Raw genomic sequence first — 57671 nt, 5'->3', positions numbered from 1 at the left:
GAACGTGGGCCGCATCCCCGGCCAGGAACACCCGACCGTCGCGGAAGCGGTCCACCATCCGCACGTTCACATGCCAGGTGGACAGCCACGTCGGTTCGGACAATCGCACGCCGGGGCCGCAGGCGATGTCGTCGAGAACCCGCTGGAAGTACTCGAGCGACGGTTCGGGCAGGTTGCCTTCCTCGTCGAAGTCCGCGAACGGCACGCCCTGGAACTGCCAGGAGTTGATTCCACGGAACGGGCACAACGCGACGAACCCCCGCTCGGGGTGCGTCCACTGGTACCAGCGATCGGGGACCAGGCCGTCGACGGACACGTCGCCGAGGAGCATGCCCTCGATGCCGCCCGTCCCCGCGAACGTCACCCCGAGCGCCTTGCGCACCGCGCTGCGCCCGCCGTCGCAGCCGATAAGGTAGCGCGCCATGACGGTCCCGCCGCCAGCGAGCCGGACGGTCACCTTGTCGGTGGTCTGCTCGAAGCCGACCACCTCGACACCGCGCTCCACGTCGATCCCGAACTCCGACAGTCTTTCTCGCAGGATCTGCTCGGTCCGCCACTGCGGGATCATCAGACCGCCGTCGTAGGGCCGATCGGGCGTGGGGCTCAGGTCCGCGTGCGGGTCGCTGTCGCGCACCACCTGGCCGCGCACCGCGACCCGGCTGGGCAGGTGCCGGAACCCCGCCTCGACGATCTCGTCGACGATGCCGAGATCGTCCATCACTTCCTGGCTGCGCGCGGTCAATCCCTTTCCCCGCGAACCCGCGAACGGCTCGGGCGACTTGTCGAGGATCCGCACCTCCACACCCCGACGCGCCAGTTCCAGCGCGAGCGTGAGCCCGGTCGGACCGGCACCGGCCACCACTGCCTCGGTAGGGCTCATGGCGTCATCGTATTCGGGACGGCACCGATCGCGCGGGAAAGTCGCTGCACAATCGTCGACGAAGGTTCGCCCTCACCGGTCTCGCGGAGTGATCCTCTCGCTCAGAAGTTTCCGCGGGCGGCTTGTTCGCGTTCGATGGCTTCGAAGAGGGCTTTGAAGTTGCCGATGCCGAAGCCGAGGGAGCCGTGGCGTTCGATGAGTTCGAAGAACACGGTGGGCCGGTCGACGAGGGGTTTGGTGAAGATCTGCAGCAGGTAGCCGTCCTCGTCGCGGTCGACGAGGATGCCGCGTTTCTGCAGTTCGGCGATCGGGGCGCGGACGTTGCCGATCCGGGCCCGCAGGTCGGGGTCCTCGTAGTAGGAGTCGGGGGTGGCCAGGAATTCGACGCCCTCGGCGGTCAGCTGGTCGACGGCGGTGAGGATGTCATTGGTGGCCAGCGCCAGGTGCTGGGCGCCGGGGCCGCGGTAGAAGTCGAGGTATTCGTCGATCTGCGAGCGTTTCTTGGCGAGGGCGGGTTCGTTGAGGGGGAACTTGACCCGGTGGTTGCCGTTGGAGACGACCTTGCTCATCAGGGCGGAGTAGTCGGTGGCGATGTCCTCGCCGACGAACTCGGCCATGTTCGTAAAGCCCATGACCCGGTTGTAGAAGTCGACCCAGTGGTCCATCTTGCCGAGTTCGACGTTGCCGACGACGTGGTCGAGGGCCTGGAACAGGCGCTTGGGTGCCCCGTCCCGTTTGGTGTGCGACGACGCCCGCTCGACGTAGCCGGGCAGGTAGGGGCCGGTGTAGTTGCTGCGGTCGACGAGGGTGTGGCGGGTGTCGCCGTAGGTGGCGATCGCGGCGAGGCGGACGGTGCCGTGCTCGTCGGTCACCTCGTGCGGTTCGTCGAGGACGGTGGCGCCCTGGGCGCGGGCGTGGGCGATGCACTTGTCGACGTCGGGGACGGCGAGGGCGATGTCGACGACGCCGTCGCCGTGGGTGCGGTGGTGCTCGATCAGGGGGCTGTCCGGGTTCACGGCGCCTTTGATGACGAAGCGGACGGCGCCGGATTCGAGGACGAAACTGTGGTGGTCGCGGTTGCCGGTGGTGGGTCCGGAGTAGGCGACCAGGGTCATCCCGAACGCGGACTGGAAGTAGTGGGCGGTCTGGGTGGCGTTGCCGACCACCCAGACGACGGCGTCCCAGCCGCTGACCGGGAACGGGTCGCGGGTGCCGTCGTACTCGACGAGCCCGACCAGTTGCTCGAGCTGGCCGAGGTCGAGACCTGCCAGGCGTTCCTTGTCGGTGAGAGTCTGCTCGATCGTCATCGCTGTCTTCCTGGTTCGAGGGACGGGGTGTGGCTTGTTGCCTGGGTCACTACGAAAACCCACCCCGCCCACATAGGCAACCGGGCCAGCAGAAGCTAGCCACAGTGCCATCTTCGGCGACCCCGGAACCACTTTTCTTATACAGTCGGACTAGTTGAATCCGCCCGGAGAGGTCTGGCCATGAAGGACGCAGTGCAGTTGGACGAGCTCGACTTCGCCCTTCTCGACGCCATGCACGACGACCCGAAGGCCGGCGTGCTGGAGCTGTCGCGCCGGATCAAGGTCGCGCGGGCCACCGTTCAGGCGCGGGTGCGCAAACTCGAGGAGTCGGGCGTGATCGCCGGGTACGAGCCGCGTCTCGACATCGCGGCCGCGGGGTTCGACGTGCAGGCGTTCGTCACGCTGGAGACGGCGCAGGGCGCGCTCGACTCCGTGACGTCGGAACTTGAGTCGATTCCCGGCGTGCTCGAGGCCTTCGCGACCACCGGTTCGGGCGACATCCTGTGCCGCATCGCGGCGGGTTCCCACCTCGGGCTGCAGCAGACGCTGATCGATCTGAACAAGTCGAGCGTCGTCGCCCGGTCCACCAGCGTGATGGTGCTGTCGGTGATCGTCCCGTACCGGTCGATGCCTCTCCTGCGGACCCTCGACCGGCCGCGCTCAGCGAAGGCCCCGGCCTACCGCACAGCTTCCTCGGAACCGGATTAGCAACACGATCATCGGCTCTGCTGCACAAACTGAATAGAAAATCCTGGAACTTCTTTCTCGGTGATGTTCATCGTGGCTATGTGCCGCCCGGCCGGTTGCGGCGCACGAGTGGTGCCCGACACAGTGATCGCCGTAACAGCGCGGGCAGCGGTCGGGAACACCGACCGGGTCGCCCCGAGCCCCCGGCAGTCGAGAAACCGAGAGAAGCCATGAAGAATCTGCTCACCCGATTCGAAGAGAAGGCCCCCGAGATCGTCTTCGAGTGGCACGACACGGAGACCTCCGCACGCGGATGGACGGTGATCAACTCGCTGCGTGGCGGCGCTGCCGGCGGCGGCACCCGGATGCGTCGCGGTCTCGACCGGCGCGAGGTGGAGTCGCTCGCGAAGACCATGGAGGTCAAGTTCACCGTCTCGGGTCCGGCGATCGGCGGCGCGAAGTCGGGCATCGACTTCGACCCGACCGACCCGCGCAAGGACGAGGTGCTGCGACGCTGGTTCAAGGCCGTGACCCCGCTCCTCAAGGCGTACTACGGCACCGGCGGCGACCTGAACGTCGACGAGATGGCCGAGGTCGTGCCGATCACCGAGAGCTACGGCCTGTGGCATCCGCAGGAAGGTGTCGTCAACGGGCACTTCGCGGCCAGCGATCGTGAGCGGGTCCAGCGGGTCGGACAGCTGCGCCTGGGTGTCGCGAAGGTCGTCGAGGATGCGCGGTTCACTCCCGATCCGCACGCGAAGTACACGGTGTCCGACCTGATCACGGGCTGGGGTGTCGCCGAATCGGTGCGGCACTACTACCGGGTCTACGGCGGCGAACTGGCCGGCAAGCGCGTGATCATGCAGGGCTGGGGCAACGTCGGCGCCACCGCCGCGTACTACCTGGCGCAGTCCGGGGCCCGGATCGTCGGCATCCTCGACCGCAACGGTGGGCTGTCGAACACCGACGGCTACGACTTCGAGCAGATCCGCGCCCTGTTCCTGGCCAAGGAGGGCAACGAACTGCGCGCGGCAGGCACGGTGCCGTTCGAGGAGATCAACGAGACGATCTGGAGTTCCGGCGCCGAGATCTTCCTCCCCTGCGCCGCATCACGTCTCGTGACCCGCGACCAGGTGGACCGGCTGATCGCCGGTGGCCTGGAGGTGGTGGCGAGCGGCGCCAACGTGCCGTTCGCGGACGACGAGATCTTCTACGGCCCCATCTACGAGTACGCCGACAAGAGTGTGGCGGTCGTCCCCGACTTCATCGCCAACTGCGGTATGGCCCGGGCGTTCGCGCTGCTGATGGAGGGCGACATCGATGTGTCGGACGAGGCGATCTTCGGTGACGTCTCCGCCACCGTTGCGACGGCGCTCGAGCGGTGCTTCGCGCGATCGTCGCAGCCGACCGGAATCGCCGGTACCGCCTTCGAGATCGCACTCGATCAGCTCGTCTGACGGCCGGGAGCCCCCATGAACACCGTGCACGACCCACCGAAATCCTCTGGCCTGCAGCAGGCGATGAAACCACGCCAGCTGGTGATGATGAGCCTGGGCGGCGCGATCGGCGCCGGACTGTTCGTCGGCTCCGGTGCCGGCATCGCCGTCGCCGGGCCCGCCGTGCTCGTCTCCTTCCTCATCGCCGGATTCCTCGTCGTCCTCGTGATGCGGATGATGGGCGAGATGGTGGCCGCCGACCCCGACAGCGGCGCGTTCTCCGTCCACGCCGAGAACGCGATGGGCCCGGTCGCCGGCCGGACGATCGGCTGGCTCTACTGGGTGCAGGTCGTCATCGTGGTGGCCGCGGAAGCGACCGCGGCGGCGGCGATCACCGCCGCCTCCATACCCGCAGTGCCGCAATGGCTGGCAGCCCTCGCGTACATGAGTGTGCTGACCGCCGTGAACCTGGCGGGCGTCTCCCGTTTCGGCGAGTTCGAATTCTGGTTCGCCGCACTGAAGATCGTCGCGATCGTCGCGTTCCTGGCGGTCGGTTCCGCGATGATCCTCGGCTGGATTCCCAGCTTCGACGCGCCCGGCCTGTCGAACCTCACCGGTCACGGCGGGTTCGCCCCCAACGGTGTCACCGGCATCGCGGCCGGCCTGCTGATCGTGGTCTTCGCGTTCGGCGGCACCGAGGTGATGGCCATCGCGGCCGCCGAGACGTCGGAACCGCGACGCAACGTGAGCCGGGCGGTGCGGTCCATCGTGTGGCGGATCCTGGTGTTCTACGTCGGTTCCGTCCTCATCATGGTGGCGGTGCTGCCGTGGACCGCCGACGAACTCGCGACGGGACCGTTCGTCGCGGTCCTGAACGCCGCGCACGTGCCCGGAGCCGGCGCCGTCATGACCGTCGTCGTGGTCATCGCATTGCTGTCGTCGCTGAACGCCATGCTGTTCAGTGGCTCCCGGATGATCTACTCGCTGTCCGAGCGTGGGGCGGCGGCGAAGGTGTTCGGCCGGGTGTCGGGCAACGGCGTTCCCCGCGTGGCGGTGCTGGCGTCGGTGACGTTCGGGTTCGTCACCGTCGTCCTCAACTACCTCGCCCCGGATCGTGTTCTGCCGCTGCTGCTCAACGCGGTTGGCTCGACGATCCTGGTGCTCTGGACGTTCGTCACCGTCTCGCAGATCGTGTTGCGGCGGCGCGCCGAGAAGTCGGGCCGGACGGATCTGCCGCTGAAGATGTGGGGCTTCCCGTATCTGTCGTACGTCGCCCTCGCGCTGCTGGCCGCGGTCGCGGTGCTGGCGTTGTTCGACGACGCGGCACGCAACCAGCTGTTCGCGACGCTCACGTTCACGTGTGCGATCACACTGGCCTGCTGGGTGCTCGGACGCAGGCAACGCGGTGCGGCCGCCGACTCCACGCCGGAGAAGACGCCCGAGACCGTCGGCTGAGACGACACCCGCGGTCTCACGGATGTCGAGGGGTCATCCGTGGGGCCGCGGTGGTCTCCCGCTCAGCGGACACGTTCCGGTCGCCGAACCCTCCCGCCGCCTACCGTCGAACGCACACGACGAAGGGCCGGGAATGACCACACATCCAGACGTTTTCACCCCGGCCACGCTGGGCCCCATCACGTTACGCAATCGGGTCATCAAGTCGGCCACGTTCGAGGGCCGCACTCCCGAAGCGCTGGTCACCGACGAACTGATCGAATTCCACCGCCGACCCGCGGCGGGTGGGGTCGGGATGTCGACGGTGGCCTACTGCGCCGTGGCACCGGAGGGTCGCACCGAACGCGGGCAGTTGTGGATGCGCCCGGACGCCGTGCCCGGGCTGCGCAGGCTCACCGACGCCATCCACGCCGAGGGTGCGGCCGCATCCGCCCAACTCGGGCACGCCGGACCCGTCGCGAACGAGAAGTCCACCGGACTGCCGGCGCTCGCACCCTCTAGGTCGTTCAACCCGCTCAGCATGCGGATGATCCGCAGCGCCACCACCGCAGACATCACCCGGATCACCGCCGCCCACGGAACCGCGGCGCGGCTCGCCGTCGAGTCCGGACTCGACGCCGTCGAGATCCACTTCGGCCACAACTACTTCGCCAGTGCGTTTCTCAGCCCGAAGCTGAACCGTCGCACCGATTCCTACGGCGGATCACTCGAGAACCGGGCCCGGGTGGTGCGGGGCGTCGCCCGGACCGTGCGCGACGCCGTCGGCGGCCGGGTCGCGATCCTCGCCAAGCTGAACATGGACGACGGCGTCCCCGGCGGGTTCTGGCTCGACGAGGCCATCCAGGTGGCCGGACTGCTGGAGCACGACGGCAGCGTCGACGCCCTCGAACTCACTATGGGCAGTTCACTTCTCAACCCGATGTACCTGTTCAAGGGTGACGCGCCGGTGCGGGAGTTCGCGGCCGCCATGCCGCAGCCGGTCCGCCTCGGCGTGCAACTGCTCGGGAAGTCGATGATCCACGCCTACCCGTACCGCGACCTGTTCATGCTCGAGCACGCACGCCAGATCCGTGCGGCGGTGACCTTGCCGCTCGTCTTGCTCGGCGGAGTCACCGACCGGGCGGGAATGGACACCGCCATGGCCGAGGGCTTCGAATTCGTCGCCATGGCCCGGGCGCTGCTGCGCGAACCCGACCTGGTGAACCGCATCCGGTCCGAGTCCCGCACCCAGTCGTTGTGCATCCACTGCAACAAGTGCATGCCCACCATCTTCAGCGGAGCGCGCTGCGTGCTCGTCGAGTGATCACCAGCTCGTCTGCGCCAGGACCGCATCCAGCGCCGCGTAGCTCTCGTTCATGCCACTTTCCATACCGGACTGCAGCATGCCGTCGCGCTCTTCGGGAGTGTGGAACTGACTGACCACGGACAGCTTGGTGCGTCCGTCGCCGAGGTCGGTGTAGGTGTTGTTCTCGACGATGACGTGGCCGGGCATGCCGTCCCACTCGAACGTGTACACCAGGCGCTCTTCCGGGGTGATCTCCCGGAATCTGCCCTCGAAGCCGTGGGTTTCGCCGTCCGAATGTTCGACGAAGCGCCAGTGCCCGCCGCGCTCGAATTCCCAGCGTTCGAGGTCGAGTTCGTTTCCGCGGCCCCACCACTGGGCGAGCAGTTCCGGTCTCGTGAATGCGGCCCACACGCGGTCGCGGGGAGCGTTGAAGATGCGTTCGACGTGGATCTCCCGGTCCGTCGGCGTCGAGACGGTCGCGGTCGTGGGGGTCTGCGAGGTGCTCATGACGTGCCTTCCGTTCGATTGAGGAATTCGTCCAGACGGTCCAGGCGCCCTTCGAGCGACAGCTGGTAGTCGCGGATCCAGGCCACCTCACGCTCGAGGGAATTGGTCCCCAACATGCAGTACCGCACCCGGCCACGTTTCTCGGTCACGACCATCCCCGCCTCTTCGAGCAGTCGCACGTGTTTCTTGATGCCGGTGAGCGTCATCTCGAAGAGTTCGGCCAGGTCACTGATCGAGCAGGCGCCCTCGCCGAGCCGACGGAGGATCCCACGTCGCGTGGGGTCTGCCAGTGCGGCGAACGTGGCGTCGAGAATCGGATACTGAACCATCAAGTTCAGTGTTGCACGCGCGTGGCGCTCCGTCAACGGTTTTCGGTACGAATCGGTAGCGATCCGGACACCCGCGTGCCGCAGAGGTGGACGTCCGAATCCGTCGGTGCACGTTCGCGCCGGAGAGAGGCGGGAATGACATCACGCACCCTTCCTCACGGCCCGATGAGGTGTTCACCCATGGGCCCGTTGCGCTCACCTGGGGGCCCGCGGTCCGACTCGGACGCGGTGTTCTCACCCAGCGAGGGTGCCGTGCTGGAACGGTATCCGGGCAGGTAGTCCAAGTCGGACAGGGTGATCGTGCGCCGGCACCCGCTGGGGCTTTCGGTGTGCAGGAGGTCGTCGGCATACGCTACGGCGCGCGCATCGAGATAGGTAGAGAGCGGCGCTGTTGGTGCGTGCTGTCCTTCGGTGTCGCGTCGCTGGCGAGCCTCGTCGGCACCGGAGCATCGATCGACCATCGCCTGCGCGCGCTTACCTCAGTGCCGCTTGGGGCCTGTCCTTCGGCGGAGCTGCCAGCCTGCTGCAGATCGCAATGTCGCGCGCCGCCGGCACCGCTGTCGATTCCGCTCATCGGTCATGGTCACCAGTGCCATCTTTGTTCCTGGACGCCACAACGCCTTCCCGCCTTGCACACCCATGACGGACGCTGACCACAAGGCTCACTGGACGCCGGGTTGTACGCTTCGCGGGCTGGGATCATCCCGCCTCGTTCGACCGCCTCCGCGTCTCCTCGAAGCGCTCCCGCTGCCGGACCCCGTACGCCGCCTCCTTGACGGCGGCGTCGTCCTCGAGACCCGACCCGAGCGCCCCACCGATGGTCGCAATGGACGCCAGCAACCAGGTGAGCGTCAGGTAATCAAAGAAGTTCACCCCGTGCCCGAGAACACGGGACAACAGTTCCGGGGGAAGAGTCAGACACGCGGTGAACAGCAGCAGGCAGAACAGCGCCACGTGCAGCACCACGACGCCGATGACCAGGGTGACCACGGTCGCGGTGTTGTACAGCACCGAACGATCACGCTCCTCCGGCGACTTCGGCCGCTCCCACAGTTCGTGATCGAGGATCAGCCACAGAATCATCGCCACGATCGACAGGACCGTCGCCGCACTCATACGCCATGGGCCCATCGTGTCCGCGAACAACCAGATCGTGTTGGTGGCCAGCGCGATCGCACCCGTGGCGAACGCGCCGACGAGCACCTTCGACAGTCCCGTGACCAGTCGCCACGGCCGGTTCGCTCGCACCATCCCCGACAGCAGTCGCAGTCGCCGCAGTCCCGCGGGCGCGAAGTACCGGATGCCGTCCTCAATCTGCGCAGACGGGAACCGTCGCGCCCCGCCGGGGGGCTTGAGTTCCGGTTCCCCGAGGATGCGGGCGATCGCGAGTTCGGTGACGGTGCGGACGCGGCGCTCGATGTTGACGCCGCCCACTCCGGCGACGGAGATGAGCGCGAATTTGTGGTCGGCGCTGACGTCGGCCACCACGGGCAGGGTGTCCTCGCGTCGCGGCAGATCGGTGAGGTACACGACGATGTCCTCCTCTTCGGAGGACGGATCGACTGTGTCGATGACATCAGCGAAGTCTGCTTGCTCGTCGGGCAGGTACGGTTTGCGGCGCACGCACGTCGTCCACCGACGCCCGACCCGGTCAGAGCTGCGCAGGCGTTCCGGCAGGTACTCCGCAATGCGTTCGGCAACAGCCGCAGGTTTGCCCGGATCCGCGATGAACAGCACCGAGGCCTGCTCACCCGCAGCACCGGAGCGCCCTTCCTGCAAATGCTCGTTCGCCTTCACCGCCTTCGCGTACCCGCTCGGTCTGCCCCCAAACCCCAGTCAGTGGGTGCGAGTCGATCACGGCGCGCCCCGCTGTCCGTGTGCCAGTGCAACGATGTATGGGGCCCACCTGTGCATCTGTTCCGCAGTCGCCGTTCAGGCCACAAATCAGCTCCTGACGTATTAGTGGATCTGAAAGCCTTTGAACGGCCATCTCCCGGAGGGTTTCTCCGATCGACAACCGGCCGTCATATCGAGGCCGTGGAGCCGTCCAAACAGCTCGAGAAATTCGGCTCGATGCAGGATAGCGTGGACAAGCTCATGAGCCACAGCAAAAAAACATTGCCCACGCACCAACATATCGCCCTGTTCCCATTGCCCGCGGCATGGATCGAGAATCAAAATCACCGAGGCTGCGCAACGTCATACGAAACAGGGATTTATAAATGTCCGAATCAAATACCTTACCGGCCAGGGGAAGACGTTCCGAGAACACCTTGGAGATATGTGGCGGTCGCCAGCTCTGGAGGGCAATTCAGAAGCACCATGGGCCGGGCCGCTGTCCCGAATATGTCAATCAGATGCTGATCGAAGACTTCTTGAACGGCCGCCGCGGTCCAACGAGTAGGGAGGGAGTTCCCAGTACGTCGTGGCATGTTCCAGCCCAATCGCCGGCCAGGTCGTAACGAGGACCACCGCCGTCGGCAGCAGGAATCGAGACCTGTCGGCGTCATGATCGCCCGGCCCGCTCACGGAAGCGCCCGGGCAGTGACCAGGATCACGATTCGACGCGCATTCGGGCGCGATTCGGCGGGCGACCTCGCGGAGCCGACGAGCGGCGGGTCCGCCGCGACGAACGGTCGAGGACGGGGGACAGTGGTGAACACCGGATGTGATCCGGTGAACATCACGATCTTTCGGGGTGGTCGCGTCACGTCGTCCACTCCTACACTGGCCGCCGTGAGCCTCCAGATCAGTGATCCCGCATCCCCGGTGCAGTCGAGCCGGATTCGACACTCGGCGTTCCAGCAGAAGGTGACGTCGGCGGAGGAAGCGGTGAAGGCCATCGGTCCGGGTGACACCGTTGCTGTCAGCGGTTTCGCCAGTGCCGGGACACCCAAGGCGGTCATCCCGGCCTTGGCCGACCGGATTCACGCCGCCCGCGCGGCCGGCGCGAATTTCACCATCGACCTGCTTACCGGGGCGTCCGTGTCGACGGAGACCGAGAGGATGCTCACTGAGATCGACGGAATCGCCCTGCGGATGCCCTACCAGGCGGAATCCACGGCGCGTCAGAAGATCAACCAGGGGCGGATGGATTACGTCGACATCCACCTCTCACACGTGGCCCAGCAGGTGTGGGAGGGCTACTACGGCGTGGTAAACGTCGCGGTCGTCGAGGTTTCCGGCATCACCGAGACCGGCGAGCTGATCCCCTCCGCGTCGGTCGGAAACAACAAGACGTGGCTCGACGTCGCGGAGAAAGTCATTCTCGAGGTCAACTCGTGGGTCCCGGACGCGATGGACGGTATCCACGACATCTACTACGGCACAGCTCTGCCCCCGCACCGCCGGCCGATCGAACTCACAGACGTCGAGGACCGCATCGGGCAACCGCATTACCGGGTAGACCCGGCCAAGGTTGTTGCGGTGGTGGAAACAAATGCCCCCGACAGTGCGAGCGCGCTGACCGCTCCCGATGCGGTCAGCGAGGCGATCGCTGCCCACGTGCTGGACTTCTTCGACCACGAGGTGAGGCGTGGCCGGCTCCCGGAGAACACCCTGCTGCCACTGCAGGCTGGCGTCGGAAACGTGGCCAATGCCGTACTCGGCGGCCTCGATCGCGGCCCGTATCGGGGTTTGACCTGCTATTCCGAGGTCATCCAGGACGGGATGCTGCACTTGATCAAGCACGGCACCGTCCGGTTCGCGTCGGCTACCGCGCTGGCACTCTCGGAGGCGGGGATCGAGGAGTTGACCTCCAACATCGACTTCTACCGGCAGCACATCCGGCTCCGTCCGCAAGAAATCAGCAACCACCCCGAAGTGGTCCGCCGATTGGGAATCATCGCGATGAACGGGATGCTGGAGGCCGACGTCTACGGGAACGTCAATTCGACGCACGTGATGGGCACCAAGATCATGAACGGCATCGGCGGATCCGGGGACTTCGCGCGCAACGGGTACCTGTCGATGTTCCTCAGCCCGTCCACAGCGAAGAACGGGGCGATCTCGTCGATCGTCCCGATGACCCCGCACGTCGACCACACCGAGCACGACACCCAGGTACTGGTCACCGAGCAGGGCCTTGCCGACTTGCGGGGGTTGTCGCCGCGTCGTCGGGCACGAGTGATCATCGAGCGCTGCGCGCATCCGGAATTCCGGCCGCTGCTCACCGACTACGTCGAGCGGGCGACGGCAACTGTGGGAGCCGGCCAGACGCCGCACCTGCTCGGGGAGGCGTTCTCGTTCCACCAGCGGTACCTGGAGTCCGGCTCGATGCGACTCTAGGACGGTGGATCTTCCGGGGCTCGTCCGCGAAGGCGAGGCGAGGCGAGGCGATCTGGGACCTGGTGGGCCCGATCGCCGAGGAAATCTGTCGGACTCGAAGTAGCGGATCTACCACACATCGGACTGAGCCGCGGACACAATAGAGAGGTGAGCGAGGACCGAGTCCGAGGAGATGGAGCAGGCTGCTCGCGCGGTCCGAGCATCCAGCCGAAGGCCTATGTGACGTGACCTTGTCGGGTGCGGCCAGCGACGAGATCGGCGCTCCCGTGGTGATCGAGTTCTTGTATTCCGTCTACGGTTCCCCCGGCGCATCGCTGATACTCGTCTACCGCGGCCGCGTCGACCCACCAGCCGAGAGCAGCGACGGGTGGCGACATTTCAGGGCCGTCAGCGCGGCGGCTATCGACCAAACCTGCGACGTCGATGGCGTACGGCGCGGCCAGTTCGTAGTGGGCAGGACGGCCGATGCCCGGCGAAGCAGGGCGATCGCGCCCTCCACATTGCCGCGCCGGACGTGGGTGATGCCGACCATGAGCTGGTCCAGGCCTTGCCACAGCATCCGCTCGTCGTCCGGACAGTTCTTCCCAGCGGCCTCGAGCACCTCGTGCGCGTCGAATGCCAGACGAGAGGGTGGGCCGGCGCGAGCTCGAGATCATCCGGGATACGCGGAATGCCCGTACTACGTCAGCGGAGTCGTTCTCACCGTACGGCTCCCGCTATGCCGGTGCCTATCTGCGGGCGCCGCCACAGCTCCCATGCGAGTCGCAGGACTCCGATCGCGGTAAGAACGGTCAGCGTCAAGACGGCGGGGACGGAAGTCGCCACCGGAAAAACTAGGAGGGCCGCGACGGCGGTGAGGAGCCGATCGACGGTGAGCTGATGATGGTCACGCCATCGGTAGGCCACCTCGGCGGCGTAGAACTGTGCCACCCCACCGGTGAGGGCGAGGGCGGCCAGCGGCGCCAGCGGCTCGTCGATGTGTTCCACCGAAACCCGTGCCCCGAGGGCGAAGAAGACGATCCCCGCGACGAGCGGAAGGTGCAGGTAGCTGTAGGCGTCGCGCGCCAACCGTACCCGATCGACACTGGGTGTTCGCCGCATCCGTTCTTCGGCGCCGGCAGTGAGGCCGAAGTAGGTCCACCACAGGGTGGCCGAGATCAGCACCCCGAGAACCACAGCGCCGAGAACAGCGGGACGACGCAGGTTTTCGGTTGCCCCCGCCCCTAGCGCGATGATTGTCTCGCCCAGCGCGATGATGATGACCGAACCGTGGCGCTCGATGAAATACGAAGGTACGACCCGAAGTCCGCTGATTCCCGCTATCAGGGGACTGCCGAAGTCGACCGCCGCCGCCGCGACCCACAGCAACTCACGGTAGGGGGAGGCCACAAAAGCAGCGGCAACGATCACGGCCGGCCCGACGAGCAGGCCCGGCGCCAGTCGGCGGATCGCCGACGCCAATCCATCCTCGTCTCGGGATGACGCGGCGAGGAAAATACCGACGTTGATGAGGCGGACGGCGAGCAATGCGAGCCCGAAAACGAGGGCCCCGGTGGTGAATGCGGTCGGCAGTGCGATCGCAGCGATGAGCATCGCCGCCATCGCGACGATGATCAAAGTCTTGTGCGTCACCCGCGCCGTTTCGAATGTGTTGGTCAGCCAGGCGTAGCACACCCACGCCCACCACAGGGCGAGCAACGCGAGCACACCCCGGCCGAAACCCTGCCAGGAGATGTCACTGAGCATCAGGTGTGTGACCTGTGACATCGCGTACACGAAGGTGAGGTCGAAGAACAACTCCAGGTTGCCCACCGACCGCCTATCAGACTCCTGCGATCCGTCGGTGTCGGGCTCGCGGCCGGCGGATCCCCCGGCGGCGTTGCCGTCGTCGACCGTCATCGTCGACCAGTGGTCATGATCATCGCCCGTTGCTATTCACCAGTGATGTTGTTCTCCGATACACCTTCTCGGGGGTGATCCGCACCAGCAGTGCGCCTCCTTTCCGACCGCTTCGGCGCTCACATCCGCGACGTCGCCCTGTCGATGTCGCACTGTCGCAGTTCCCTGACGACGCAGTTCACTGCTCACAGCGCCGCCACGGCCGCCTCGACGACGGTCTTGTCCTGCTCCCCGGTGCCGCCGCTGACGCCGACCGCCCCGACGACCTGGCCGTTGTGCCGCAGCGGCACACCGCCAGTGAAGATCATGATGCGCCCACCGTTGGACACGTGTATCCCGTAGAACTGCTCGCCCGGACCCGCGTCGGCCGCGAGGTCCTCGGTCGAGATGTCCAGCGCCCGCGCGGTGAACGCCTTGCTGATCGAGATGTCGATGCTGGCGATCCAGGCACCGTCCATCCGCACGTGGGCTACGAGGTTGCCGCCGGCATCGACCACCGCAATGTTCGACGGCGACTCGATCTCGTCAGCTTTGGCCTGCCCGGCGGCGATCACCCGCTGCGCATCGTCGAGGGACACCGAAGTCTGGTTCACTGTCATGACGCACCCGTCCGGGGCTTCGCGAACTGCGCGACGATGGCCTGACAGAACGCGGGGAGGTCGTCGGGCGAGCGGCTCGAGATCAGGTTCCCGTCGATCGCGACCTCTTCGTCGACGACGTCGGCGCCGGCGTTGCGCAGGTCGGTCCGCAGACTCGGGTATGAGGTGAGCGTTCTGCCTTTGGCCGCACCGGCTTCGACGAGGGTCCAGGGACCGTGGCAGATTACCCCGACCGGCTTTCCCGAGCCGACGAAGTCGCGCACGAACGACACCGCCGCCTCCTCGATTCGCAGCTTGTCCGGGTTCACCGTGCCGCCCGGCAGCAGCAGGGCATCGTAGTCGTCGACCGCAACATCGGACACGGCCCGATCTACCGTGAACGTGCCGGCCGCGTCGAGGTCGTTGTTGCGTGCCTGGATTTCGCCGGTTTTCGGCGACAGCAGCTCCGTGTGCCCACCGGCTTGGTGCACCGCGTCGCGGGGTCGCTCGAGTTCGACTCTTTCGACCCCGTCGGCAGCAAGTATCGCGATCCGCTTGCCCTGCAGTGTCATTGCCATCGTTGTGCTCCTCTCGGTCCGGGCCGCCTCACGGATGCATTACGACCTTGGTCCATCCGTCGTCGCGGGCATCGAAATGCTGGTAGCCGGACTCGGCCTCGGCCAGTGGCAGTTCGTGGGAGACGATCCAGGACGGCTTGGCACGGCCCTGGTGGATCAGGTCGCGCAGCTGCCGGTTGTAGTGCTTGACGTTGGCCTGCCCGGTTCCGACCTTCTGCCCCTTGAACCAGAATTTGCCCATGTCGAAGGCGATCTTGCCGTGGCGTTCGAGTTCGTCGGGGCCGTTTCGGTCCTGGGGCAGGAAGATGCCGACCACCCCGATGTGGCCGGTGAAGCGCACCGAGTCGACGAGCCGGTTCATCGTCATCGCGGCGTCCTCGTGACCCTGCGGGTCGTGCGCCTGATACCCGACGCACTCACAACCCTTGTCGGCACCCTGCCCGCGGGTCTGTTCCAGGACCTGCTCGACCGGGTCGCCCTTCGAATCGTCGATCGGAATGACGCCGATCTCCTCGGCGAGCTTGAGCCGGTCCGGATGCCGGTCGACGATCATCACCTTGCTCGCGCCCTGGATCATCGCCGAATACGCCGCCATCAACCCGACCGGCCCGGCCCCGTACACCACCATCGAATCGCCGGGCCGCATGTCCGCGAGGCGGGTGCAGTGCCAGCCGGTGGGAAAGATGTCGGAGAGCATCACGTAGTCGGTTTCCTTGTCCTGGGCATCCTCGGGCAGCCGCAGACAGTTGAAGTCGCCGAACGGCACCCGCAGATACTCCGCCTGCCCGCCCCAGAACGGGCCCATCCCGGCGAACCCGTATGCGGCGCCGGCCATCTTCGGATCCGGGTGCACCGTCAGGCAGAACGCGGTCAATCCTTCCTCGCAGTTTCGGCAGAAACCGCAGCCGATGTTGAACGGCAGGCACACCCGATCCCCGGGTGAGACCTTGACCACCGCATTGCCCACCTCGGCGACGATCCCCAAGTTTTCGTGACCGAGGACCATCCCGGGCTCCAGATCGGTGCGGCCCTCATACATGTGGAGATCCGACCCGCAAATGTTGGTGCTGGTGATCTTTACCAGCACATCGGTCGGCTGCTCAATCCTCGCATCGGGCACATCCTTCACATGAACCTCACGTGGCCCGTCGTACACAAGCGCTTTCATCTCGACTCCCTGATGCTGCGTTTTCCGGTGGATCCCGGCCCGGCGGCCACAGGCGGTTACGTGTGAGCGACCGAATGAATCGTGCTGCTGGGGCAGACGCGACAGCGAACGGAACTGAAAGCAAAACCAAAACTTTTGCGCGCCACCATGTTTCGCGTCACAGCCGACAACAGCGGGTGCATTCCAGGCGTCGCATTCCGTCCACCATGGAGTCTCCTCTTCCGGCTCCACGATTACTAGGGGTGAGATCGGTTTCCTTGATTTGTGGGCTCGCGGGCTTCTTCCCTTTACCGGTCGATGGTGTGATGCTGGACCATGTCCACCACCTCGAACAGGAGACCCGACATGGCCACCAAGGCGCTGCTGGTCCGACTCGAAGCCAAACCCGGCAAGGAAAACGCGGTCGAGGAATTCCTCCGATCCGCGCTGCCGCTCGTCGAGCAGGAGCCCGGCACGAAGCCTTGGTTGGCGGTACGGTTCGGTCCCTCGACGTTCGGCATCATCGACGCATTCCCCGACGAGGCCGCCCGTGAAACACATCTCAATGGGCCGGTCGGCAAGGCCCTCGGTGAACGCGCCGACGAACTCTTCGCTGCGCCGCCCGAAATCAGCAACCTCGACGTGCTCGCCGACAAGCTCTGAACCACCGACTGGAAACAGCCCGCCCGCAAGCTCGACAGAACCGACATCACCCACGCGGACCCGAACCGAGACACGCGAGTCCGCCCAACCTGTCGAATCTTGGTGCACAACGACGAGGCGAGCGCAGCCTGATCCGTCACCGGGCCCCACCAAACTCCACGGAACTCGGGACATCCTCCGCGACCACCATGCTCACCTGGGTCAAAGAACGCTCGGTGTTCTCAACGTCGTGTAAGTGCATGATTCTCACGAACTTGCCGGAATCCGCATCCCGGTCGCTATCCCGTAAGGCGATCGGTCACCGGACGCGCCAAGGCCGGCCGTCGGGCGCCCTCGCCGATTGAGTTTAAAAGGCGATCGATTCCGGTGATGGATCGGTCGACGGTATATCGCAAACTTCGTCAGCGTTCGCGAGTTGGGTCGCGGGTTCGTAGGCCGCGATCATCACGCCTCGTTCGACTGACTCTGGGTCTCCTCGATGCGCTGCCGCTGCCGGAACCCGTACGCCGCCTCCTTGACGGCGGCGTCGTCCTCGAGACCCGACCCGAGCGCCCCACCGATGGTGGCGATGGACGCCAGCAGCCAGGTGAGCGTGAGGTAGTCGGAGAAGTTCACCGCGCGCCCGAGAACGGGGGACAGCAGTTCCGGGGGAAGAGCGAGGCACGTGGTGAACAGCAGCAGGCAGAACAGGGCCACGTGGAGGATGACGACGCCGATGACCAGGGTGGCCACGGTCGCGGTGTTGTACAGCACCGAACGATCGCGTTCCGTCGGCGACTTCGGCCGCTCCCACAGTTCGTGATCGAGGATCAGCCACAGAACCATCGCCACGATCGACAGGACCGTCGCCGCACTCATACGCCATGGGCCCATCGTGTCGGCGAACAACCAGATCGTCTCGGTGGCCAGGGCGATCGCACCCGTGGCGAACGCGCCGACGAGCACCTTCGACAGTCCGGTGACCAGTCGCCACGGCCGGTTGACCCGCACCATCCCCGACAGCAGTCGCAGTCGCCGCAGTCCCGAGGGCGCGAAGTACCGGATACCGTCCTCAATCTGCACACACGGGAACCGTCGCGCCGCACCGGGTGGCATGAGTTCCGGCTCCCCGAGGATGCGGGCGATCGCGAGTTCGGTGACGGTGCGGACGCGGCGCTCGATGTTGACGCCGCCCACTCCGGCGACGGAGATGAGCGCGAATTTGTGGTCGGCGCTGACGTCGGCCACCACGGGCAGGGTGTCCTCGCGTCGCGGCAGATCGGTGAGGTACACGACGATGTCCTCCGCTTCGGAGGACGGATCGACTGTGTCGATCACATCTGCGAAGTCTGCTTGCTCGTCGGGGAGGTACGGTTTTCGGCGCACGCACGTCGTCCACCGACGCTCGGGGCGATCACGGCTTCGCAAGCGTTGCGGCAGGTACTCCGCGATACGTTCCGCGAGAGCCGCAGGCGTGCCCGGATCCGCGATGAACAGCACCGAGACCTGCTCACCGGCCGCACTGGATTGCCCTCCCTGCAGATGCTCGTTCACGCCTTCGCATACCCGCCCGGTCTGCCCCCAAACTCCAGGCAGTGGCTGCGAGTCGATCACGGCGCCGCCGCGGATCTCCGCCGCCTCTGTCCCGTAGACACCACGAGCGGCCGAGGACGCACCGTCGACACGACTACAACCGGCTAGCCAACGCAACGTGCCGGGCCGCAACACAGATCCTGTCCACGCCCGTGTTGGTCGTTCTTGGAATCGTCGTTCAGCTGGCGGGGCGGTCTGTCACGGTAACCGAAATCTGCTGGGTCTCGCCGCCGCGGAGCACGGTCAGTTCGACTCGATCGCCGGGGTCGACGGCACGGATCGCCGCGATGAAGTCCTCCGCCGACTCGGTGTCGTGGCCGTTGACCGCGGTGATGACATCACCCGGCCGGATACCCGCGGTCGCAGCCGGACCGAGCGGGACGACCTCGAGGACGACGACACCGCTGGTGCGGTCGACTGCCAATTGTTCGGCGATCTGCGGGGTCAGCGTGCCGGGCTGAATGCCGACGTACGCATGCTGGGCGGTTCCCGAGGCCAGCAGCTGGTCCGCGACATCGACGACATTCGCCGCGGGGATGGCGAAACCCAGAGCGACCGCACCCGCCGACGGGGGAATGTAGGCCTGGCTCATCCCCACGACCCGCCCTTGTCCGTCGATCAGGGCACCCCCGGAGTTACCCGGCGAGATCGCGGCGTCGGTCTGGATCAGGTCGACCAGCGGCGCCCCGGTGGAAGCCGACCCGGGGATCTGACGGTGCAGTCCTGAGATGATGCCCGAGGTGACCGTGGCCTCGAACCCCAGCGGACTGCCCACGACTACGGCGAGCGCGCCGACCTCTGGCAGCGCTGTCTCGAACGTCGCCGCAGTCAGATCCGTGCGGTCCGCTTGAAGGACCGCGACGTCGATCACACGATCGACGGCACGCACGTTCGCGGACACTTGTTGCCCGTCCGCGAAGGCCACACTCACCTGCCGGGCACCCTCGACCACGTGGGCGTTGGTGACGATGGTGCCGTCGGTCTTGTAGACGATGCCGCTGCCCACGCCGGACCCGGTGAGCACGGTGACGACCGAGGCCTCCACCTGCCGGACCAGTGCCGGCAGGTCTACGGCAGGCCCCGCTGAGGGCGTCGAGGTGGTGGGAGCCGAGGCGCCGCATCCCGCGAGGAGGAGGACCACGATCGCGACCAGCGGCACCCAGATCGAGGAACGTACGGTCGACGGTACGCGCATCAGCGCGGTCGACGGTACGCGCATCAGCGACCGCCTCCGTGAGGAATCGGTCTCCTACTTGCACCTGCCGCGAGCGGGCCCACCCGATCAACATACCCCTCCCTGCTCCCGTGGTCGGCGACTCCCGACCCACGTCACTTACCGATGGAAAATCTACATCGACGATTACAGTGCGTGTGCCTCAACTGCTGCGGCGACGAGTCGTATACTGTTGTACTACTTTTACTTTCAGGCCAGCTTCCCGGGTTCCGACCGATTCGGTTGCGGTACAGCAAAATCCGACTGTATCGGCTCCACTGGATGGGCTGATACAACAGCCGCAAAGTGGGTTTTGACACTGGTTCAATTCTGCACCACGGGATTATGTCCCACCACCGAGGGCCTGATCCTCTACGTGAGGATGAAGAAGCTGTCATTCCCAGTGCTCCCGCGACTGTACTGTCAGGGTGGAATCGGCGTCCTGCTTTCGACTTGCTGGGCCCTAGTCACCCACCTCCTTCGGCTGCGAAAATTTGATTTCGGGCGTTCTACTCATGGAATTCCCGAAGCAGTGGCTGATGCCCGGAGTGCGCGTACCGGCCGCCTCGAGCGGGTTCCGGCGGACATCTATGCCCTGGGTGGGGTGTGGGCGCCACTGTCCCCCCGTTGTGTGGACGCCCATTAGGCGAATCTTGATGACGCCCAGAGGCGGATGAGGAACTCTCAGGCGGTTGAGCCTCCGTGAGCTCAAACGATTGACTGATCGACCGAACGCCGAACTGGTACGCGGGCTCGGCGAATTCCGAGTCATTGACGCCTAGGGGGCGCGATGTCAGAGTCCAGTGGCGGGACCTCCGCGGTACGTCCGAACCGACCTGCCCACCAGGTTGTAGCAACGTTCGACAACTACGCCGACGCTGAAAGCGCCGTCGACTACCTCTCCGACCAGCATTTCACGGTAGACAAACTGGCCATCGTCGGTCGCGACATCGAGCTGGTCGAGCAGATCGTCGGCCGATTGAACTACGGCTGGGCCGCTCTGCGCGGCGCCGCCGCGGGCGCGCTGACGGGTGCGCTGTTCGGCTGGATCTTCGGGTTACTCGATTGGGTCCAGCCGCTGCTCACGGGCCTCGCGCTCGCCTTCTACGGGTTGGTATTCGGTGCCGTTGTCGGCGCTCTGCTCGGCCTGCTCATGTATGCGCTGCAGGGCGGCCGGCGCGACTTCACCTCAATCCAGTCATTACAACCACGTCACTACGAAGTCCTCGCCGATGTCGAGGTCGCGGACGAAGCCGTCCGCTTGCTCACCGGCCGGACCGATCGAAAGGAATGAGTCATGGCGACTGCTGTGGGTATAGACCTGGGCACCACCAACTCGGTCATCGCAAGCTGGCAAGGCGGCGAGCCGGTGGTGATCTCCAATGTCGAGGGAGCGCGGACGACGCCGTCGGTGGTGGCGTTCACCGAGAGCGGCGAGCGCCTGGTGGGTCAGCTTGCCCGACGGCAGGCGATCTTGAATCCGAAGGGCACGATCTACTCGGCGAAACGCTTCATCGGACGTCATTACGACGAGATCTCCGAGGAGGCCAAAGCGGTCAGCTTCGACGTCGTGCCGGGTGACAACGGTGAGGCCCGATTCGACGTGCGGGGAAAGAAGTACGCGCCGGAGGAGATCAGCGCCCTCGTGCTGCGCAAGCTCGTCGACGACGCGAGCAAGTTCCTCGGTGAGAAGGTCAAGGAAGCGGTCATCACCGTTCCGGCCTACTTCAACGACGCGCAGCGCAACGCCACCAAAGACGCCGGCCGGATCGCTGGCCTCGAGGTTCTGCGGATCATCAACGAGCCGACCGCTGCGGCACTGGCGTACGGCATGGACAAGCAGACCCACGAAACCGTACTGGTCTTCGACCTCGGCGGCGGCACCTTCGATGTGAGTCTGCTCGATGTCGGCGAGGGAGTGGTCGAGGTTCGTTCCACGGCCGGCGACTCCCACCTCGGCGGCGACGACTTCGACCGACGCCTGGTGGACTACCTCGCCGACGAATTCCAGCGTGCGGAGAATATCGATCTGCGCAAGGATGCGCAGGCATTGCAGCGCCTCTTCGAGGCCGCGGAGAAAGCCAAGGTCGAGTTGTCCTCGGTGACACAGGCCCAGGTCAACTTGCCCTTCGTCACCGCTGACGCGAACGGTCCCAAGCACCTCACCACCACGATCATGCGATCGAAGTTCGAGGATCTGACGGCGGATCTGGTGGAACGCTGCCTCGACCCCGTGAAGCAGGCGATGAGTGACGCCAAGGTCACCGCTAACGACATCGACGAGGTGATCCTGGTCGGTGGTTCGACACGTATTCCGGCGGTGCAGGCGCTGGTTCGCCGGCTCACCGGCGGTAAGGACCCCCACATGGGCGTCAACCCGGACGAGGTCGTGGCGCTCGGTGCCGCAGTCCAGGCGGGCGTGCTCAAGGGCGAGGTCTCCGATGTGCTGTTGCTCGATGTCACCCCGCTGTCCCTCGGCGTCGAGACGCAGGGCGGGGTGATGACCAAGATCATCGAGCGCAACACGACGATCCCGGCCCGGCGCAGCGAAGTGTTCTCCACGGCGGAAGACAATCAGTCCGCCGTGGACGTCGTGGTGCTGCAGGGCGAACGCGAACGGGCTGCCGACAACCGGGTGCTCGGCCGGTTCCGGCTGGAAGACATCCGCCCCGCGCCACGTGGCGAGGCCCAAGTCGAAGTCACTTTCGATATCGACGCCAACGGCATCCTCAACGTCACCGCCCGCGACAAGGACACCGGCAAGGAGCAGAGCATCACGATCAGTGAGCAGGGCAACCTGGACCAGAGTGACGTCGAGCGCATGCTGGCAGAGGCCGAACGGAACCGGGGTGAGGACGAGGCGCTGCGCAAGGCGGTCGACGCACGCAACGCGCTCGATTCGGTTGCCTATCAAGTGGAACGGCGACTCGCCGAACTCGGTGACAGTGCGCCACCGCACGACAAGGCGCGGGCCGAGATGCTGATCGCCGACGCCAGGAAGGCCGTCAAAGACGGTGCTTCACCCGCGGAGGTAGAGCCCCTGACCTCGGAGCTCCAGCAGCTGCTCTACGGGCTCGCGCCAGTCCAGGACGGCGGCGACGGACACCAGGCCGGCGGCGCAGAGGCTGCGTCGTCGGATGACGACGACGTGATCGACGCCGAATTCGATCGAAGCTGAGGCACACGATGGAAAGGTCTGCAGATCATTCGACGACCGAGCCGGCTACCGACGGTACCGACGGGGATCAGACCGAGACGGCGCCGGATCGCACCGACACGGGGGCCGAGTTGGCTCAACTCGAGGACCGCTGGCGCAGGGCCCTCGCAGATCTGGACAACCTGCGCAAGCGGTATGCCAAGGATCTGGATCGTGAACGCGCCGCGGAGGTGGCGAAGGTTTCCGCGGCGTGGCTGCCGGTACTGGACAATTTGGAGCTTGCGCTGGCCCATGCGGGCAGCGATCCTCAGACCGTCGTCGAGGGTGTGAAGGCGATCCGGGATCAGGCGGTGCAGGTGCTCTCACGGTTCGGCTTCGAGCGCCACGACGAGGTCGGTGTGCCGTTCTCCCCGGAGCTCCATGAAGTGGTCAGTGTGGTGGCCCAACCCGACCTTCCCTCCGGGACCGTGGTCGAGGTCTTGCGCCCGGGCTATGGAGAGGACGGGCGGCAACTGCGTCCCGCCGCGGTGGTCGTCAGCCGCCCCGAGGGGTGAGCACCGATGGCGCGTGACTACTACGAAGTGCTCGGGGTCCCGCGGGGCGCCGGCACCGACGAAATCCAGCAGGCCTACCGCAAGCTGGCCCGCAAGTACCACCCCGACGTGAACAAGGACCCCACTGCGGAGGACAAGTTCAAGGAGGCCAACGAGGCCTACCAGGTGTTGTCCGACCCGGACACCCGGAAACGCTACGACCGATTCGGTGACGACTTCCGGCGTGTGCCCGAGGACTACGACGAACGGGTCCGGGCAAGCGCCGGTGGGTACGGCGGCGGGTTCGGCGGCGGCGGGTACGGCGGTGGGGGCGGGGGCAGAAGGGTGCACTTCGGTCACGGTGTCGGTGGCGAGGGCGGCGTCGACTTCGAGGACCTCTTCGGGCAGATGTTCGGCGGCGGTGGCGGGTACGGGCCGATCCCCGGCGCCGATCAGGAAGCGGAACTGGAACTGCCCCTGGAAGAGGCGTATCGGGGCGGCAAACGCACTCTCAGACTGGACGGCCGGCAGTACGACGTCGACATTCCGGCCGGTGTCCTGGACGGACAGCGAATCCGGCTGGCCGGGCAAGGCGGCCGGGGCAACGGTGACGCGCCGCCCGGGGATCTGTACCTCGTGGTGCGGATCAAGCCGCATCCCCGGTTCCGCGTCCAGGGCCGGGACATCTACGTCGACCTGCCCGTATCGCCATGGGAGGCGGTCCTCGGGTCGACCGTCGTCGTTCCCACCCCGGGTGGCGAGGCGAAAGTCAAAGTGGTGCCGGGCTCGTCGACGGGAAGGAAGCTTCGCCTGCGCGGAGAAGGAATGCCCAATCCGCGGGGCGCCAACGGCAACCTCTACGCCGAAATCAAGGTGATGGTGCCGCCGAAACCGACAGCACGCGAACGCGAGCTGTTCGAGCAGTTGGCCACCGAATCGAACTTCGATCCGAGGAAAGACACATGAGCACCCCGACCCCGGTCACCCAGTACGTATTGGTTCGCCGTGCCGGTTTGTCGCCAGATGCCTTCGCCGAACGTACCGGGCTGCACCCCGACCTGGCACGAAAGCTTGTGGCTCTCGGCCTGCTCGACGCCCACCGCGACGCCGGCGGCGAGATGTCGTTCGAACCATCCGAAGTGGTCCACGCCGCCCGCATCCAACGGCTGCGGACCGGCCTGGGCCTGAACTACTCGGCAATCGGGCTCGTGCTCGATCTGCTGGATCGAATCGAGAAACTCGAAACAGCTTCCCGCAGAAGGAGGACACCCCCATGGACACCGGCAGCCTGACTGAAAAGTCACGAGAAGCCCTGCAGGAAGCCCAGAACGTCGCGACCAGAATGGGTCACACCGAGGTCGACGGAGAGCACCTGTTGCTCGCGTTGGTCGATCAGCAGGAAGGGTTGGTACCCCGACTGCTCGAGCAGGCCGGCGCGAACGTCGATGCCCTGCGATCCGATCTGGAACGTGAACTGTCGCGTAGGCCGAAGGTCAGCGGCCCCGGCGCGACACCCGGTCAGGTGACGATCACCCAGCGCCTGGCCAAGCTGCTCGACGCCGCGGAACGGGAGGCGAAGCGACTCAAGGATTCCTACGTGTCGGTGGAGCATCTCGTGATGGCCCTCTCCGAGGAGGGGTCGGCCAGCGCGGCCGGACGGGTCCTCGCCAGTCATGGGGTCACACGAGACGCCTTCCTCACGGCGCTGACGAAAGTGCGCGGCAATCAGCGCGTCACCTCGGCCACCCCGGAAGGGGCGTACGAGGCGCTGGAGAAGTACGGACGCGACCTCGTCTCCGAGGGGCGGGCAGGCAAACTCGATCCGGTCATCGGCCGAGATGCCGAGATCCGCAGGGTAACGCAGATCCTGAGCCGGAAGACGAAGAACAATCCGGTGCTGATCGGCGACCCCGGCGTTGGTAAGACCGCGATCGTCGAGGGCCTCGCCCAGCGGATCGTCCGCGGCGACGTGCCCGAGGGCCTGCGCGACAAGACGATCTTTTCGCTCGACATGGGTTCCCTGGTGGCCGGTGCGAAGTACCGCGGCGAGTTCGAGGAGCGACTGCAGGCGGTGCTGTCCGAGGTGAAGGCGGCCGAGGGGCACATCCTGTTGTTCGTCGACGAGTTACATACAGTGGTCGGTGCGGGATCAGTCGGCGGCGAAGGGTCTCTCGACGCCGGCAACATGCTCAAGCCGATGCTCGCCCGCGGCGAACTGCACATGATCGGTGCCACCACTCTCGACGAGTATCGCAAGCACATCGAATCCGATGCGGCACTGGAGCGTCGCTTCCAGACGGTTCTCGTCGACGAGCCCAGCGCCGAGGATGCGATCTCGATTCTGCGCGGACTTCGAGAACGCCTCGAGGTGTTTCACGGCGTGAAGATTCAGGACGGCGCACTGGTGGCCGCCGTGACCCTCTCGCACCGGTACATCACCGACCGCTTCCTTCCGGACAAGGCGATCGATCTGGTGGACGAGGCGTGCGCCCGGCTACGCACCGAAATCGATTCGATGCCCGCCGAACTCGACGAGCTCACCCGGAAGGTGACCCGGCTGGAGATCGAAGAGGCCGCGCTGTCCAAGGAAACGGACGCGGCCAGCAAGACGCGCCTCGAAGAGCTACGTAAGGAGCTGGCCGATCTACGGGCCGAGGCCGACGCCCGGCACGCTCAGTGGGAGGCGGAGCGGCAGGCGATCCGGCGGGTGCAGGAGCTGCGGGGAGAGCTGGAACGATTGCGCCACGAGGCCGAGGAGGCGGAACGCAACTACGACCTCAATCGGGCCGCCGAGTTGCGGTACGGCGAGATCACCGCGCTGGAGCGCAGGCTCGAGGCGGCGGAGGAGCAACTGGCTACCAGGCAGGGCCGGAATCCGTTGCTGCGTGAAGTGGTCACCGAAGACGAGATCGCAGAGATCGTGGCCGCATGGACGGGTATCCCGGTCGCCCGGCTGCAGGAAGGTGAGCGGGAGAAGCTGTTGAAGCTCGACGAGATTCTGCACGAGAGGGTCGTCGGTCAGGACGAGGCGGTGCAACTGGTCGCAGACGCGGTGATCCGGGCGAGGTCCGGTATCCGTGATCCGCGCCGGCCGATCGGTTCGTTCATCTTCCTGGGACCGACGGGCGTGGGAAAGACCGAGCTCGCAAAGACGCTGGCCAGTGCCCTCTTCGACAGCGAAGACAACATGGTGCGCCTGGACATGAGCGAGTACCAGGAGCGGCACACGGTGAGCAGGCTCATCGGTGCGCCCCCCGGGTACGTCGGGTACGACGAGGGTGGCCAGCTCACCGAGGCGGTGCGCCGCAAGCCGTACTCCGTGGTGCTCTTCGACGAGATCGAGAAGGCCCACGCCGACGTCTTCAATACCCTGCTGCAGGTGCTCGATGACGGCCGGATCACCGATTCTCAAGGCAGGCAAGTCGATTTCCGGAACACGGTGATCATCATGACCTCCAACATCGGATCCCAGCATCTCCTCGAGGGAGTCACAGCCGACGGCGAGATCAAGCCGGACGCCCGGGAGCGGGTGCTGGCGGAACTGCGCGGGCACTTCCGTCCCGAGTTCCTCAACCGGGTCGACGACATCGTGTTGTTCACCCCGCTCACGCTGCCCCAGATCGAGCACATCGTCGAGCTGCAGCTCACCGATCTTCGGAACAGGTTGTCGGAGCGCCAGATACACCTGGATATCACGCCGGAAGCACGCCGGCTCATCGCCGAACACGGTTTCGACCCGGTCTACGGTGCGCGGCCGCTGCGGCGGTACATCGCCCACGAGGTCGAGACCAAGATCGGTCGTGCGCTGCTGCGGGGCGAAATCGCACCGGGTGGCACCATCAGTGTCACGGTGGACGGCGGCGAGCTCGCCGTCGCGTATGCGGAACCCGCCGTCGCGGCGGCCTGAGAAGAGGTGTCGTCATGGGATCCGACAAGGTGAAGTGCCCGCACTGCGGCAAGATCAACAAGGTGCCGGCGGCCGGGGACGGAAGACCCCGCTGCGGGAACTGCCACGAGCCGCTGCCCTGGATCGCCTCGGCAGGGGACGGCGACTTCGCGGAGGTCGCCGAGAAGTCCTCGGTGCCTGTGCTCGTCGATCTCTGGGCGACGTGGTGCGGCCCGTGCCGCATGGTCAGCCCGGCGCTCGAGCAGCTCGCCACAGAACGCGCAGGTCAGATCAAGCTGGTCAAGGTCGACGTGGATGCTGCGCCCCAGACGGCCGAACGGTTCACCGTCCGCGCCGTACCGACTCTGCTGGTGATGGACCGGGGTGAGGTCCTCGCTCGTCAGGCGGGCGCAGCTCCGGTACCCCAGCTGCGCACGTGGCTCGATCAGGCGCTCTCGGAAGATGCAGGCAAGGAGGCGAAGTCATGACTTATGTCCATGCCGACCCACACGTGACCGCGATCCGGGACGTGGTGCCCCGGACCCCGCAGGGCTGCGAGGAATGTCTTCGCCTCGGCACCCCGTGGGTGCATCTGAGGCTGTGCCTGACGTGCGGACACGTCGGTTGCTGCGACTCTTCGCCGGGCAAGCACGCGAGCGCGCACGCTCACGCCATCGGCCATCCGATCGTCCAGTCGATGGAGCCAGGTGAAGATTGGCGGTGGTGTTATGTCGACCAGAACTTCGTCTGAGGACGCCGCACGCGTCGGCAACAGTCCGCCGGTCGACGACGAGACTCCGGATGCGGTCGGAGCATTTCCGCGGCTGACGGACGACCAGGTCGCGAGCCTCGAGACCGGTGGCACGCGTCGATCGGTTCGCGCCGGTGAGGTGCTGATCCGAGAGGGCGCGCCCAGCAACGATTTCTTCGTCATCCTTTCCGGCAAGGTCGCGGTCATCGACGAGGGCGACGGGGACGGCGAACGCCGGATACTGCGCGTGCACGGTCCAGGCCGCTTCCTGGGCGAGCTCGGACTGCTGGAAGGCCAGGTGGCGTTCTTCACCGCCGAAGCGATCGAGGACGGCGAGGTCCTCGTCGTCCCGGGCGAGCGGGTGCGCGAGCTGGTGGCCCAAGATCCCGTGCTCAGCGATCTGATCCTGCGCGCCTACCTGGTGCGCCGGCACCTACTGATCGGGCTCGGCTCGGGGTTCCGGATCATCGGCTCCTGCTATTCGCCGGACACGTTGCGGCTTCGCGAGTTCGCCATGCGAAACCGATTGCCCCACAGGTGGATCGATCTGGAGCGGGACCAACGGGCGGAGCAGCTGCTGCGCAGCCTGGACGTCGCCCCCGAGGACACTCCCGTCGTGATCTGGCACGGCGAGAAGGTGCTGCGCAATCCGACGAATGCGGAACTCGCACGCATCGTCGGGCTTCCGGTCCCGGACTCGGTCCCGGACGCAGCCCAGGACGTGTGCAACCTCGTCGTCGTGGGTGCCGGACCAGCCGGTCTGGCCGCGTCCGTGTACGGCGCCTCGGACGGGTTGAACACGGTGACACTGGAGTCGATCGCCGCCGGCGGCCAAGCCAGTACCTCCTCCCGGATCGAGAACTATCTGGGCTTCCCGGCAGGGGTCTCCGGCTCCGAATTGGCCGAGAGGGCCGTAATCCAGGCCGGTAAGTTCGGCGCCCGCATCCTGGTGTCGGCGGAGGTGACCGGTTTGGGATCCGAGGCCGGGAACCATGTGCTCCGGCTGGCGGACGGCGGCGCGGTTCGCGGCCGGGCGGTCGTGCTCGCCACCGGGGCGCGGTATCGCAAGTTGGCCGTTCCGGGGATCGAGGAACTGGAGGGGACGAGCGTGTACTACGCCGCGACCCATCAGGAAGCGCGGATGTGCGGCACCGACCCGGTGGCTATCGTCGGCGGCGGAAACTCCGCCGGCCAGGCCACCGTCTTCCTCGCCGACCATGTCTCCCACGTCCACCTGCTCATCCGCGGCGACGACCTCGGAAAGAGCATGTCCCGATACCTGGTCGACCAGATCGAGCACCACCCGCGCGTCACCGTGCACCGGAACACCGAGATTCGTGCGGTCCACGGTCAGAAGTACCTCGACGAAATCGTGGTCGAGGACAATCGCACGGGCGACCAGGACACGATCCGGGTACATGCCCTGTTCGTCTTCATCGGGGCGACGCCGCACACCGGGTGGCTGGCCGACGCGATCGCACTCGACGACCACGGCTTCGTCCTCACGGGCATGGACGCGGTCCACGCCCGAGGAGACGGCAACCGGCCGATCAGCGCCGGGCTGTCCAGGACGCTCGAAACCAGCTTGCCCGGCCTGTTCGCGGCGGGCGACGTCCGCCGCGGCTCGGTGAAACGAGTCGCATCCGCAGTCGGTGAAGGAGCGATGGCGGTACGCCAAATCCATGAATACTTCGAAAGGAGCTGACGACATGCCAGTGATGGGCACCGTGAAATTCCAGCGGTTCTTCCGGGCAGCGGCTGGACTACAGGTCGACCGGAACGACCTCAAGCGCTATACGGATTTCATCGACGACAAGATCTACGATTTGATCCTCATCGGCAAAGCCTCGGCAAAGGCAAACCTGCGTGACGTGATCGAACCGTGGGACCTGCCGATCACCAAGGGGCTGCAGGAGAGCATCCACCGGTTCGAAAAACTGGACGAGGAGATCGAACTTCAACCTCTGCTCGATCAACTGACGGCCCGCCCGCCGTTGGACGTGGCTCTCTCCGAGGAGACCGAGCAGCGACTGCCGCTGATCGCCGGAGGCTTGAGCGTGGCACTGGCGCATACCTTCGTCACGGTCGATCCGGACCGCAAGAACCCCGGCACCGCCGAATGGAACGTCGCCTTCGACATCTTCCATCTACTGCTCTGACCCCGGACCGGCGGTCCGGAAAACCAGTAGATCGCCGGAACGCGTAAGGAACTCGTCCGAGGTCACGTATTACCGGTCGCCGACCACCACACCGTGTGATCGTACGGTGCAGATTTCCATAGATGATTGAGCATCAGCGGCCACCGCGCTGTCCGTCCTTGCTCGTTCCGGAAGTTTCCGGTCATGGTTGAGGGGTCCGTTCAGGGGCGTGGTCGTCCGCGCTCCGCCGACAAACCGCGGCGCTCGAGCTCGTGCATCCACAAGCTCTAACAGCAGTTGCGCCGCTTTGGGGCCATTGCCGACGAGCGGCCGCCGGACGATCGTCGGGCCGGCGGCTCGCGCGCGTGATCAGGACAGTGTGAATGCCTTGTATCCGGCCGCGACGTTTTCCTCCCAGTGGTCGAAGTAGGAAGGAAGGCCGCCAGAGTAGTTGAGCATCTGGCTCGGCTTACCGGGAATGTTTGCCCCGTGATACCAAGACTTGGCCCGCGGAAAGAGCGACATGTGGAAGACTTCCTCCACGTGCGCCGTCCATGATTGCTCTGCGTCCTCGCTGGTCTCGAACCGCTGGTATCCGCCGTCGCGAACGTGGGTCAGGAAGTCGACAACGATCTCTCCTTGCACCTCCGCGCAAGTGGGCCCGTTGCAGAATCCGGCTGGGCTCTGCGGGCCGTACACGAACATCAGGTTGGGGAATCCTGCAGTGGCGAGTCCCATGAAGGTATCGAGCCGCTCGGACCACTTGTGGCTCAGAAGTTGATCATTGGTGCCTCGGATATCGATCGACGTGATGCCACCGCGGTTCGCGTCGAAACCTGTCGCGAACACCAGGATGTCGAACTCGCGTAGACCTGACCTGGTCTGGACCCCCGTCGGGGAGATCCGCTCGATCGGATCCTCGTTGACGTCGACGATGTCGACGTTCTCCTGGTTCACCACATCATAGAAGTTCTGCTCCAGCGAGGGTCGCTTCGTCCCGAACGGATGGGGCGGATCCTTCGGGGCAAGCTTCTCGGCCTTGACCGGATCGGTGACGCGCTGATGGACCTTGTTGCGCCAGAAATCGTACATGGTGCGGTTCGCGTGTTCATCGAGCAAAATATCTTGATAGTTGGCGAGCCATAGCTCGAAACCGCCGGTAGCCCACATCTGTTCGTAGGTGTCAGCTCGCTCTTCGTCCGAGACTTCGAACACGCTCTTCTGGATGAAGTCCATATCGAATCCGGCAAACGACCTCCGGCGCTGGGCAAATCGCTCGGGAAGGTGCTCCTTCAGCTTCTCCTTGAGCTGGCCTGTCAACTGTTGCTGGCGCATCGGAAGCGCAAGGTTGGGCGTCCGCTGGAAGATGGTGATCTGTTCGGCGTCTGCGGCGGCCTCTTGGGTGACCTGAACGCCGCTCGACCCGGTGCCGATGATCCCCACGCGTTTGCCGGCCATGTCCAGACCTTCTTGGGGCCACAGAGCGGTGTGGTGAGATTCGCCGGCAAAGCTGTTGAGCCCTTTGATGTTGGGAATGTAAGGCTTGGCACCGAATCCAGTGCAGATCACCACAGACCTGGCACGCAGCGTCCGGCCGGTATCGGTGCGCACTGTCCATTGGTTCCGCTCGCCGTCGAAGTCCGCAGACGTCACCCGGGTACTGAAGATGATGTCTCGAGAGAGATCGAGCTTGCCGTCGACGTAGGCAAAATAGTCGCGCACACCGGACCACGACGGGTAGAGCTCATCGTAACTCCAGTCCTTCCACAGGTCCTCGCGTGAGTACTGATAGATCTGCCCGGTGCTGTCGGTTCGAGCACCCGGGTAGCAATTCCAGTACCAGATGCCCCCAAGCGAGTCACCGGCTTCGACGACCTTCACCGAAAATCCGCGTGAACGAAGTTGATCGAGTTGATACAGACCCGCGAAGCCGCCTCCGACGACGAGGACGTCCAAGACGCCGTTCGTCTCGTCGAGTTCCCTTGGATGGATCGATATCGTGGCCATGTTGCCTCCTTGAGTGAAATGCCTGGGACCCGCGCCGAGGAGCAGATCGATGTGTGCCGGTCCGGCCGGTTCGTATGACCGACATCACATACGCTAGGGTCGTTCGAGAACCTGGGACTGTCCGATATCGATCCACCGGACACCCGGAGGGCGCCAGGCACACGTGCACGCACGCCTCGCGGGGCGAACGGCCAATTCATCAGCCGGCATCCACCCTGCAACTGCAGCAACATCTTTGACCGGAACAGTACCTGTAGCGAATCCGGACACTTCTGCCCAACTCTGCACGTAGAGCATGGAACTCAGCTTCTGTGTCGGCATCCACCCGACCTCATGGCACCGTACTTGCCCACCTCACCAGTGAGGGGCAGAACAGCACTGGCTCCCGAGGTTATGCAGTGGCGAGATGCTCGCTGCGATCGACATGACCGAGACATCGGGTGGATCAAATCTGGTCACTGAAGACGACCGGGCGGATTCGAGTGGCCGCCGCAATGCTTGCGTAATCATTGTGGCAGTCGAGCGGCGAAAGCCGTTGCCGGTGTGGCCCAGTGCAAACTCTTGCGCGGCCGATTGTTGAGAAGGTCCTAGACCCGTCGCAGGTCGTCGATGGCGTAGGTGCGCAAGTCGGTGCTCTTGGGAAAGTACTGGCGAACCATGCCGTTCGTGTTCTCGTTGGTACCGCGTTGCCACGGACTTCCGGGTCGGCGACATAGATGCCTTCGTCGATGAGGTGGGCAAGACGATCAGTAGCGAGCCATCTGGCACCCGTGGGCTCGTCGACACTGCTGGGATTCGCTGACCGGTACGCAGTGACGACGAAAGGTGCTACCCGTATTCCGCGAGCGGCATCACAGCCTATGTCTCAGCGGCGCTACCGCTCTATCCAGTCGGTGTAGAAGTCAGGAAGGTCGGTGGATACGCGTCCCTTGAACTGGGGCTTCCTCTTCTCTCGGAATGCTTGGACACCTTCTTTTCCATCTCCGATACTGGTGTAGAACATCGCGAGTGAATCGATGCGGTGAGCTTCGGCGGGGTGATCGAGAAGCGCGTTGCGGTACGTCATCTGCCGGGCCAGGGCGGTCGCGACACGCGACCGATCGCGAGTGAAGCGATGTGCCAGTGCAACCGCCGCATCGACAAGTTCGTCCGGCGGGTGGACCGAGCGAACCAGGCCGATCTCGGCCGCGTCGGCCGCGTCGAGGATGTCGGCGGAGTACACGAGGTCGAGCGCGGTATCGAGTCCGACGATCCTCGTCAGGAACCAGGTCGAGGCTGCTTCGGGTGTGATCCCGAGGCGTCCGAAGACAAATCCGAGTCGTGCTGCTGTGGAAGCGAGTCGGGCATCCATGGACAAGGTCAGGGTGGCTCCGATGCCCACAGCGGGGCCGTTGACGGCGGCGATCACGGGTTTGAGGCAGTCGAACACCGCAAGTGTGACCCGACCACCGGTGTCGCGGACGCCGCGGGCAATGACCGGGTCCTGCAAGTCACCCATATCGTGGAGGGTCGGCTCCAACGTCTCGTCGAGGCCGAACACGTTGCCGTCGGTCGTGAGATCCATACCGGCGCAAAACGCGCGGCCCGAGCCGGTCACCACCACGGCGTTGACCTCGTCGTCGTCATTGACGGCCCGGAAGAGGTGCTCGAGCTCATCAGCCATGGTGATGGTGAAGGCGTTGAGCGACTCCGGTCGATTCAGCGTCACGATCAGCACGCCGTCGCGCAGCTCGAGGGCGATCGTCTCGTACTCGGCATCCACGGTGCGGATCATCGGATGGCACCCGTAAGTTGGGGAAGTCTGTTCACGATCAGATCATGGGCTTGGTTGACCGTGCTGGTCACGATCTCCTCGCAGGTGAGGATCTCGTCGATCAGTCCCTGTGATTGCCCGGCCCACCACAAGCCGGCATCCACCTCACCGCCGGCCAGCACCTTCTGGCGACCGCGCACCCCGGAGGCCAGATCGGCGACGTCGTCGAATGTTGCGTTCGGAAGCGCGGAGATCTCGGAAATTCTCTCCGAGATGGAGTTGCGGGCGACGCGGGCGGTGTTGTTGAACTCTCGGAACACCAGTTGCGTGGATCGTTCGTCGTTGACGGTGATCTGGCGTTTGACGTTCTCGTGGACCGTCGCCTCTGTGCTGGCGACGAATCTGGTTCCCATGTTGATTGCGCTGGCCCCCAATGCCAGAGCCGCCGCCAGGCCGGCACCGTCGGCGAATCCGCCGCTGGCGATGACGGGAATCGACAATTTGCGGGTGGCGGCAGGGATCAGGACGAGACCGGGGACGTCGTCGTTTCCGGGATGGCCGGCACATTCGAACCCGTCGATGCTGACCGCGTCGACTCCAAGCTGCTCCGCCTTCAGCGCGTGGCGAACGGAGACGGCCTTGTGGATTACCTTGATGCCGGCGGCGGCGAAGGCGTGCAGATGGGGAGCGGGGTTGCTACCCGCCGTTTCGACGACGCCCACGCCGGAGTCGATGATGACAGCGCGGTAGTCCTCGTAGGGAACTGGTTTGAGGGTTGGCAGGATCGTCAGATTGACACCGAAGGGTCGGTCGGTCATGGACCGACATCTTGCGATCTCCTCGGCCAAGGCTTCGGGTGTCGGCTGGGAGAGAGCGGAGAGGAATCCGAGAGCACCCGCGTTTGCGACGGCGGCGATGAGGTCGGCAGTGCCGACCGCAGTCATGCCGCCACAGACGACGGGATGCTCCACGTCGAAGATCCGTGTGAAGGAGGTAGTGAACACCCCGGGGCTCCTTGGTCAGTTGAGATGTGAGATCAACGCCGAACCCGCTGCGGGAGACGGTTCCGCCGCGGGATCCGGAGGATCAGGGGCGTCCGGCGTGTGGTACGTCCACTTCGGTGGCGAGCATGCGCCCCAGCCGGGTTGCGGTGCGTTCGTTCTCGTCGAAATTCGGTGCGACGCACAAGAACAGGGTGCGCCCGTCGTCGCCGCCGAGCGCGACCGCGAACACCCCGTCGGGTGCGGTGCTGACCTCGTCGAGGATTTCGCCGCCCTTGGCGATCCGCACCGCTCGGTTGTTCCCGGCATCGGCAATCCACACGGCGCCTTCGGCGTCCAGGGTCAGACCGTCGGGCACGATCGTGGCGGCCTCGAGTCGTGCGCCGACGTCGGGCTCGGCACCGAGATCTCCGTAGCCGGCCCATTCGATTCGCTCGCCGAGCGTACCGTCCGGGTGGATGTCGAATGCCGAGATCCGATTGCCGAACAATTCGTTGACCAGCAGGGTTGAGCCATCGGGAGTGATGACCATGCCGTTGGGGAATGACAGTCCGTCGGCGACGATCGAGGCGCTTCCGTCGGTGTCGACGAGGACGACAGTGGTGTGCTCGTGTGGCGCCCCACCCATGAGGTCGAATCCGAAGTTGCCCACGTAGGCCCTTCCCTGGGCGTCCACGACCATGTCGTTGGCATGGCCACCGCATAGGTCGCGGATGTCGGCATGCTCGACGAGTGTGCCGTCCGACTCTTGACGCAGCACCTTGCGGTCCTTCATCGACACGATCAGCAGCCGCCCGTCCGGCAGCCAACCGAGCCCAGAGGGTTGGTGCGGGACCGTCGCGACAAGTTCGATGCTGCCGTCGGCGTTCACGGCATTCACGGTGTGGGTGTAGAAGTCCGCAAACCAGAGACGTCCGTCATGCCAGCGGGGGCCCTCGAGGTACGAGTAGCCATCGACAATGGTTCGCAGCGTGTATTCGGTCATGGTTGTGCCCCTTTAGATTTGGAGTCGTTTCGGGCTCGGCATTTCAAACCCGCGGTTTCCACCACTGTTGTCGGCTGAGTGATCAAACGAATGTCCGAAAATGCAACACCACGTTGGGGCAAGGGATGACTCGTTATAGGACACCGTGTGCCTGACGGGGGGTACAGGATCGGCCTATTACGTGGTCGCAGAGTTGGCATCCATCGAGGACCCGACTTGGAGCGATCTGATGAAAGGCGGTGGGACCGGTGGATGGGCTCATGATGAGTAGTCAATTGTCGGTGGCGAGGCTGCTGTGGCGCGCCGAGAACGTGAATGGCGCTCGGATCAACACGGCCTGGACTTCGGACGGGGTTCGCAGTTTCACGTACCGGGACCTGGTCTCCGACGTGAGGGATCTGGCCGGTGCGCTCGCATCGATCGGCGTGAAACGCGGGTCCCGAATCGCAACCATGGCGTGGAATACCCGTCAGCACCTGGCGGCCTACTTCGCGGTCCCAGCGCTCGGGGCCGTCCTGCACACGGTAAATCACCGCATGCCGGTCGAACACATGGCCTATACGATCAACCATGTTTCAGATGAGGTTCTGATCGTCGACGAGGATCTCCTCCCGTCGGTGGAGGCGATGCGTGGTCGGATTCCCACGGTTCGTCACCTCGTCGTGGTGGGCGAACCCGGTGCGATCGATGGCTTCGACCAGGTCATTCCCTATGATCAGTTCGTTTCACGTGCATCCACCCACGGGTCCTTCCAGGAGATCGACGAAAACACTGCGGCGTCGATCTGCTTCACCTCGGGCACGACCGGGTTGCCCAAGGGCGTCGTCTACAGCCACCGGAGCATCGTGCTCCACGCCATGGCGATCAGCACCAAGGGCGGAGTCGAGATCGACGCGGAGCGGGCCTACCTGCTCGCCACCCAGATGTCGCACGTCAACGGCTGGGGTGTCCCCTACGCGGCGGCGCTCCAGGGCGCACGTCTGGTGCTGCCCGGACCGCACCCCACACCCGAGCGGTTCCTGGACTTGATCCATGGCGAACGGCCCGACACCTTCGTCGGCTCGCCGACGGTCGCCGCCCTCATGCGCGACGAGCACCTACGCCGTAACTGTGGCTACGACCTCTCGGAGCTGAAGACGATGTGGCTCGGCGGGCAGGTGCCGCCGGTCGCGCTGGCGCGGTGGTGGGCTGAGCAAGGCGCCCGCGTCGTAAATGGATGGGGAATGACCGAGACATCTCCGATGGGCACGTTCTCCCCCGGCGGCTCGATGCAGGGCAGGCCACTGCCGTTGTTCGAGCTCCGCGTCGTAGACGAATCCGGGTCACCACACGACTGGGATGGTCAGACCGTCGGCGAACTGGAAGTACGTTCGCCGTGGGTCGCCCGGGAATACCTGGACGATCCCCGAACGCCGGACAGCTTTCGAGACGGCTGGCTGCGCACCGGCGATGTGGCGACCGTTCACCCAGACGCCGGCCTGCAGATCAAAGACCGTGAAAAGGACCTCGTCAAGAGCGGCGGGGAATGGATTTCCTCGGTGGACCTCGAGAATGCGCTCATGCTTCATCCTGCTGTCTCGGAGGCCGCCGTCATCGCCGTGCCGGACGACACATGGCAGGAACGCCCCCTCGCGTGGCTCCGGCTGGACGCCGACGTGACCGACGAGGAGCTCCGGACGTTCCTGGCGACAACCCTCCCCCGGTTCTGGCTGCCCGATCGTTTCGTGAGAGTCGATGAGATCCCCAAGACTGCAATGGGCAAGATCGACAAAGCCGACATCAGACGACAGCATCGGGAAACCACAGGTCAGCCCACATCGACGGACCAGGCGAGCACCATCTCCGATGGTGGCGATCACAGCGTTGCAGTCATCCCCACCAGGTCCGGGACAGCGAGCGGGCTGTAGCAAAACGGGACACACCCAAAGATGTGAGCCAGGTTACATTGAAAGGAGGGTCAGCTCGGAAAATCCCCTGACCAGTGATGTAAGGTGGTTATGAGTATCAACAAGGCGGGCCGCGAGCCATTGAACGAACGTGAACGATTCTGGACATCAGCGCCATCACGAGAGAGCCAGGAGTTGAGCACCCTCCGACCCGAGATCGAGGCGTCATGGCGGCGGTGTGAAGTTATCGGCGTCTCGTCCGGCGATGGCGACCTTCCCTACACGCCGGACGTGGATCGTGACAGCCGGTTGAGGAGAGCCGCCGATCCCGTGATCGACAACCTCGTCCTACACCTGCAGGACGCGCCCGCGACCATCCTGCTGGCCGATTCCGCCGCTCAGATCGTCGACCGCAGGGCGGGCGACGCAGGGTTGCGAGCGCGTTTGGACCGCGCCTACGTGGCACCCGGTTTCCGCTATGCCGAGGAGGACACCGGCACCAACGGGATCGGCACCGCGTTGGAGGAGCGACGACCGTTCCAAGTCAGCGGTGGTGAGCACTTCCGTGAGGCGCTGCAGAGCCTGGCGTGCGTCGGTGTTCCTATCATCCATCCGATCACCCGCACCGTGGAGGGGATCCTCGACATCACCTCCAACCTGTCGGACTCCAACGCGCTGATGGGTGCCCTGGCGCAATCAGCCGTGCGCGAAATTCAGTCGCGCCTCTACGCCGAGTCCTCCGATCGCGAGCAACTGCTTCTCCAGTCCTTCCTGCAGGCCTCTCGACGTGGCTCCTCTGCAGTGGTGTCCTTGAATCAAGATGTCATCATGACCACTCCGATGGCCGCGCGGATCGTCGACACGTCCGACCAGGCGCTCTTGTGGGATTGGGCATGCCGAATGCTGGCCGGCCGCGACGAGTTCATCGGGGACGTCAGACTCGCCGACAACGTCACGGTTTCCGCAACTGCACGTAGAGTCGGAGACTCCCGAACGCCGGCGGGCATCGTCATCGAGATGCGGCCACATCCCCGCGATACGAAGAAGTCGCCCGCCCGTCAATTGGCGTCGGCCTCCTCCGTCGAAAGGCGCACGGAGACTGTCAAGATTCCCGGCCGCAGTTTGGCGACGAAGCGACTGCAGACCGAACTCGAGCGACTCGCCGCGATCGACGCACCTGTGCTCGTCACCGGAGAACCCGGCGCCGGCAAGTTCTTTGCCGCGAGCGCCCTCCACCGGATGCAGGATGCCGACGGCCATTTCACCGTGTTCGACGCTGGTACCGCCTCCGTCGACCCCGACGCGTGGATTGCCGGACTGGTCAATTGGAACAAGGTCGACGGAGCCCTCATCATCCGGCATCTCGATCTCCTGCCGGAACAACTGGTCTCCAACGTCTGCGCGATCCTCAGCGAGGCCGTCGACAATCGCGCTCACATCATTGCCACCGCCGGCGAAGGGATCCGTCAAGGCCCCGCCGGGCGACTGTGCGATCACTTCATGCGCCGCATAGAGATCGATCCACTGCGACATCGGTCCGAAGATATCGCCGACATCAGTGTCGCCCTACTACGTAAGCACTCCCCGGACCGCAACGGCCTGCGACTGCAACCCACTGCTCTGCAACTGCTGGTCGCGCGGGACTGGCCGGGAAACGTCAGAGAGCTCGAATCGGTTCTGGCGTCCTCGCTCCTGCGGTCGATGGGCTCCGACATCGGAGTGCAGCATCTGCCCGACGGATACCGCGACGGTGATCTACGCCGCCGAAATGCCTCGACCTCACTCGAATTGGCGGAGCGTGACGCGTTGCTCAGGGCACTCGTCGAGACCGACGGCAACAAACTACTGGCTGCGCAACGCCTGGGGGTAGCTCGCTCCACCCTCTACCGCAAAATGCGCGCCCTGGGAATCGACGGAAGCCGGTTCCTTCCGCAGTAGTGCCAGTCGATGACGGAACCGTGCCGATCGAGACAGAGCGTCAATCACCGGCTCGCGCCCAGGCCTCGAGCATGCGCCTCGCAATCGAGACTGCGCCGGGCAACAACACGTGCGCATCCGCCGAGCTCGTCCAATCCCCTACAGCCAGAGCCTCCCGTACCTCCGCGCGGGTGCACCAGAGAGCTTCGCCGATCTCGCCATCCATGAAGACGAGCTCTTCTCGGGGATCGGCCGTGGCATGGAATCCGAGCATGAGGGAGCGCGGGAAGGGCCAGGGCTGACTTCCGACGTAGACCACGTCGGAGACGACGAGACCAACCTCCTCCGCAACTTCCCGTGCCACACAGCTTTCCAGAGACTCACCCGCCTCGACGAAGCCCGCCAGCGTCGAGAAGTTCCGTGCCGGCCAGTTCGCCTGACGTGCCAGCAGTACTCGGTCCGCCCCGTCGTGCACCAGACAAATGATCGCGGGATCGGTACGCGGATATTCCTCCCGGCCGCACGCCGTGCACACGCGCATCCAACCACCCGAGGTGATCGTTGTCGACGCCCCATCCCGCGCGCAGAAATGGGCGTCGTCCTGCCACGTCAGCAATGCCAACGCTGTGACATACCGGTCGGCGTCAGCAGCATCGAGGAGTGCTCCGTGTGAGCGCAGGTCACCGAGCTCGACCTCGGTTCCCGCAGAGGAATTGTCAGCGAGGAACTCGTCCCGCACCCCCCACTCGTGAACCGTGCCACAGACGCCGAGCAGCACGGCGCGCGCGGGAGGCTCGGAGTAGAGGTCGGCGGCCGGTTCCAGCATCAGTTGTCTGTCGACAAGCCGGACCTGACCGCGACCGTTCACGCGAAGTATTCGGGCATCCGGCCACGCCTCTACCCACGCAGCCGCATCGTCACGGACCGAGACGGGACGGCTCAGGGCACCACGTGACGGGGCCTGCCCGGTGTGTTCGACACTCACCACTGGATCACAACTTTCGGAAACGAGCGACACTGTCGACCGGACCGCCGTTCGACGAACGACGGTCCGGTCGCGCCTATCGCGAGGCGAATTCGATCTGAACGGACGAATACGATTCGGCCATCACCGAGATGAATTCCTGGACGAGGCGCACATGATCGGGATGTGCCAGGTATGTGCGAAAGTCGGGAACGTCTTCGAAGGTCGCGGAGATTGCGTAGTCGCCGCTGCCGGGCTTGAGGGCCAGATCCCTTCCGTAACGGTATTCCACGACCTCCGGAATCTTCTCCGAGACTGCGCTCAGAGCTTCGTGAAAGGACTCAATGTGCTCGTCACTGATGTCCTGCTTCCATTTGAATGTCACAACGTGATTCAACATGGTGAGAATCCTCCCTGGATTCGTGATTCGAACGTGGCATGGTCGGAACCCGGATTGCGTTCCCGGTCAGATCAGTACAGAGATTGCTCCGACAACGCCACCGTCTCCGGAGCGTTCTCCACCATGGGGTAGTGCCCGGCTTTGCCGTGAACGGTCTTCAGGTTCCCGTTCTTCAAGGCCGCCAACGTGTCCCCGAGGTACTCGGCGGTGACGAACGGGTCGCTCTCACCCACGATCAGGGTGGTAGGCCCTTCGTAGGTGCCCATCCGGTCGAGGAAGTCGGGACTGGTCCAGTTCTTCAGGTAGGACTCCCAGGTTGCCTGGTCCATCGTCGAGCGGTTGCGGTCGACGAGATTCTTCAGATCTGTCTCGTCGATGTGCGGTGCCAGTGCGCCACGGATGGCTGCACCCGGGTCTGCCCAGGCCCCGGCGAAGGAACCGTAGGTCGCTTCGTCGAGAGGGGTACCTGCCGGGGAGACGGGCGTCAGGGCGACGACCGAGGTCACGCGTTCAGGTGCGAGGGTCGCCACCCGAAGCGCTGTGGTGCCCCCCATCGAATGTCCGAGAACGGAAAAGGTCGACCATCCGAGCTGATCGGCGGCGTCGAGGGCGACCGCGGCCATCCCGTCGATTCCGTCGGCCGGTGCTTCGGGCCGGTTGACCCCGTATCCCGGAAAGTCGAGGTACGCGTAGGTGAAGCGGGACTGATCCGTCCGGGCTCGGGCGGTAAGCCATACGCTGCTGTCCAGCGCCCAGCCGTGCAACACCAGGATCCGATGGTCACCGCTTCCTTCGATCGCTGCAATCGCGTTCACTGCCGTTCCTCTCTGTCGGCGACGCTGAAATTCCAGCCGTCTGTTGATCACTCCGAATCAAACTAGAACCGCAGGGCGTCGGTGTGTCCGATTGTGAAACACACGCCTGTGACACCGGGGCGCGGGTGCGTGTGTGATTTTCGGACACTCCCCGCGCCGAACGCACCCATAGTGTGGCTCCACCTGTCGGCTGAACAGACTTGCTCATGACATGAAGGAGAACACCATGGCACTCGATCCTGCGGTCAAGAATTTGATAGACACTTTGAACGAGCAGGGACTGAAGTCGTTCGAGCAGATGAGCATTGCTGAAGTCCGTGGGGTCGTCGAGTCCTTCAGCGACCTCCAGGCACCGAACGCGGACGTCGCTCGTGTCGTCGACACGGTCTACCCCGGCCCCGGTGGCGACCAGGCAGTGCGTCTCTACATCCCGGAGTCCGAAACACCTCTGCCGATCGTGGTGTACATCCACGGCGGTGGCTGGGTCGCCGGCAGCCTCGACGTCACCGAGCAGCCATGTCGCGCGCTCGCCGCCGATGCGAAAGTCATCGTGGCTGCACTGAGTTACCGGCTGGCTCCCGAGCACAAGTTTCCTGCCGCACCCGAAGATGCGTTCGCCGCACTGAACTGGGTCGTCGAGCACGCAGCCGACTTCGGTGGCGACGGCACGCGCGTAGCCGTCATGGGTGACAGCGCCGGAGGCAACCTGGCCGCGGTCACAGCCCTCCGGGCACGCGACACCGGCGCCCCGGCACTGCGCGCTCAGGTATTGATCTATCCGGTCATCGACGGCACGGCACGATTCCCGTCGCGCGAGGAGAACGCCGAGGGGTACTTGGTCACCACGGCAGCCATCGACTGGTTCTGGGAGCAGTACCTGGCCACCCCGGAAGACGCCGAGAATCCGTACGCCTCCCCGGCCAAGGCCGCGGATCTGTCGGGGCTTCCCTCCACCCTGTTGTTGCTCAACGAATACGAGGTCACTCGGGACGAGGGCGTGGACTACGGCCGGAGGTTGGCCGACCAGGGCGTCCCCGTGCAGGTCGAATTGTATGAAGGCCTTGTCCACGCCGTGTACTGGATGACCGGTGCCATTCCGCGCAGCGCTGAACTGCACGGCGCCGTCGTCGAATTCCTCGGCAAGCAGTTCGCCGGCTGACCACGGTGCCCCGGGTCGGCTGCATTACGGTCGTATGCTGCGATCGGACCAACTCCGGGCACCTTGCTCCAAGAGTGCGACCAGCCTGTCGCGCTCCTTCGTGATCACGGTGTGTGGTGCGATGACACCGACGGCGGCGACGGTCTTGCCGTTCTCACGAACCGCGACCGAGACACCGTCGCCGTCGGTCGACTCGTTGGGGGAGGCGCAGATTCCGGTCTGTTCGATCTCCGGTAGGGCAGCGAAGAACCGCTCGACAGTGTCGCGATCCTCGTCGGGCAGAGTCTGGATGTACGCCCAGAGGTCACGCTTCTCCATCCCGGCAAGCAGTATCCAGCCGCCGGAGGTACGGATGAGCGATCGCCTCACGTAGTTCTCGGCGAGGTACGCGAACCGTGGGTCGGAAGAGCAGTAGTCGACGTAGAAGATGTTCGGACCGACGGCGATCGACAGCACGGTCGTCAAGCCGGAACTCGCGTGGACGTCTTCGAGGTCGGCGTGCGTGACCGTCGAGACGGGCTGCCGCCCAGCGAGGCGGTTGAGTAGATACGGGGCACTGCCGAGCGAGTACCGTCGCTCGTGCTCCTCGAGATAACCCGTCGCAACGAGGCCGTTGACGAGACCTTGCGTCGAACTGATCGGCGCGTCAAGCTCTTTGGCCATCCCACTCAAGGTGAGTCCGGTGTGGGATCGGGCTACGAGCTCGAGAATCGCAGCAATGCGGTCCACGGTTCGATGGCGACTGCGGCCTCGAACATTGGGGGCGTCATCTGGTTGCATCACGGCACATTCTCCCTACGGGCACTGCTCCATCCGAGCGGTCACCACCACTCTATCTTACTTATATATGTAATTCACACCCTTATTGCGGAAATCTGTTGAGACTGACATAGTCCATGAAGTGCTTCCTGTCGCAGCGAAAGAGGTTTCAGTGAAACTCACACCCGGCGCTCTTCACGGTCTGCGCGTCATCGATTTGACGACCGTGATCATGGGCCCCTTCGCCACCGCAACCCTCGCCGACATGGGCGCAGACGTCATCAAGGTCGAGAGTCTCGACGGTGACATGAGCCGAGATGTAGGTGCCCGCCGCCATGACGGTATGAGCGCTCTGACACTCAACCTTCAGCGCAACAGCGCAGCATCGCGATCGACCTCGCCTCCGCGGAGGGCCGCGAGATCCTCGACGATCTGGTGCGCAACGCGGATGTGTTGGTGACGAATCTATGGCCGCGCTCCCGGCAGAAATTGGGCATCACCTACGAGCGACTCTCGGAGGTCAATCCGGGACTGATCCTCTGCACCGCACAGGCGTACGGCTCCGAGACCGCCTTCCGGGACTACCCCGCCTATGACGACATCGTGCAAGCCGCGTCCGGCGCCGCGAAACTCGCGGAACTCATCGACGGAGAACCTCGTTATGCCCCATACGTCATCGCCGACAAGGTCGTCGGACTCTCCGCCGACCGCGTCCATGCGCTGGCCGATGCATCCGTCGTGACGGCGACGTCGCCTCAGGCCACCTCCTCCTGAATGGAAGAACCATCATGACCAACCTCAGATTGGTGCCCCCGGTCTCCAGTGACCCACACGCCATGGACGACTTGCGGACCGAAGTCCGTGAGTTTCTTGCCGAGCAACTCAGTGAAGGCAAGATCGGCCGACAGGTCGACTCCTGGTTGACTGGCTGGGACGAAGACTTCACACGTGCATTGGCCGCCCGCGGATGGCTCGGCATGACCGTGCCGGCCGAGTACGGCGGCCATGGTCGCCGCCACCTCGAACGGTTCGTCGTCACCGAAGAGTTGCTCGCCGCCGGCGCCCCCGTCGCCGCCCACTGGATCGCCGACCGGCAGATCGTCCCGTCGCTGCTGAAGTACGGCACCGAGGTCCAGAAGCACAAGTTCTTGCCGGCGATCACGCGCGGAGAATGCTATTTCGGTATCGGTATGAGCGAGCCGGATTCCGGGTCCGACTTGGCCAGTGTGCGCACAAAGGCCACCCGAGTGGACGGAGGGTGGTCCATTACCGGAGTCAAGGTCTGGACCTCCGGTGCTCATCGCGCTGACGCATTCATCTGCCTTGCCCGCACCGCCCAACTCGATCCGGCACATCGACACGATGGCCTCAGCCAGTTCATCGTCGATCTGCACGCCCCCGGAGTCGACATCCGGCCGATCGTGTCGATGAACGGGCAGCACCACTTCAACGAGGTCCTCCTCGACCAGGTCCTTGTCGAGGACGAGATGGTCTTCGGCACCATCGACAACGGGTGGCAGCAGGTCACCTCGGAGCTCAGCTTCGAACGCAGCGGCCCGGAGCGATTCCTGTCGACGTTCGTCCTGCTCGCGAAGACCGCCGAACAGATGAAGCAGGGAACCTTGCCGCGGCATTCGAATCTGGGCCGGTATTTCGGACGGATCGCCGGTCTGCACCAGATGTCGACCGCAGTGGCGGGCGCACTCGAGCGCCACGAGCCCGCCGACACCGCCGCAGCCGTGGTGAAGGTCCTCGGGACGTCCACCGAAGGCGACATAGCCGACTTTGCCGACCTCCTCACCGATGAATCTTCGACTACTGGTTACGCCTCGATGCTCGAGGACGCCATCGTCCAACGCCCAGGATTTACTCTGCGGGGCGGCACCAACGAAGTTCTGCGCGGCGTGATCGCGCGGGGATTGGGGATGCGCTGATGCACGCACCAACCACGGTCGACGCGGACCTCACCGACATGATGTCCGCGGTCTTTTCCGCCCACCGGGAACGGAACGGGCCCGAGAACGGTATGGCCACGTGCGATCCCTCCCTGTGGGCACAACTCGACGAACTGGGTCTTGTCCGGCTGACCGGCCGCGAAGAGACCGGCGGCAGCGGCGCAGGCTGGTACGAGGCCGCGGAACTCGTGCGCGCCGCGGCATCGCACGGGGTCCGGGTTCCTCTCGCCGAACACGACCTGCTCGCCGGTTGGCTTCTCGAAGAGGCCGGCCTACCGATGGACGATGCGCGCCTCACCGCATGCGTACTCGACGAGAAAGGCGTCGCCCGCGGCGTGCCGTGGGCGACCCAGGCAGACAAGATCGTCACGGTCTGGCGGAAGAACGACACGTACGTCGTCGCCGACCTCGAGTCAACCTTCTTCGACATCACCTCCGGGTCCAACCTCGCCGACGAACCCCGCGACGTCGTTTCCGCTGACACGATCGCATTGTCGGGCACCGCAGTGTCGGACTCGGTGATCCGACAACTCTTTCTGCGGGGCGCCCTCATCCGAGCGCTGCAGGTGTGTGCCGCCCTCGACCGCATCCTCGATCTCTCCGTCGCCCACACCACCGAACGAGTGCAATTCGGACGCCCACTGGCCAGGTTCCAATCCGTGCAGAACCTGGTGGCTGACATGGCAGCAGAAGCTTCCCTCGCCCGAACAGCGACCGAAGCAGCACTGACGGAAGCGGTCCGCACACAGTGGTCGAGTGAGAACCTCGAACTCCTCATTGCCGTCGCCCGGTCGTGTGCTGGACACGCGGCATCGGTCGTCGTCCGTAACGCACACCAGGTACACGGTGCGATCGGCACCACCCGCGAGCACAGGCTGCACGAATTCACCCAACCCGCCCTGGCGTGGCGCTCGGAATTCGGATCCGTCCACTACTGGGACGACACCTTGACTACCGCCGCTCTCGAAGCAGGTTGCGAGAATATCTGGGGCCTCATCACCCGCTGAAGTGCCCAGGCGTCACCAGAAGGGGCACCAGTTTCGCGAGCAGACCTGAAAGAAGAACTCCGTGGAAGCATCCAATTCGCATCCACGGAGTTCTTCGGTTTCTCGGGAACGTCACTCGCCGGTGAAGGCGGCAGTTCTCTTCTCCATGAAGGCGTTGACTGCCTCCGTGTGATCGGTCGTCTGCTGAACCAGCGCCTGCATGGCAGCGGACAATTCGAGGAGACTGTCGAGGCTTTGGTGCTGTCCCTCGCGGAGGAGCCTCTTGGCCATCCGTACCGAATGTGGCGGATTGGCGGCCACCCGGCCGGCGAGCGCGCGAGCTTCGTCGAGCAGCTTCTCCGGCGCAACGACACTGGAGACCAATCCCCACTCGAGTGCCTTGATCGCGTCGACACGGTCGCCCGTCAAGATCATCTCTGCTGCCCGCGCCATCCCGACGGCCTTGGGCAGCAGCCACGCGCCACCGTCACCCGGGATGATTCCGAGCTTGACGAAGCTCTCCGCAAAGAATGCCTTTTCACTGGCAATGCGGAGGTCGCACATGAGGGCGAAGTCGCATCCGGCACCGATGGCAGGGCCGTTCACTGCTGCGATGAGAGGCACGTCGCAGTTGTACATGATCCGCGGAATCCGTTGTATCCCAGCTCTGTAGCCATCCCGTTGTTCGTGAGGCTTCCCCCCGAACAATCCGCGACGATTCGCCATGTCCTTGACGTTGCCGCCGGCGGAAAACGTCGATCCGGCACCGGTGACGATGACAGCTCGCACACCGTAGTCGGCGTTGACGGCCTCGACGCAGGCGACCAATGCGTCGACCACCTCCATCCCGGAAATAGGATTGCTCTGCGCGGGTAAATTAATCGTCCATGTCTCGATGAACCCGTCGCGTTGGACGAGGACTGGACTATCCATGGGTGTATCTCCCTTATCTTCACTGCGGATCGATCGTTCAACTGATACCCGACCGGCACGCGAACGAACTCGTCGGCGGCGGTCCAGACAGACCGCCGTCGACGAGCACGTTCACCTCTTGCCGCCGAGAGCCTTCGCGTTCATACGCACGCGGCGCGGGCGCAGTTCAGGCGAGGCCCAACTTGGGTCGCAGCCACTGGGCAATCCGGCTCAACGCTTGATCCGCCTCGGGTGCCCGTCCCGCGTTGAAGTGAAATACATGCTGTTGCTCATCGACCACGTCGAGCACGACCTCGCCGCTCACCTTCTCGATCAAGTCGGCCAACCGACGTGAGTCGTCCAGCAGCGTCTCGAAGCCTCCGACCGATACGTACACCGGAGGGAAGTCGGTGTAGTCGTTGAGCAGTGGGTTCGCGCGCGGGTCCGTTGCATTTGCGGGTTCGGAGAGGAACATCTCCCGCATCATTTCCAGAACCGCCCTCTTGGCCAATACGTCGACCGCGTCGTTCGATTCGACCGTCAACCCCTTGATCTCCATGTCGAGCCAAGGCGAAAGCGTGACGACGGCAGCAGGAGTGGGTAGTTCCACGCTCGCGAGTTCGAATGCTGTCGAGATCGCGAGATTCGCACCCGCCGAGTCGCCGACAGTCGCCGTGTTCTCCGCCTTGTAACCTTGCGTGCGAAGCCACTTGTGGACGGCCATGCAGTCTTCGAGTTGGGCCGGGTGCTTGTGCTCCGGTGCGAGCCGGTAGTCCACGATCAGGGCGTGAACACCCGCCAGTTTGGCGAGGTGTGCTGCGAGCTTGCGGTGTGAGAACCGTGAACCTGTCACGAACCCACCACCGTGGGTGAAGACAATCACGCGGTCCTCGGCGGCCCCCAAAGGCTTGGCCCATGTTGCCGGCACACCGTTGGCTGTCACTTCCTCATAGGTGACGCCGATGGGTTCGATGGTCGGAAGATGCCACTCTTCGAACATATCTCGCTGACTGGCGAGGTCCATTCCTTCGGACCGGGTAAGCCACGAAGCGTACAGCTCGTTGAGGAACAGGGATTCTTTGCTCACGGACATGTTTTGCTCACTTTCATCACTACTCGAGGGAGGCAAATTGACTGCTCAGGAAAGCGTGAAGCCCTTGTATCCCGCACACACGGTCTCGTCCCACTTGGCCAGGTAAAGGGGAAGACCACCGGGGTAGTTCAGCAACTGCCGCGGCTTACCCGGGACGTTGGCACCCATGTACCAGGAGTCGGATTTGTCATAGAGCGCCTCGGCCGTCAGCTCGGCGACGTGATCGGACCAGGCAGCATCCGCGTCCGCCTCGGACTCGATGCGGTTCAATCCGTTGTCCCGCATGTAGTCGATGGTGTCCACGATGAGGTCACCTTGGATCTCGGCGCAGCTTGGCCCGTTGCAGAAGCCCGACGGACTCAGCGGTCCGTAGAGGAACAGCAGGTTGGGGAATCCTGCCGTTGCGACCCCGAGGTTTGCCCGCACACCGTTCGACCACTTGTCCCGGAGCAACGTACCGTCGGTGCCGCGAATGTCGATGGCGGTCAGTCCACCGGTGACGGCGTCGAAGCCCGTTGCATAGACGATGATGTCGAACTCGTGCTCTTCCGATGTGGTCTTCAGCCCGGTGGGCGTGATCGTCTCGATCGGGTCCTCGTGCAGATCGACGAGGCGCACGTTGTCCTGGTTGAAGATGTCGTAGTACGTCTGCTCCAGCGACGGACGCTTCACGCCGAAGGGGTACGCCTTCTTCATCGGCGCCAGCTTCTCGGCGATGACCGGGTCCTTGATCCGGGCACGCGTCCGGTCACGCCAGAACTCGTAGGCCGTGTCGTTTGCCTCATCGTCGACGAAGACGTCTTGGTACGTTCCGAGCCAGAACTCGAAACCGTACTCCCACAATCGCTCATAAGTGGTGGTTCGCTCCTCGTCGCTCACCTGGAGGGCTGACTTGGGAATGAAATCGAAGTCGAAGCCGGAGAATGACGCCGAACGACGACTGAATCTGTCCGCCAGATCGGACTTGATCTTCGCGTTGTCCTCGTCGGTGAGCTGGCGCTGTCGCATCGGGAGCGCCTGAACGGGGGTGCGCTGGAAGACGGTCAGCTGTGCGGCTTCCTTCGACGCCTCCTGAGCGACCTGCACGCCGCTGGCGCCGGTACCGATGATGGCGATTCGCTTTCCTGCGAAATCGATTCCGCCTTCAGGCCACAGACCGGTGTGGTGGCTGATCCCTGCGAAGCTGTCCATTCCCGGGAGCTTCGGAAAGATCGGCTTTGCCGCGAATCCGGTGCACAGAACGAAGTACTTGCAGACGAAAGCGCTTCCGTTCTCCGCGGTCACGGTCCAGGTGTTCGCCGTCTCGTCGAACTCGGCGGAAGCGACTCGGGTGTTGTAGTAGATGTCCTTGCTCAGATCGAGCTTCGCGTCGACGTACTTGAAGTAGCGGCGCAGTTCGTCACCTCCGGGGTAGAGCTCGGAGAATGCGAATTCATCCCAAAGGTCGGGGCGCGTGAACTGGTAGATCGGACCTTCGCTGTCCACTCGGGCACCCGGGTAGCGGTTCCAGTGCCAGATTCCGCCCAGACCCTCACCCGCCTCGACTACTTTCACCGAATAGCCTCGACTCCGCAGATTTTCGAGCTGGTACAGCCCGGCGAATCCGGCTCCTACAACGAGAACGTCGAGTACTTCGGTCACGGCTGGTGCGGCATTGCTCATGTTGGCCTCCTCTTGATGTCAAGGGCTACTTGGGGTTTGTCGATTCCGCTCTGTGTCGCAGAAAGTGACGAACTGATTGCGGGAAAGCTCGTCCGGTGCAGCTTCTAGGTCCAGCGGACATACGCAGTCTTGGTGGTTGTGAAGAAAGTACGTGCGGCCTTGCCCTGTTCTCTACTCATGCTGCTCGAGCCTTTGAGGCCACCGAACGGCACATGTGGCTCGACACTGCTCGTCTCGCGATTGACATGCACCAACCCCGATTGTGTGCGCCGGATGAAGGTCATCGCCGTCGCGATGTCTCTGGTGAACACTCCAGAGGACAGGCCGTAGTCCGTGTCGTTCGCGGCCTTCAGCGCACCGTCGAATCCATCGACCTCCTGCACGGTCACGACTGGCCCGAAGATCTCGTCCCTGACGAGCCTGCTCTCCTCCGATACTCCGGCCAGGACTGTTGGTGCGATATAGCAAGTGTCGGAATCGAACTCCCTTCCCGTAAGGAACTCGGCGTTCTCGTCGCGGGCGAGTCGCAGGTATCCGACCACCGTGTCACGTTGCTCCACCGAGGCAAGGGGCCCGATGTCGGTGGCTTCGTCGTACGGATCACCGACGACGAGCGCGTCAGCGTGCTTCACCAGCAGTTCTCGTAGTCTGGGAGCGACGGCGCGGTCCACGTAGACCCGGCTCGTCGCTGTGCAGCGTTGTCCCGTGTGGAGCATCGCGCTCTTCACGATCTGTTGCGCTGCATCCTCGACATCGGCGTCGGCGAGAACAATGGACGGGTTCTTGCCACCCAGCTCGAGCTGGACCTTCACGTTGCGATCGGCGACGGCCTGACGCAGTCGCGACCCGACTGCACCCGAACCGGTGAACGTCAAGGCTGCGAGTCGCGCGTTCCCGGTGAGTGCCCCCGAAAGCTTTCTACCGCTGCCCGTCACCAGATTGAGGACCCCCGCGGGCAACCCGGCTTCTGCGAGGATCCGCGTCAGAAACACTGCGGATCCGCAGGCCGGTTCTGCAGGCTTCCACACAACTGTGTTCCCGAAACCTATTGCCGCCGCGATTTTCCATGCCGGAAGCGCGAAGGGGAAGTTCCACGGTGTGATTGCACAAACGACGCCGAGCGGCTCCTCCACCGTCATCAGCATCGTGTGTGAATCAGCACTGGGGTATGTCTCTCCACTGGGCTGCAGGATCTCACCGGCGTAGTAGCGGAGAATGGCGACACTTCGCAGGACCTCGGCGCGTGCGTCGCGGATCGCCTTCCCCATGTCCGCGGTGATCGTCAGGGCAGCGTCGTGAACGCGGATTTCCAAAAGGTCAGCGGCAGAACGAAGAAAGTCCGACCGCTGAATCGCTGTTGTCTCGGACCACGCTGGTTGAGCACTGCCGGCGGCCGCATAGGCAGCCTCGACATTGCGGGGAGTCGCCGAAGCGTAGATTCCCGTCACGCGGCGGAGATCGGAGGGATCTACCCGCTCGTAAGTGTCGGTGGCAGCGCTCCATCGGCCTGCGATATACAGCGTTCTCCCGTCAGCGATCGATGACGGCAATGCTGGGTGGTCCACGTTTACGGACATCTTTGTTCCCCGATCTATATAGGCGCAGAATTGGTTTGGAAGTTCACCATCCGGCGCGGAGTTGAATCGCCTGATCAGCCGTCCGTGCTGCGCGGCAGGCGTGCCAGTACGAAACCATTCTCGGCAGTTCTGCAGTCGAAAGGAATTGGAAATTCGCTTCCTTGTCCTCAAATGTCCTGCACTCAGCGCGTTTTGAAGACTCACAGGCATCAGACTCGCTGCTGCCTGACGCTTCGGCCGGCTCGTGCCGAGCGGGAAGATGCACGACAAACGTAGCGGGATCGAAGTGGTGGGCGGCATAGATGGTCGATCCTGGCGGCATACCCGCGCCCCCTTACAACCTTGCGCAACATATTCTTGGGGACGCACGCGCGCCAATCTGTCTTGACCGCAGAGACTTCGAAACTGGACTTCACAAGCAGGCATGCCCGTCACCGCAGTTCCGACGTCGTTGTCAAGCGAGAAGGGTGCGGGTTGGCAGCGGTCACCTTCGCTGGAGCTACAGCACAAGTCGGGAGCGTAGGTTGAGCCACAGAGAGATCAACCGTCATAGACGGAGAGGTGACTTTACTGCCGCGGCTTGAAACTCACTGTTCGCAGTTGAACGCAATCGTGCTTGTGTGGACCAAACATCGCAGATTCAGGCCTTGGACCGGACCACGCCGACCCAGTCGATGCGGATCGGCTCGGGAGGGAAGCACACTCACGACTACGCCCGACACCGCACCTTCACCCTGTTCTCCGCCACGGACATCGCCACTCGGCATCATGGATGAAGCTTGTGGAGGTGTTGGTTCGGAATGAGAACGGCAGGCCGTCCACCGCGGACCTTCGGCTCCGTGAAGGAGCTGACCACCAAGATCCGCGCCTTCATCAACGGATGTAACACCCGCTGCGCGCCGTTCGTCTGGACCAACACCGCCGACCAGGTACCTACCGAAGGAAAACCGTGAAGATACCTCGACACCGAGCCACCAGGGTATGAGCGTGCCCCACTGTCACTAGATGCCGACGAGAGGGCCTATGACTGGATTCCATTGGTAAATGCGCTGCTCTACGACGACACCCTGCTTGACGTAAGGATCCTCCGCAAGCAAGGAACGCAAAGCGTCTTCGCTGGCCGCCTGGAATACCAGTAGGGCTCCGGCGCCGTCGGCCCAGGCGCCGGCCTCCTGCAGCATGCCTCGGGCAGCGGCATCCTTGACGAAAATCAGGTGTTCGGCATGCGCAGCCTCTTTGACAGAGGCATCGGTGGTATACGACCAGATCACAGCAAACAAGGCCATGGTCACTCCTCGAGTGGGGGAAAGAAACGGTTCCGAACATGCACACGGATTGCGCACCTGAGAAGGTTAGAAGTACGGATGAGGTGACTCGTGTCCTACTTCGCAACACTGGCTGCCCATTGAAGATGATGATTCATGAAACGGAATCGGATCTGACCGGCGTGTCGCAAACCCGCGAAGGCGGCCATCGCATGACTCTTCGAGAGACCTACCGACTCACTCCAGGAAGGACAACGCGATGGTGCTCGTAGGCGTTGACGGCGGCTTCTGCCTTTGCGCCATTCGTAGCCGTCGCGACAGTAGGCGACCCAGCCCACGGAGATAGCGGTCCGGGACGCCGTAAGACCAGTCCCCATTCTCCTCGCCCAGCGGCGGCCGTACTCGACCGGCTCCGCCACGGCGACCTCATCAACACCGTCCAGCCAGACACCGCGGTGACTGTCACCGCACACGTCCAGCCATAGACGGTGTGGTGTCCGTCGGCGGCGCACCTGGTGTTCGGTCCCAGGAGTGGTTGGAAATTGCTTCCCAACCATTCACCTGGGCCGTTCGTCGCCATCGCCTGGTGCGCCGCGGTACGACTTCTTCACCGACACCCATACCTATGCGCCTCGAGCGCGACACCGCCTCGGCCAATGCCGCAGCGGACCGTATCCAGTCGTCCCTTGCCCGTGCCGTCAAGTCGGGACGACTCGACGGCAATGCCGCCGGAGGACGACACCGCCATCGCGCTGTCCGAGGACACCGCCGCCCGCTACGAGGCGTACGGCTGGCACGTGCAGATCGTCGAGGGCGGCGAGGTCCCGGCCGTGAAGAAGGCCGCGACCTTCCCGCCGGCTGGGCCGACGTCGTGATTACCTGCCCGTTCAGTTCGTGGAGGTACCAAGGACCACATCATTGCCCGCCATAGGTGAACACCCCTCGCACTGGTTCCGGCCCCGCCGGGAGCGCGTGACGGCCTGCTGTTCCGTACCCTTCGCGCACCGTCAGGAATACCCTGGCAAGTACGCCCCCATGCACCTCCCGGAATCTGCAACGCCCGGAATCGGACCGCCATGAACGATCGCCCGCCGAGTGATTCGACGGTCGCGTCTGGGCCGCCCACCGAACTGGGTCAGGACACCCAGCTGCCGCCGTCGACAACGTCGGGCGCCGAATCGGTGTTCGTCGTGGAAAGCGGCGTCGAACGCCTGGTCGCGGATTGGGAGTCGTCCGGTTCACCGGCCGAGCTCACCGAGTATCTCCCCGACACGGCCGCGATCAGGCGGGCCGCGCTGATCGAGCTGATCAAGGTGGACCTCGAGTACCGGTGGCTGCGGTCGGGCCACCCGAAGCGTATCGCCGACTATTGCCTCGAGTTCCCGGAACTGCTCGCCGAACCTCTGCCACCGGAACTCGTCTACCTGGAGTACCGGGTCCGCCGTCAAAGTGGCGCCGACGTGGATTCCGCCGAGTACGTCACCGAATACCCGCAGCAGGCGGCCCGGTTCGAGACCCTCCTCGAACACGACCGCCGCATGGACCGGCGGACCATCACTGCGGAACTCGGCCCGGGCGACGACCTCGACGTCGGTGAACGCCTCGACGATTTCGACCTGATGATGGAACTGGGTCACGGCGCGTTCGCGCGGGTGTTCCTCGCCCGGCAGCGTTCGATGCAGCGTTGGGTGGCGCTGAAGATTTCCCGCAACATCGGCAACGAGCCGCAGACACTCGCGCAGCTCGACCACCCGTACATCGTCCGCGTCTACGACCAGCGGGTGCTGGAGGACCGCCGGCTGCGGGTGCTGTTCATGGAATACGTGCCCGGCGGCACGCTCCTCGACGTGGTGCGGCTGGTCCGCAAGACCCCGCCGGAGCAGCGATCCGGACAGCTGCTGCTCGATTCGGTCGACCGGATCCTCGCGGAGAGAGGCGAGATCAAGCCGGAGTATTCGAGTGTGCGGGACGAGATCGCGGCACTGTCGTGGCCGGAGACGGTCGCGTGGATCGGGTTGCGATTGGCCGACGCGCTCGACTACGCCGAGGAGCACGGCGTCCTGCACCGAGACATCAAACCGGCGAACGTGCTGCTGGGGCTCGAAGGCATCCCCAAGCTGGCCGACTTCAACGTCAGTTCGAGCGACAGCGTCGAGAATCGCGGCGCCGGCGGATTCATCGGCGGCTCCGTCGCCTACATGTCGCCCGAACAGCTCGAGGTGATCGACCCGTCCATCCACCGGACCGCGTCCGACCTCGACACCCGCAGCGACATCTTCGCGTTGGGCGTGATGCTGTGGGAACTGCTGACCGGGGCACGGCCGTTCCCGGACGACGACGGAACCACGTCACCGCCGTCGCCTCGGGTCCTTCTCGAGTCCCGACGCCGGGGAGTGGACCCGGAACGATCCGCGCTTCCCGAGGACTGTCCCGCCGCGCTGCGGCGCATCCTGGTGAAGTCGCTCGCACCCGACCGGGACGATCGGTGGTCGAGTGGCCGGAAGCTGACACGGCAGTTCGCGCTGTGCCTCGACCCGCACGCCCGCGATCTCGTCGACCCCGCGCCGGGAAGCGTGCGGTCCACGATGTGGCGGTGGGCGCTTCCCATCGTGATCGCCGCCGTCGGCATCCCGAACCTGCTGGCAGCCGGATACAACTACTACTACAACAAGGTGCTGATCATCGCGACGCTGCCAATCGAGGCGCAGGAGGATCTCGAATTCGTGCACCTGGTGATCGGCGGGATCGCGTTCCCGCTGGGCGCAGTGCTCATCGTCTACTGGTGTCGACTCGCGCTCACGGTGCCGCGCGGTCTCCGCAACGGCAGAACCTACAGTTCCGAGGTGCTGGAGAAGGCGCGCGCCACGACGCTCGGGCTCGGCCACCGCGCGGTCGTGGTCAGCTTCGGGCTGTGGGTCGTCGCCGGTGTCGCCTACCCGGTCGCCCTGGAGATCACCGCCGGCGGGATTCCGTTGCGCGCATACACGCAACTCCTCGCGTCCCTCGCCGTGTGCGGGGCTGTCGCGCTCGCCTACCCGTTCTTCATCCTCACGTTCTACGCGGTGCGATGCCTCTGCCCGATCCTGCTGTCGCACGGCGAGTTGCGCGGAAACGACGGACGCAACATCCGGGCCCTCGGCCGGAGCATGCCGCGGTACCTCGCCGTCGCCGCGGCCGTCCCGTTGATCGGGGTCGCCGGGCTCAGCTTCGTCGGCGGAAGCACCGGCGACGCCGTGAACGCGACGGTGCGCGCGCTGTGTCTGGGCGGCATCTTCGCCTTCATCGCCGTGTATCAATTGTTCCGGCGGATCGAAAGCGATCTGCGTGCGCTCGAGAGGGTCGTGTGGCTGGAGGTGCCGGGGTCGCCGACCAGGCGGCGGCGGTAGGAGCGGCCGTCGCAAAAAAGAAGGCCCCTGGCGCTGCCGGGTCGGGGTCCGACAGCGCCATGGGCTCACTGTGTATTTCTCTCGAAGCCCCCTCGGCGTTACACCCCGCGTTTCGCGCGCCCGGCGAGGCCGCCCATCGTCATGTCGTAGAGGACGGTGGCCAGCTCGTTTCGCCGCTCGCGGAGGTCGCGGCGGAGATATTCGAGGCTCACCTCGCGGTAGCTGACGGTGAGCACCAGGAGCAGGGCTTCGAGGTCGACATCCGGACCGATCGCCGACGGATTCAACGTCACATACGTACGCAACAGGTCGCGGCACCGTTCCTCGATCCGGACCGAACGGTGCGCGGTGAGGGCAAGGTGCGGGGCGTCGTTGAGCAGCGAACCGAGGATGTCACGATACCTGTCCAGGACGGCGAGGAGCTGGGACTGCAGCGCCGCGTCCTTCAGGAACGTGCCCTTCGCGACGGCTTGCTCGAGTTGCGTCCCGAACGTGGCGGTGGTTTCTTCCATGATCTTGTCGATCAGGACCTCGATGATTTCGTCCTTGTTCGCGAAGTACTGGTACACCGACCCCTTCGAGATGCCGGCGGCCTCCGCGATGGCGTTCGTGCTGCAGCCGGTGTAACCCTTGGCCCGCAAAACCTGACCAGTTGCCGACAAGATGCGCGCGACCGTCTCCTGCGACCGCTGCTGGGAGGGGTCTTTCCGCTGGCCAGTGCCCATTCGCTGAACCCTCCCGGTCTGCCTCACAATGCGACTTGTACCCGTCCGATTCGGTGGGGTGAACTGTAACTCACAGCCCCGCGAGCCGGGGCTGAGGCACAAAGACGCCCCCTTCTCGACTACCGAATCGAGTGCACCGCAATGACAGAAACCCAGTCCCGGGAGTCGGCGCCCGG

At 64.6% G+C, this 57671-nt stretch carries 49 protein-coding genes and 3 pseudogenes (2 of these 52 cut by a window edge); 25 read left to right on the top strand and 27 right to left on the bottom strand.

Features of this window, described 5'->3' with window-relative positions:
- On the bottom strand, positions 1-880 hold the 5' portion of the coding sequence (locus QM693_RS01605; RefSeq protein ID WP_283334392.1) for an FAD-dependent oxidoreductase. 671 nt of this gene lie to the left of the window's left edge; 880 of the gene's 1551 nt are visible here — the first part of the coding sequence; its start codon is at positions 878-880; the stop codon falls past the left edge of the window.
- Between the two features lie 101 nt (positions 881-981).
- Positions 982-2187 (bottom strand): 4-hydroxyphenylpyruvate dioxygenase, encoded by a 1206-nt coding sequence (gene hppD, locus QM693_RS01600; RefSeq protein ID WP_283351137.1) that lies wholly within the window; start codon positions 2185-2187, stop codon positions 982-984.
- A 180-nt stretch (positions 2188-2367) separates the two neighbouring features.
- On the opposite strand from hppD, the gene QM693_RS01595 reads away from it, so the two are divergent.
- From QM693_RS01595 to QM693_RS01580, 4 genes are all read left to right on the top strand, one after another.
- On the top strand, positions 2368-2895 hold the full coding sequence (locus tag QM693_RS01595) for an Lrp/AsnC family transcriptional regulator (RefSeq protein ID WP_005261973.1): 528 nt from the start codon (positions 2368-2370) through the stop codon (positions 2893-2895).
- Between the two features lie 209 nt (positions 2896-3104).
- Entirely contained in the window at positions 3105-4331 is a 1227-nt protein-coding gene (locus QM693_RS01590; protein ID WP_283351136.1) for a Glu/Leu/Phe/Val dehydrogenase dimerization domain-containing protein, read from the top strand.
- 15 nt (positions 4332-4346) lie between these two features.
- Positions 4347-5765, top strand: coding sequence for an amino acid permease (locus tag QM693_RS01585; RefSeq protein ID WP_283351135.1), 1419 nt, complete (start codon positions 4347-4349; stop codon positions 5763-5765).
- 133 nt (positions 5766-5898) lie between these two features.
- Entirely contained in the window at positions 5899-7068 is a 1170-nt protein-coding gene (locus QM693_RS01580; protein WP_283351134.1) for an NADH:flavin oxidoreductase, read from the top strand.
- On the opposite strand, the gene QM693_RS01575 is transcribed toward QM693_RS01580, so the two are convergent.
- The 3 genes from QM693_RS01575 to QM693_RS01565 form a co-directional block, all read right to left on the bottom strand.
- A complete protein-coding gene (locus QM693_RS01575) occupies positions 7069-7557 on the bottom strand; it encodes an SRPBCC family protein (RefSeq protein ID WP_061044740.1) in 489 nt (162 codons plus the stop codon). It abuts the gene before it with no gap.
- A complete protein-coding gene (locus QM693_RS01570) occupies positions 7554-7886 on the bottom strand; it encodes an ArsR/SmtB family transcription factor (RefSeq protein ID WP_280779613.1) in 333 nt (110 codons plus the stop codon). Before QM693_RS01570 ends, QM693_RS01575 begins: the two co-directional genes overlap by 4 nt.
- Before the next feature lie 699 nt (positions 7887-8585).
- The gene (locus QM693_RS01565; RefSeq protein WP_283351133.1) at positions 8586-9683 is read right to left on the bottom strand and encodes a hypothetical protein; all 1098 of its coding nucleotides are present in this window, start codon (positions 9681-9683) and stop codon (positions 8586-8588) included.
- 972 nt (positions 9684-10655) lie between these two features.
- Between QM693_RS01565 and scpC the strand changes: the two genes are divergently transcribed.
- Positions 10656-12173: a succinyl-CoA:acetate CoA-transferase ScpC gene (scpC, locus tag QM693_RS01560; protein ID WP_283334516.1), complete on the top strand. Its 1518-nt coding sequence runs from the start codon at positions 10656-10658 to the stop codon at positions 12171-12173.
- Positions 12174-12498: 325 nt separating this feature from the next.
- Here scpC and QM693_RS37740 read toward each other — a convergent pair whose 3' ends face one another.
- The 5 genes from QM693_RS37740 to QM693_RS01535 form a co-directional block, all read right to left on the bottom strand.
- Positions 12499-12732 carry a DUF309 domain-containing protein gene (locus tag QM693_RS37740; RefSeq protein ID WP_502942582.1) on the bottom strand — a complete coding sequence of 78 codons (234 nt, stop codon included), beginning with the start codon at positions 12730-12732 and terminating at the stop codon, positions 12499-12501.
- A 140-nt stretch (positions 12733-12872) separates the two neighbouring features.
- A complete protein-coding gene (locus tag QM693_RS01550) occupies positions 12873-14072 on the bottom strand; it encodes a low temperature requirement protein A (protein ID WP_283351132.1) in 1200 nt (399 codons plus the stop codon).
- A gap of 185 nt (positions 14073-14257) precedes the next feature.
- A complete protein-coding gene (locus tag QM693_RS01545; protein WP_283351131.1) occupies positions 14258-14671 on the bottom strand; it encodes a GlcG/HbpS family heme-binding protein in 414 nt (137 codons plus the stop codon).
- Positions 14668-15228 (bottom strand): type 1 glutamine amidotransferase domain-containing protein, encoded by a 561-nt coding sequence (locus tag QM693_RS01540; RefSeq protein ID WP_283351130.1) that lies wholly within the window; start codon positions 15226-15228, stop codon positions 14668-14670. The genes QM693_RS01545 and QM693_RS01540 overlap by 4 nt, the downstream gene beginning before the upstream one ends.
- Positions 15229-15256: 28 nt before the next feature.
- Entirely contained in the window at positions 15257-16396 is a 1140-nt protein-coding gene (locus QM693_RS01535; RefSeq protein ID WP_283351129.1) for a glutathione-independent formaldehyde dehydrogenase, read from the bottom strand.
- A 345-nt stretch (positions 16397-16741) separates the two neighbouring features.
- Between QM693_RS01535 and QM693_RS01530 the strand changes: the two genes are divergently transcribed.
- A complete protein-coding gene (locus tag QM693_RS01530) occupies positions 16742-17038 on the top strand; it encodes a putative quinol monooxygenase (protein WP_054247999.1) in 297 nt (98 codons plus the stop codon).
- 444 nt (positions 17039-17482) lie between these two features.
- Here QM693_RS01530 and QM693_RS01525 read toward each other — a convergent pair whose 3' ends face one another.
- Positions 17483-18571, bottom strand: a complete 1089-nt coding sequence (locus tag QM693_RS01525) for a hypothetical protein (RefSeq protein WP_283351128.1) — start codon at positions 18569-18571, stop codon at positions 17483-17485.
- Positions 18572-18788: 217 nt separating this feature from the next.
- Positions 18789-19805: a S1C family serine protease gene (locus QM693_RS01520; protein WP_283351466.1), complete on the bottom strand. Its 1017-nt coding sequence runs from the start codon at positions 19803-19805 to the stop codon at positions 18789-18791.
- Between the two features lie 808 nt (positions 19806-20613).
- Between QM693_RS01520 and QM693_RS01515 the strand changes: the two genes are divergently transcribed.
- Genes QM693_RS01515 through QM693_RS01470 form a run of 10 tightly spaced genes read left to right on the top strand, consistent with a single transcriptional unit; the run spans position 20614 to position 30309 of the window.
- Positions 20614-21117, top strand: coding sequence for a YflT domain-containing protein (locus QM693_RS01515; protein WP_283351127.1), 504 nt, complete (start codon positions 20614-20616; stop codon positions 21115-21117).
- Between the two features lie 3 nt (positions 21118-21120).
- The gene (gene dnaK / locus QM693_RS01510) at positions 21121-23001 is read left to right on the top strand and encodes a molecular chaperone DnaK (RefSeq protein ID WP_268790282.1); all 1881 of its coding nucleotides are present in this window, start codon (positions 21121-21123) and stop codon (positions 22999-23001) included.
- Positions 23002-23009: 8 nt separating this feature from the next.
- Positions 23010-23534 carry a nucleotide exchange factor GrpE gene (locus tag QM693_RS01505; RefSeq protein WP_005259196.1) on the top strand — a complete coding sequence of 175 codons (525 nt, stop codon included), beginning with the start codon at positions 23010-23012 and terminating at the stop codon, positions 23532-23534.
- A gap of 6 nt (positions 23535-23540) precedes the next feature.
- Positions 23541-24479 (top strand): DnaJ C-terminal domain-containing protein, encoded by a 939-nt coding sequence (locus QM693_RS01500; protein WP_283333062.1) that lies wholly within the window; start codon positions 23541-23543, stop codon positions 24477-24479.
- Complete coding sequence (locus QM693_RS01495; protein WP_283351126.1) at positions 24476-24805, top strand: chaperone modulator CbpM; 330 nt, start codon at positions 24476-24478, stop codon at positions 24803-24805. Before QM693_RS01500 ends, QM693_RS01495 begins: the two co-directional genes overlap by 4 nt.
- On the top strand, positions 24787-27420 hold the full coding sequence (clpB, locus tag QM693_RS01490) for an ATP-dependent chaperone ClpB (protein WP_283333063.1): 2634 nt from the start codon (positions 24787-24789) through the stop codon (positions 27418-27420). The genes QM693_RS01495 and clpB overlap by 19 nt, the downstream gene beginning before the upstream one ends.
- A gap of 14 nt (positions 27421-27434) precedes the next feature.
- Positions 27435-27887 carry a thioredoxin gene (gene trxA / locus QM693_RS01485; protein ID WP_005259202.1) on the top strand — a complete coding sequence of 151 codons (453 nt, stop codon included), beginning with the start codon at positions 27435-27437 and terminating at the stop codon, positions 27885-27887.
- The gene (locus QM693_RS01480; protein WP_280779583.1) at positions 27884-28150 is read left to right on the top strand and encodes a ubiquitin carboxyl-terminal hydrolase 14; all 267 of its coding nucleotides are present in this window, start codon (positions 27884-27886) and stop codon (positions 28148-28150) included. The genes trxA and QM693_RS01480 overlap by 4 nt, the downstream gene beginning before the upstream one ends.
- Positions 28128-29855: an FAD-dependent oxidoreductase gene (locus tag QM693_RS01475; RefSeq protein ID WP_283351125.1), complete on the top strand. Its 1728-nt coding sequence runs from the start codon at positions 28128-28130 to the stop codon at positions 29853-29855. The genes QM693_RS01480 and QM693_RS01475 overlap by 23 nt, the downstream gene beginning before the upstream one ends.
- Before the next feature lie 13 nt (positions 29856-29868).
- Positions 29869-30309, top strand: coding sequence for a DUF1931 family protein (locus QM693_RS01470; RefSeq protein ID WP_280779761.1), 441 nt, complete (start codon positions 29869-29871; stop codon positions 30307-30309).
- A 348-nt stretch (positions 30310-30657) separates the two neighbouring features.
- Here QM693_RS01470 and QM693_RS01465 read toward each other — a convergent pair whose 3' ends face one another.
- The 5 genes and pseudogenes from QM693_RS01465 to QM693_RS01445 form a co-directional block, all read right to left on the bottom strand.
- Positions 30658-32295 carry a flavin-containing monooxygenase gene (locus QM693_RS01465; RefSeq protein WP_283351124.1) on the bottom strand — a complete coding sequence of 546 codons (1638 nt, stop codon included), beginning with the start codon at positions 32293-32295 and terminating at the stop codon, positions 30658-30660.
- A 506-nt stretch (positions 32296-32801) separates the two neighbouring features.
- Positions 32802-32999 (bottom strand): annotated as a pseudogene (locus QM693_RS01460) (transposase); the annotation flags it as partial.
- Positions 33000-33169: 170 nt separating this feature from the next.
- Positions 33170-34069, bottom strand: coding sequence for a crotonase/enoyl-CoA hydratase family protein (locus tag QM693_RS01455; protein WP_283351123.1), 900 nt, complete (start codon positions 34067-34069; stop codon positions 33170-33172).
- A complete protein-coding gene (locus QM693_RS01450) occupies positions 34066-35052 on the bottom strand; it encodes an NAD(P)H-dependent flavin oxidoreductase (protein WP_283351122.1) in 987 nt (328 codons plus the stop codon). Before QM693_RS01450 ends, QM693_RS01455 begins: the two co-directional genes overlap by 4 nt.
- Before the next feature lie 82 nt (positions 35053-35134).
- Complete coding sequence (locus tag QM693_RS01445) at positions 35135-36034, bottom strand: SMP-30/gluconolactonase/LRE family protein (protein ID WP_283333067.1); 900 nt, start codon at positions 36032-36034, stop codon at positions 35135-35137.
- Between the two features lie 260 nt (positions 36035-36294).
- Between QM693_RS01445 and QM693_RS01440 the strand changes: the two genes are divergently transcribed.
- A complete protein-coding gene (locus QM693_RS01440) occupies positions 36295-37941 on the top strand; it encodes a long-chain fatty acid--CoA ligase (protein ID WP_283351121.1) in 1647 nt (548 codons plus the stop codon).
- 90 nt (positions 37942-38031) lie between these two features.
- Positions 38032-39858 carry a sigma-54-dependent Fis family transcriptional regulator gene (locus QM693_RS01435; RefSeq protein WP_489686841.1) on the top strand — a complete coding sequence of 609 codons (1827 nt, stop codon included), beginning with the start codon at positions 38032-38034 and terminating at the stop codon, positions 39856-39858.
- Between the two features lie 40 nt (positions 39859-39898).
- Here the strand turns inward: QM693_RS01435 and nudC are convergent, their stop codons facing one another.
- The 3 genes from nudC to QM693_RS01420 form a co-directional block, all read right to left on the bottom strand.
- Entirely contained in the window at positions 39899-40825 is a 927-nt protein-coding gene (nudC, locus tag QM693_RS01430; RefSeq protein WP_283351119.1) for an NAD(+) diphosphatase, read from the bottom strand.
- A 73-nt stretch (positions 40826-40898) separates the two neighbouring features.
- On the bottom strand, positions 40899-41201 hold the full coding sequence (locus QM693_RS01425; RefSeq protein ID WP_005568216.1) for a Dabb family protein: 303 nt from the start codon (positions 41199-41201) through the stop codon (positions 40899-40901).
- Positions 41202-41272: 71 nt separating this feature from the next.
- Entirely contained in the window at positions 41273-42016 is a 744-nt protein-coding gene (locus tag QM693_RS01420) for an alpha/beta fold hydrolase (protein ID WP_280779573.1), read from the bottom strand.
- Between the two features lie 226 nt (positions 42017-42242).
- Between QM693_RS01420 and lipP1 the strand changes: the two genes are divergently transcribed.
- Positions 42243-43175: a LipP1 family hormone-sensitive lipase gene (gene lipP1 / locus QM693_RS01415; RefSeq protein ID WP_280779572.1), complete on the top strand. Its 933-nt coding sequence runs from the start codon at positions 42243-42245 to the stop codon at positions 43173-43175.
- Positions 43176-43199: 24 nt separating this feature from the next.
- Here lipP1 and QM693_RS01410 read toward each other — a convergent pair whose 3' ends face one another.
- Positions 43200-43955 (bottom strand): IclR family transcriptional regulator, encoded by a 756-nt coding sequence (locus QM693_RS01410; RefSeq protein WP_283351465.1) that lies wholly within the window; start codon positions 43953-43955, stop codon positions 43200-43202.
- Between the two features lie 211 nt (positions 43956-44166).
- On the opposite strand from QM693_RS01410, the pseudogene QM693_RS37735 reads away from it, so the two are divergent.
- From QM693_RS37735 to QM693_RS01395, 3 genes and pseudogenes are all read left to right on the top strand, one after another.
- A pseudogene (locus QM693_RS37735) lies at positions 44167-44708 on the top strand (CoA transferase).
- Between the two features lie 14 nt (positions 44709-44722).
- Complete coding sequence (locus QM693_RS01400) at positions 44723-45868, top strand: acyl-CoA dehydrogenase family protein (RefSeq protein ID WP_283351118.1); 1146 nt, start codon at positions 44723-44725, stop codon at positions 45866-45868.
- Positions 45868-46896 (top strand): acyl-CoA dehydrogenase family protein, encoded by a 1029-nt coding sequence (locus QM693_RS01395; protein ID WP_283351117.1) that lies wholly within the window; start codon positions 45868-45870, stop codon positions 46894-46896. The genes QM693_RS01400 and QM693_RS01395 overlap by 1 nt, the downstream gene beginning before the upstream one ends.
- Positions 46897-47007: 111 nt before the next feature.
- On the opposite strand, the gene QM693_RS01390 is transcribed toward QM693_RS01395, so the two are convergent.
- The 5 genes from QM693_RS01390 to QM693_RS01370 form a co-directional block, all read right to left on the bottom strand.
- Complete coding sequence (locus tag QM693_RS01390; protein WP_283333076.1) at positions 47008-47808, bottom strand: crotonase/enoyl-CoA hydratase family protein; 801 nt, start codon at positions 47806-47808, stop codon at positions 47008-47010.
- A gap of 166 nt (positions 47809-47974) precedes the next feature.
- A complete protein-coding gene (locus QM693_RS01385) occupies positions 47975-48880 on the bottom strand; it encodes an alpha/beta hydrolase (RefSeq protein WP_283351116.1) in 906 nt (301 codons plus the stop codon).
- Between the two features lie 45 nt (positions 48881-48925).
- A complete protein-coding gene (locus QM693_RS01380) occupies positions 48926-50542 on the bottom strand; it encodes a flavin-containing monooxygenase (RefSeq protein ID WP_283351115.1) in 1617 nt (538 codons plus the stop codon).
- Positions 50543-50646: 104 nt separating this feature from the next.
- Positions 50647-52119, bottom strand: a complete 1473-nt coding sequence (locus tag QM693_RS01375) for an aldehyde dehydrogenase family protein (protein ID WP_349307480.1) — start codon at positions 52117-52119, stop codon at positions 50647-50649.
- A gap of 1001 nt (positions 52120-53120) precedes the next feature.
- Positions 53121-53405: a YciI family protein gene (locus QM693_RS01370; RefSeq protein ID WP_283351113.1), complete on the bottom strand. Its 285-nt coding sequence runs from the start codon at positions 53403-53405 to the stop codon at positions 53121-53123.
- Positions 53406-54112: 707 nt separating this feature from the next.
- On the opposite strand from QM693_RS01370, the pseudogene QM693_RS01365 reads away from it, so the two are divergent.
- A pseudogene (locus QM693_RS01365) lies at positions 54113-54226 on the top strand (thiamine pyrophosphate-binding protein); the annotation flags it as partial.
- 234 nt (positions 54227-54460) lie between these two features.
- The gene (locus QM693_RS01360) at positions 54461-56770 is read left to right on the top strand and encodes a serine/threonine-protein kinase (protein WP_283351112.1); all 2310 of its coding nucleotides are present in this window, start codon (positions 54461-54463) and stop codon (positions 56768-56770) included.
- Positions 56771-56868: 98 nt separating this feature from the next.
- On the opposite strand, the gene QM693_RS01355 is transcribed toward QM693_RS01360, so the two are convergent.
- A complete protein-coding gene (locus tag QM693_RS01355) occupies positions 56869-57495 on the bottom strand; it encodes a TetR/AcrR family transcriptional regulator (protein WP_280779562.1) in 627 nt (208 codons plus the stop codon).
- A 141-nt stretch (positions 57496-57636) separates the two neighbouring features.
- Here QM693_RS01355 and QM693_RS01350 point away from each other — a divergent pair, with 141 nt between their 5' ends.
- A protein-coding gene (locus QM693_RS01350) for an oxygenase MpaB family protein (protein WP_283351111.1) crosses the window boundary here: on the top strand, positions 57637-57671 show its 5' end (the start). Its footprint extends 1198 nt past the window's final position; the window shows 35 of its 1233 coding nt (coding positions 1-35); it begins with the start codon at positions 57637-57639; its stop codon lies off the right edge, out of view.

Source organism: Rhodococcus sp. IEGM 1305 (assembly GCF_030058635.1).
Lineage (GTDB): Bacteria > Actinomycetota > Actinomycetes > Mycobacteriales > Mycobacteriaceae > Rhodococcus_F > Rhodococcus_F opacus_D.
This window is presented reverse-complemented; position numbering and strand designations above follow the sequence as displayed.

What these genes read in the sequence shown, in the direction of transcription:
- QM693_RS01380 (WP_283351115.1), bottom strand. Translation starts at nt 50,542, where the DNA reads ATGAGCAATGCCGCACCAGCCGTGACCGAAGTACTCGACGTTCTCGTT.
- QM693_RS01400 (WP_283351118.1), top strand. Translation starts at nt 44,723, where the DNA reads ATGACCAACCTCAGATTGGTGCCCCCGGTCTCCAGTGACCCACACGCC.
- QM693_RS01530 (WP_054247999.1), top strand. Translation starts at nt 16,742, where the DNA reads ATGGCCACCAAGGCGCTGCTGGTCCGACTCGAAGCCAAACCCGGCAAG.
- QM693_RS01360 (WP_283351112.1), top strand. Translation starts at nt 54,461, where the DNA reads ATGAACGATCGCCCGCCGAGTGATTCGACGGTCGCGTCTGGGCCGCCC.
- clpB (WP_283333063.1), top strand. Translation starts at nt 24,787, where the DNA reads ATGGACACCGGCAGCCTGACTGAAAAGTCACGAGAAGCCCTGCAGGAA.
- QM693_RS01385 (WP_283351116.1), bottom strand. Translation starts at nt 48,880, where the DNA reads ATGTCCGTGAGCAAAGAATCCCTGTTCCTCAACGAGCTGTACGCTTCG.
- QM693_RS01445 (WP_283333067.1), bottom strand. Translation starts at nt 36,034, where the DNA reads ATGACCGAATACACGCTGCGAACCATTGTCGATGGCTACTCGTACCTC.
- QM693_RS01440 (WP_283351121.1), top strand. Translation starts at nt 36,295, where the DNA reads ATGATGAGTAGTCAATTGTCGGTGGCGAGGCTGCTGTGGCGCGCCGAG.
- QM693_RS01575 (WP_061044740.1), bottom strand. Translation starts at nt 7,557, where the DNA reads ATGAGCACCTCGCAGACCCCCACGACCGCGACCGTCTCGACGCCGACG.
- QM693_RS01535 (WP_283351129.1), bottom strand. Translation starts at nt 16,396, where the DNA reads ATGAAAGCGCTTGTGTACGACGGGCCACGTGAGGTTCATGTGAAGGAT.
- QM693_RS01465 (WP_283351124.1), bottom strand. Translation starts at nt 32,295, where the DNA reads ATGGCCACGATATCGATCCATCCAAGGGAACTCGACGAGACGAACGGC.
- QM693_RS01425 (WP_005568216.1), bottom strand. Translation starts at nt 41,201, where the DNA reads ATGTTGAATCACGTTGTGACATTCAAATGGAAGCAGGACATCAGTGAC.
- QM693_RS01595 (WP_005261973.1), top strand. Translation starts at nt 2,368, where the DNA reads ATGAAGGACGCAGTGCAGTTGGACGAGCTCGACTTCGCCCTTCTCGAC.
- QM693_RS01540 (WP_283351130.1), bottom strand. Translation starts at nt 15,228, where the DNA reads ATGGCAATGACACTGCAGGGCAAGCGGATCGCGATACTTGCTGCCGAC.
- QM693_RS01500 (WP_283333062.1), top strand. Translation starts at nt 23,541, where the DNA reads ATGGCGCGTGACTACTACGAAGTGCTCGGGGTCCCGCGGGGCGCCGGC.
- QM693_RS01375 (WP_349307480.1), bottom strand. Translation starts at nt 52,119, where the DNA reads ATGTCCGTAAACGTGGACCACCCAGCATTGCCGTCATCGATCGCTGAC.
- QM693_RS01475 (WP_283351125.1), top strand. Translation starts at nt 28,128, where the DNA reads ATGTCGACCAGAACTTCGTCTGAGGACGCCGCACGCGTCGGCAACAGT.
- QM693_RS01515 (WP_283351127.1), top strand. Translation starts at nt 20,614, where the DNA reads ATGTCAGAGTCCAGTGGCGGGACCTCCGCGGTACGTCCGAACCGACCT.
- QM693_RS01520 (WP_283351466.1), bottom strand. Translation starts at nt 19,805, where the DNA reads ATGCGCGTACCGTCGACCGTACGTTCCTCGATCTGGGTGCCGCTGGTC.
- QM693_RS37740 (WP_502942582.1), bottom strand. Translation starts at nt 12,732, where the DNA reads ATGCTGTGGCAAGGCCTGGACCAGCTCATGGTCGGCATCACCCACGTC.
- QM693_RS01590 (WP_283351136.1), top strand. Translation starts at nt 3,105, where the DNA reads ATGAAGAATCTGCTCACCCGATTCGAAGAGAAGGCCCCCGAGATCGTC.
- QM693_RS01550 (WP_283351132.1), bottom strand. Translation starts at nt 14,072, where the DNA reads ATGACGGTCGACGACGGCAACGCCGCCGGGGGATCCGCCGGCCGCGAG.
- QM693_RS01505 (WP_005259196.1), top strand. Translation starts at nt 23,010, where the DNA reads ATGGAAAGGTCTGCAGATCATTCGACGACCGAGCCGGCTACCGACGGT.
- QM693_RS01495 (WP_283351126.1), top strand. Translation starts at nt 24,476, where the DNA reads ATGAGCACCCCGACCCCGGTCACCCAGTACGTATTGGTTCGCCGTGCC.
- trxA (WP_005259202.1), top strand. Translation starts at nt 27,435, where the DNA reads ATGGGATCCGACAAGGTGAAGTGCCCGCACTGCGGCAAGATCAACAAG.
- QM693_RS01480 (WP_280779583.1), top strand. Translation starts at nt 27,884, where the DNA reads ATGACTTATGTCCATGCCGACCCACACGTGACCGCGATCCGGGACGTG.
- QM693_RS01370 (WP_283351113.1), bottom strand. Translation starts at nt 53,405, where the DNA reads ATGGCCTTGTTTGCTGTGATCTGGTCGTATACCACCGATGCCTCTGTC.
- QM693_RS01355 (WP_280779562.1), bottom strand. Translation starts at nt 57,495, where the DNA reads ATGGGCACTGGCCAGCGGAAAGACCCCTCCCAGCAGCGGTCGCAGGAG.
- QM693_RS01435 (WP_489686841.1), top strand. Translation starts at nt 38,032, where the DNA reads ATGAGTATCAACAAGGCGGGCCGCGAGCCATTGAACGAACGTGAACGA.
- QM693_RS01395 (WP_283351117.1), top strand. Translation starts at nt 45,868, where the DNA reads ATGCACGCACCAACCACGGTCGACGCGGACCTCACCGACATGATGTCC.
- QM693_RS01545 (WP_283351131.1), bottom strand. Translation starts at nt 14,671, where the DNA reads ATGACAGTGAACCAGACTTCGGTGTCCCTCGACGATGCGCAGCGGGTG.
- QM693_RS01570 (WP_280779613.1), bottom strand. Translation starts at nt 7,886, where the DNA reads ATGGTTCAGTATCCGATTCTCGACGCCACGTTCGCCGCACTGGCAGAC.
- QM693_RS01455 (WP_283351123.1), bottom strand. Translation starts at nt 34,069, where the DNA reads ATGATCCGCACCGTGGATGCCGAGTACGAGACGATCGCCCTCGAGCTG.
- QM693_RS01390 (WP_283333076.1), bottom strand. Translation starts at nt 47,808, where the DNA reads ATGGATAGTCCAGTCCTCGTCCAACGCGACGGGTTCATCGAGACATGG.
- lipP1 (WP_280779572.1), top strand. Translation starts at nt 42,243, where the DNA reads ATGGCACTCGATCCTGCGGTCAAGAATTTGATAGACACTTTGAACGAG.
- QM693_RS01410 (WP_283351465.1), bottom strand. Translation starts at nt 43,955, where the DNA reads ATGCAACCAGATGACGCCCCCAATGTTCGAGGCCGCAGTCGCCATCGA.
- QM693_RS01580 (WP_283351134.1), top strand. Translation starts at nt 5,899, where the DNA reads ATGACCACACATCCAGACGTTTTCACCCCGGCCACGCTGGGCCCCATC.
- dnaK (WP_268790282.1), top strand. Translation starts at nt 21,121, where the DNA reads ATGGCGACTGCTGTGGGTATAGACCTGGGCACCACCAACTCGGTCATC.
- hppD (WP_283351137.1), bottom strand. Translation starts at nt 2,187, where the DNA reads ATGACGATCGAGCAGACTCTCACCGACAAGGAACGCCTGGCAGGTCTC.
- QM693_RS01470 (WP_280779761.1), top strand. Translation starts at nt 29,869, where the DNA reads ATGGGCACCGTGAAATTCCAGCGGTTCTTCCGGGCAGCGGCTGGACTA.
- QM693_RS01585 (WP_283351135.1), top strand. Translation starts at nt 4,347, where the DNA reads ATGAACACCGTGCACGACCCACCGAAATCCTCTGGCCTGCAGCAGGCG.